Origin of the sequence: Pseudomonas sp. PWP3-1b2, from assembly GCF_049896045.1 — a bacterium.
GTDB lineage: Bacteria > Pseudomonadota > Gammaproteobacteria > Pseudomonadales > Pseudomonadaceae > Aquipseudomonas > Aquipseudomonas antarctica_B.
Genome location: NZ_JAFCTN010000013.1, coordinates 1 through 55,792, shown reverse-complemented (window position 1 = coordinate 55,792; position 55,792 = coordinate 1). Strand labels below are relative to the sequence as shown.

Here is a 55,792-nt window from a genome sequence, read left to right as displayed (position 1 = left end):
CGAACCCTTCGGCGCCCTCGACCCGGGCATTCGCAAAGACATGCACCAGTTGCTGCTGGAACTGTGGCGCGAAACCCGGCTGACCGTGTTCATGGTCACCCACGACCTCAGCGAAGGCTTCAGCCTCGGCACGCGCCTGCTGGTGTTCGACAAGGTCCGCGTCGACCCCCACGCCCCCGGCGCGTATGGCGCCCGCATCACCTACGACATCCCTTTGAACAGCGAGCGCCGCAAAGCGCTCGCCGCCGAACCTGGAGCTATTTCCACATGACCGATTCCACTCAACTGTTCCCACCGTTCGCCGAGGAAATGCTCCCCGGCGGCGGCCACCGTTCTTTCGTGCTCAAGCGCGGCCAATTGCTGCGCCTCACCGACCTGCGTGGCGGTGCCAATGTCAGCCTGACGTTGCTCAACGCCAACGAAAAAACCGAGCGCCTGAACCTGCCCGACAGCCTCAAATGCCAACACACCGCCAAGCTCACCACGGGCCATTGCCTGTATTCGGACATGGGCCGCGTGCTCGCTGCGATCGCGGCCGACACCTGCGGCTGGAGTGACAGCATCGGCGGCGTGTTATGTGCCGCGGAAGTGGCCGAAAAATACGGCCAGGGGCGCTATCAAGAGCTGCGCAACGGTTTTTATCGCAACGGCACCGACAACCTGCTGGTGGAGTTGGGCAAGTGGGGGCTGGGCCTGTCCGACGTGCTGATGACCCTAAACCTGTTCAGCCGCGTCAGCGTCGACGAAGACGGCGCCTTGCACTTTGTGCCGGGCAATTCCAAAGCCGGTGACTACATCGAACTGTATGCACCGATGGACACGCTGGTGGTGCTCACCGCCCTGCAACACCCGATGGACCCCAACCCCGACTATGCCCCACAACCGCTGAAACTCAGCCTGATGAACGCCGACAAAAGCGTCGCCGAACACTGCCGCACCTCGCGCCCGGAAAACGAGCGCGGCTTTATCAATACCGACCGCCTGTTCGCTTGAGGAGCTGCCATGTCTATCGCACTGAAACAACCTGACGCAGCGGTGTACCGCGCGACCATTCCCGCCGGCGAGCCGTGGCTGATGGAAGTCAAGGCCGGCCAGACCCTGCGCATCCTCGACCTTGAGGGCAACCAGGCCGTCGACACGCTGTTCTACAGCCTCAAAAACCCGCGCGAGCGCTATGACGTGCAACGCACCTTGCGCCGGCAAAACAGCGTCTACCTGAGCACCGGCAGCGTGCTGTATTCCAACCTCGGCCAGCCGATGCTGACCATCGTCGCCGACACCTGCGGGCGCCACGACACCCTCGGCGGCGCCTGCGCCCAAGAGAGCAACACCGTGCGTTACGCCCTGGAAAAACGCTACATGCACAGCTGCCGCGACAACTACCTGCGCGCCTGCGCCCACGACGGGCGGCTGGGTAAAGGCGACATCGGGCCGAACATCAATTTCTTCATGAACGTGCCGGTGACGGCTGACGGCGGGCTGACGTTTGAAGACGGTATTTCCGCCCCTGGCAAGTACGTCGACCTGCGCGCGGAGATGGACGTGATCGTGCTGATTTCCAACTGCCCGCAACTGAACAACCCTTGCAACGCCTACAACCCGACCCCTGCGGAGTTACTGGTATGGAACTGAAGCTCAAGCGCCTGCGCATTTGGCTTTTCACACTGTGCCAATCCCGCGCCGGGCAGTGCCTTAACAAACAATGAAGCTCAACTGTGGGAGCTGGCTTGCCTGCGATAGCGGTGTATCAACCTACAAATGGGTTAGCTGACACACCGCCATCGCGGGCAAGCCCGGCTCCCACAGTTGATCTGCATCTGTTTCAGAATGTGCGCTGCGGACGACCGTAGCGCCTACCCCACTTTGCGGGACGGCCCGCAGGGTTTTGCCATGTTCGAAAAACTCTTGATCGCCAACCGTGGCGCTATCGCCTGTCGCATCCTGCGCACCTTGCGCGAACTGCAGGTCAAAGGCGTCGCGGTGTACGCCGAGGCGGATGCCGCCAGCCTGCATATCCGCCAAGCCGATGAGGCCTACAGCCTCGGCGAAGGCGCGGCGGCGGGCACCTATCTGGCGGTGGAAAAAATTCTCGCCACGGCCAAGGCCTGTGGCGCCAAAGCAATTCATCCCGGCTATGGGTTTCTCTCGGAAAACGCAGCCTTTGCGCAAGCGTGTGAAGACGCGGGCATTGCCTTTGTCGGCCCTACGCCGCAACAGTTGCGCGTCTTCGGTCTCAAACACACCGCGCGAGCATTGGCCAAAAAGCATCAAGTCCCGCTGCTGGAAGGTACCGAGCTACTCGACAGCCTCGATGCAGCGCTTTCGGCCGCTGACAGCGTGGGCTATCCGGTGATGCTGAAAAGCACGGCCGGCGGCGGCGGTATCGGCATGCGCGTGTGCCGCAGTGCGCCGGAGTTGAGTGAGTCCTTCGAGGCCGTCAAACGCCTGGGCCAGAACAACTTCAGCGACGCCGGTGTGTTTATCGAAAAATACATCCAGCATGCTCGCCACCTTGAAGTACAGGTGTTTGGCGACGGCGCGGGCGAGGTGATCGCCCTCGGCGTACGTGACTGCTCGGTGCAGCGACGCAACCAGAAAGTCCTCGAAGAAACCCCGGCGCCGAACCTGCCTGACGGCATGGCCGAAGCACTGTGTTCGGCAGCGATCACCCTCGCCAAAGCCGTCAATTACCGCAGCGCAGGCACCGTGGAATTTATCTTTGACAGCGCTGACGGGCGCTTCTATTTCCTCGAAGTGAACACGCGCTTGCAGGTGGAACACGGCGTCACCGAACAAGTCTGGGGCGTCGACCTGGTGCGCTGGATGGTGCAACTGGCCGCCGGTGAATTGCCGCCATTGAACACGCTGGCGCTGAAACCCAACGGCCATGCCATTCAGGCGCGGCTGTACGCCGAAGACCCGGGCAAGGATTTCCAGCCGAGCCCAGGGCTGTTGACCCGCGTGGATTTCCCGGTTGCCGATGGCTTGCGTATCGACACCTGGGTTGAAGCCGGTTGCGAGATCCCGCCCTACTTCGACCCGATGATCGCCAAGCTCATCACCTGGGCGCCCACCCGCGAACAAGCGCGGCTGGACCTGCATCAAGCCCTGAGCGACAGTCAGCTTTACGGCGTGGAAACCAACCGCGATTACTTGCGCCAGATTCTGCTCGCCGCACCGTTCGCCAGCGGCCGCCCCTGGACGCGTTGCCTGGAAGATTTGGTCTACACCGCCGACACCGTTGAGGTGCTCAGCGCCGGTACGCAAACCAGTGTGCAGGATTACCCTGGCCGTCTCGGCTACTGGGCCGTCGGCGTGCCGCCGTCAGGGCCGATGGACAGCCGTGCGCTGCGCCTGGGCAATCGTCTGCTGGGGAATAACGACGGCGCGGCGGCGCTGGAAATCACCATGAGCGGGCCGCTGCTGCGCTTCAATTGCGCGGCGGTTGTGACAGTGACCGGGGCGGACATTGCGTTGCTGCTGAATGACGAACCCGTGCCGATGAATACCGCCTTGCTGATTGAACCGGGTGCGGTGCTGAGCCTCGGCACTATCGCCGGGGCCGGCGCGCGCAGCTACCTGTGTGTACGCGGCGGGCTGCAAGTGCCGGACTACTTGGGCAGTAAAAGCACCTTCACCCTCGGCCAGTTTGGCGGGCATGGCGGACGGGCCTTGCGCGCCGGGGATGTGTTGCACCTGACGTCCTTGGTGGATGCCAACGCCGGGCAACAACTGATCCCGGAACCGCTGGCCCAGGTGCGCACACTGCGCGTGATTTACGGCCCCCATGGCGCACCGGAATACTTCAAGCCCGAGTACATCGACACCTTCTTTGCCACCCAATGGGAAGTGCACTTCAACTCCAGCCGCACCGGCGTGCGGTTGATCGGACCGAAGCCGTTATGGGCGCGTACGGATGGCGGTGAGGCGGGGCTGCATCCGTCGAATATTCATGACAACCCTTACGCAATCGGAGCCGTGGACTTTACCGGTGACATGCCGGTAATCCTCGGGCCGGACGGTCCGAGCCTCGGCGGGTTTGTGTGCCCGGTGACGGTGATCGAGGCCGACCTTTGGCAGCTCGGGCAACTGAAGGCGGGCGACAAGCTGCGTTTCGAACCGGTGAACCTCAAGGCTGCCCGTGATCTCGCCTTGAAATGGGATCAATGTGGGAGCTGGCTTGCCTGCGATACAGGCAACTCGGTCCTGCAGGCAGACCCCAGTGATGCCATCGCGGGCAAGCCCGGCTCCCACAGTTATCTCGAGTCGCCAGTGGTATTGGATGTAGGCGACGACGATACTCGTCTGGTCGCGCGCCTCGCCGGCGACACCCACCTGTTGCTGGAAATCGGCGCCGCCGAACTCGACTTGGTCTTGCGCTTTCGCGGCCACGCCCTGATGCAAGCCCTCGAAGCCCGCGCCCTGCCCGGCGTGATCGACCTGACGCCAGGCATTCGCTCGTTGCAAATCCACTACCAGCCTGAACAGTTGCCCCTGGCCGATCTGCTGCCGCTGATCACTCAGGAATGGTCCACCGTGTGCGCCACGCAAAACCTGCAAGTGCCCTCGCGCATCGTGCATTTGCCGCTGTCGTGGGACGACCCGGCGTGCCAGCTCGCCATCGAAAAATACATGACCACCGTGCGCAAAGATGCGCCCTGGTGCCCGAGCAACCTTGAATTCATTCGCCGCATCAACGACCTGGCAAACCTCGACGAAGTGCGCCACACGGTGTTCGACGCCAGCTACCTGGTGATGGGCCTGGGCGACGTGTACCTCGGCGCACCGGTCGCCACGCCGCTGGACCCACGCCACCGTTTGGTCACCACCAAATACAACCCGGCGCGCACCTGGACTGCCGAAAACTCGGTAGGCATCGGCGGCTCCTACTTGTGCGTGTATGGCATGGAAGGCCCCGGCGGCTACCAGTTCGTGGGGCGCACGTTGCAAATGTGGAACCGCTACCGGGAAGTCGCGGCGTTTGATGGCAAGCCGTGGTTGCTGCGGTTTTTCGACCAGATCCGGTTCTATCCGGTGAGCGCCGAGGAATTGGTAAAAATACGCCGCGACTTCCCGCTCGGGCGTTTTGAATTGAGCATCGAACACAGCCAGCTGAACCTGGCGGACTATCAGGATTTTCTGGCGCGGGAAGCCTCAAGCATCGGCGCGTTTCGTGAGCATCAGCAGCAGGCTTTCAATGCCGAGCGCGAACGCTGGATCGCCAGCGGTCAGGCGCACTTCGACAGCGAAGAGCAGGCGGCGCCGCTGAGTGAAGACACGCCCCTGGGCGCCAACGAATGCAGCATCGACAGCCCCATCGCCGGCAACCTTTGGCAGGTGCAGGTTGCCGCTGGCCAGCGGGTTGAACCCGGTGATGTGCTGGTGATTCTGGAGTCCATGAAAATGGAAATTCCTGTTGTTGCGCCGTTCGCCGGCACCGTGCGCGAAATTCCCGTGCAACCCGGCAGCGGCATTGGCGCCGGGCAACGTGTGATGGTGCTGGAACGTGACTGACTTTTCTCTTTTGACAGGCGGACAAGCCATGAACCTGCAACTGGACAACCTGCGCAATGCCTACCTCAGCGGCGATACTACGCCACGCACGTTGCTGCTGGCGCTGCGGGGAAAAGCAGAACAGTTGAACCCCGACTATCACCTGTTTATCCACTTGCTGAGTGTGGCGGAACTGGAGCCCTATCTGGTCGCACTGGAAGGTCGCGACCCTTCGCAATTGCCGTTGTACGGCGTGCCGTTTGCGATCAAGGACAACATCGATCTGGCTGGTATTCCCACCACGGCGGCCTGCCCGGCGTTTGCCTATGTGCCCGAGCGCAGCGCGACGATAGTCGAGCAGTTGATCGCGCTGGGCGCGGTGCCGCTGGGCAAGACCAACCTCGATCAGTTCGCCACCGGGCTCAATGGCGGTCGCTCGCCCTATGGCGCCTGCCCTAACAGCGTGCTGGCGCAATACCCATCGGGTGGATCGAGTGCGGGGTCATCGCTGGCCGTCGCCCTGGGTGTGGCAAGCTTCGCCTTGGGCACCGATACGGCGGGCTCCGGGCGCGTGCCGGCGGCGCTGAATAATCTGGTGGGGCTCAAGGCGAGCAAAGGGCTGATCTCCACGGCCGGCGTAGTGCCGGCGTGCCGTACGCAGGATTGCGTCACGACGTTTACCCGAACGGCGCGGGAAGCCAGCCAGTTACTGGCGCTGACCGCCAAACTTGACCCGCTGGACGCCTACAGCCGCCAGAATCCGGCGTGGAATGACGCGTCGGCGTTTGGCGCGCCGAGGCCGTTTCGCTTTGGCGTGCCGCGTCAGGAGGATCTGGAATTCTTCGGCTGCGAACAAGGCCCGCAGTTGTTTCAACAAGCCATCGACCGCATGATCGCCCTGGGCGGCGAGCCGGTCGCCCTGAACTTGTCGCCCTTCCTTGAGGCCGCACGCCTGCTTTACGAAGGGCCGTGGGTGGCCGAGCGCTACAGCGTCGCCGGTGAGTTGATGGCGCGTGACCCCGACGCCGTGCTGCCGGTGATTCGCGCGGTGTTGGCCAAGGCGCCGGCGGTCACTGGTGTCGATACCTTCCGGGCGCAGTACCGCCTGCAATCCCTCAAAGCGCAGTGCGATGTTCTTTTGGAAGGTCTCGATTGCGTGCTGACGCCAACCATCGGCCGCCCGGTGACGCGGGAAGAATTGCGCGCCGAACCGGTGCTGCGCAATGCCGAATTGGGCTACTACACCAACTTCATGAACCTGCTGGATTACGCCGCCGTTGCGGTGCCCAGTGGCTTTATGCACAACGGCTTGCCGTGGGGCGTGACGCTGTTCGGCCGCACGTTTACCGATCAATACCTGCTCGGCGTGGCGGATGCCTTGCAGCGCCAGCAGGATGGAACGCTGGTGGCTCCCGCTGGCATCGCCAGCCATGACGGCACGCGGCTGGTGGTGTGTGGCGCGCACTTGCAAGGGTTGGCGCTTAACGGCCAGTTGCTGCGCCGTGGCGCACGCTTGCTGGAACGCACCCACAGCTCGCCGGATTATCAACTGTTCGCGCTCGCAGGCGGGCCGCCGTATCGTCCGGGCATGCTGCGCGTCAGTGAAGGCGGCGTGGCCATCGAAGTGGAAGTGTGGGAATTGCCGAGCCGCGAACTGGGCTCGTTCCTCACCGGCATACCTGCGCCTTTGGGCCTTGGCAAAGTGCAACTGGCGGATGGGCGCTGGGAAACCGGGTTTATCTGCGAGCCCTACGGCTTGAACGGCGCCGTGGACATCAGCCACTTCGGCGGCTGGCGCGGCTACCTGCACAGCTTGCAATAGCGGGACGGCGCTGTATCGTGCAGGGAATTCCAGGGCCTTGCCCGATCAGTGCCTGAACCGACCGATGACCACGCCAACCCTCTGCCCCGCCTGTGGCGCGCGCAACGACTGCGCCCTGGCCGACCCGCGCACCGCCGACCAAGCCTGCTGGTGCTACAGCGTCACCATTGACCCGGCGGTGCTCGAAGCGCTGCCGGACGAACTGCGCAACAAGGCCTGCCTGTGCCCGCGATGCGCACAGGTGGACGCGCACCTGCGCGAGGCTGAACAGCCGTAATGCGCGTGGATCGGTTCCTCAGCAATCTGCCACGCTTCAATCGCCAGCAAGTGCGCGTGCTGTTGGTTGAACGACGGGTGAGTGTTGACGGCGTGGCCGTCAGCGATCCACACCATGAAGTGCGCGAATTCAGCCACGTGTGCGTTGACGATCAAGTGCTGCAGGCGGGCAAACCGGCGCGTTATTTCATGCTGCATAAACCTGCGGGTTGCGTGAGCGCCACGACTGACCCGGTGCATCCCACCGTGCTCGATTTACTGGATGAACCGGACAAGGGCGAGCTGCATATTGCCGGCCGTCTGGACTTCAACACCACCGGGCTGATGCTGATCACCAACGACGGCCAATGGTCGCGGCGCCTGACACAACCGCAAACCAAACTGCCAAAGGTTTACCTCGTGGAAACCGAGCAGCACATCGGCCCGGAATACGCGGCGACCTTCAAGACCGGCCTCTACTTCGCCTTCGAGGACCTGACGACCCAGCCCGCCGAGTTGGCGCTACTGGGCCCGACGACCGCACGCTTGAGCATCATCGAAGGCCGCTATCACCAGGTGAAGCGCATGTTCGGGCATTTTGATAACAAGGTTATCGGCCTGCATCGCGAACGAATGGGGCCTTTGGTGCTGGATACAGCCCTGGCGCCCGGCGAGTATCGGGCGCTGACCGACGATGAAATACGACAGGTCTGACGACCGTTCAGCCGATGATGGCAAAAAACCAGCCTGGCGCCTTGCGAGGTCGCGTATCGGCTGCTTGAATTCCTCTTGGCAGCCGGTTCATGACTGGCGAGTCGCCTATAACCTCCAAGAAACACCTTGCCCCGCCCGCGCTTGATTCACGGGCCTCTCAGGCAAACAGCCCACCCTAATAAAAGCCGTCGACCTGCCGTCATCGGACTGACATGGGCGCTCATCTTCCAGGCGTATGCCTACCTGTCATAAAGCTCGTGCAGAGTGGTCTGCGCGCACTACCCGCTTGCCAGGAGTCTTACGACATGAGGCCAGAAATCGCTGTGCTGGATATACAGGGTCAGTATCGGGTTTACACGGAGTTCTATCGCGCGGACACCGCTGAAAAGACCATCATCCTGGTCAACGGCTCGATGGCCACCACGGCATCGTTCGGCCAAACCGTCAAAAGCCTGTACCCCCAATTCAACGTGGTTTTGTACGACCAGCCCTACGCTGGCCGCTCCAAAATCCATAACCGCCATGAGCAGATGCTGACGAAGGAAATTGAAGGCCAGATCCTTCTGGAACTCATCGACCACTTCGCCGCCGAACACGTGCTGTCGTTTTCCTGGGGCGGCGCTGCCACCCTGATCGCCCTCGCCGACCGGCCACGCCGCGTGGAAAAGGCAGTGATCAGCTCGTTCTCACCGGTGATCAACGCACCAATGCGCGACTACCTTGAACGAGGCGTCGACTACCTCGGCAACCTCGACCGTGACCGCGTCGGGCACCTGGTCAACAGCACCCTCGGCAAACACTTGCCGTCACTGTTCAAGCGGTTCAATTACAAGCATGTGAGCGGTCTGGCCGAACACGAATACGGGCAGATGCATTTCCACATCAGCCACGTGCTGCACAGTGATCGGCAGTGCTACATCAAGGCGGCCAGGCAGATCGACATTCCAGTGCTGTTCTTGAACGGTGAATGGGACGAGTACACCAGCGCCGAGGATGCCAAGTTGTTTGCCCAGCACCTGACCAACAGCAGCTTCAGCACCATCCAGGCCACCGGGCATTTTCTGGACATGGAGCACAAGGCCGCCTGCCGGGACAGCCGAGACGCGGTGGTTGGGTTTTTGAAACCGCAGCGCCAGGTCAGCCGGTTGAGGTATCACCAGGGGCAGACGCAGCAGGCTTTTTCGATTTGAAATGAAAGGCTGGAAAAGCCCCCGCTTATGCGAGAGCTGGGCTTGCCCGCGATGCAGGCGCTTAAGTGGCGCCTTCGCAGGCAAGCCAGCTCCTGCACAAGGGTGCGCCCTGATGGATGAACGCAACCCGCACATTTTTCGAAGAAAAACTTCAAATCCCGGCGAACATCTGGTACAAAGTCAGCCGCTCTGAGCGGGTATAGTTCAATCGTAGAACACTACCTTCCCAGGCTTGCGACGAGGGTTCTTACAGGACAACCGTTGGTGAGCAGAAAATGTGCGTATGCGGGTATAGTTTAGTGGCAAAACGAAAGCTTCCCAAGCTTTAGTTGAGGGTTCGATTCCCTCTACCCGCTCCATCCAATTGCCCCATCCCCCCCAATAAACACAGCACTTTTCAGCGCCCCCTCCTCCGCATTAGTCCCACAAACCTTGCTCCAATATCCAATCGCCCACCTCCAGCAAACGCTTGCTATCGATCACATCTGCTTGTGAGTAAAGGCTGAAGCTGCACGCCCGGAAAAACTAACTGTTTTGCGCGCCTTAACTTGATGGATGCGGATTCTTTGCTATAGCTAAAGCTTCGCGTTCTCCCATCGAGGCAACGGAATGTCAGTCGCAAAGAAAATGAGCGTGGGGCAGCTGACCATGTTGACCGCTGTCAACATGTTAGGGTCCGGGATTGTTTTGTTGCCCACCAAACTCGCCGAAGTCGGCGCCATTTCAATCCTCTCCTGGTTGATCACAGCGACCGGTTCATTGGCCCTGGCCTACGCCTTTGCACGCTGCGGGATGCTTAGCCGTAAGACCGGTGGCATGGGCGGGTATGCCGAATACACCTTCGGCAAGTCTGGTAACTACATCACCAACTACACCTATGGCTTGTCGCTTCTGATCGCGAACGTAGCCATCAGTATTACCGCCGTTGGTTATATACAGACTCTGTTCGGTATAAAACTCGACTCCCTGCAGGTCGGGTTGGCGACCATTGCTTTGCTGTGGATTACCACGTTCGCTAACTTCGGCGGGGCAAGCATTACCGGCAAGATCGGCGCCGTGACGGTCTGGGGCGTCATCGCCCCGGTGGTGTTGGTCTCCACCATAGGCTGGTTCTGGTTCGACAGCAGCGTGTATGCCGCAGGGTGGAACCCCCACGACAAAACCTGGTTCGAAGCGGCAGGCGCTTCGGTGGCTATAACGCTATGGGCGTTTCTCGGTCTCGAATCGGCGTGCGCCAACGGCGACGCCGTGGAGAATCCAGAGAAGAACGTGCCCATCGCAGTGCTCGGCGGGACATTGGGCGCGGCGGTGATCTACATCGTGTCGACCAACGTGATCGCTGGCATCGTCGAAAACGCCGAGTTGGTTTCGTCCACCGCGCCCTTCGGCCTGGTGTTCGCCAAGATGTTTAACCCCATGATCGGCAACGTTGTCATGGGGCTGATGGTGCTGGCCTGCATCGGCTCGCTTCTGGGGTGGCAGTTCACTGTCGCTCAGGTGTTCAAGAGTTCGGCAGACACGGGTTACTTCCTGCCGATCTTCGCCAAGGCCAACAAACATGGGGTGCCGATTATCAGCATGCTGATCCTGTTGGCGATTCAAACGGCGTTGGCGCTTCTAACCATCAGCCCTGACCTTGCCAAGCAGTTCGACACGCTCGTGAATCTTGCGGTGGTGACCAATCTGGTGCCGTACATCCTCTCGATGGCTACGCTGATGACCTTGCAGAAGGTCTCCAACGTGCCTGCGAAGAAGGCGCTGATCACCAACATCGTGGCTTACGTCGCTGCGGCGTACAGCTACTTGGCGTTGTACAGCTCGGGTGAGCAGGCCCTGATGCTTGGCGGTGTAGCGACTATCGCCGGCTATACGCTCTTCGGCTTCGTCAACACCCGACTGATCAAACTTGAAGCTCTGAATAATAGCGTTCCGACACAGACGGTCGCCGCGCAGCACATTGTTGGGGAGCCCATTCCTGTGAATGACCTGCCTCTCAAAAGCGTCAATCAGGCTAAATTGGAGACTCAACCATGACGGAACATAGACAATTGCTCGGCATGCTGGCGCTATTGGTCAGCACACAGCCCGACAAACGCAGTGTGTTCGGGCGCGCGCTGATTCAGCTGATCAGCGACGTAGAGGAACGGTCCATCAATGTGCTGACGTCTGAAAGCCTGAGTGATGCCAAATCGATCCTGAGCACAGACCCGGCGATCCAGTGCGTGCTGCTCAGTTGGGAAATGGACGAAAGCGAAGACCACCAGGCATGCATTGATCTCTTGACTGCCCTGCGCGAACGCAATACGCGCGTGCCCGTGTTTCTGATCAGTGATCGCAGCACCGCATCGAGCGTGCCGCTGATTGTGATGCAGCACGCCGATGACTTCATCTGGTTGCCAGAGGACACCAGTCGATTCTTGAGTGGTCGGATCATGGCCGCCATAGAGCGCTATCGCCAGGCGGTGTTACCTCCAATGTTCGGTGCGCTGTTGAAGTTTGCCCGCAGCTACGAATACTCATGGCACACACCCGGTCATGCGGGCGGTACGGCATTCCTGAAGAGCACTGCGGGCCGCGCGTTCTATGAGTTTTTTGGCGAAAACCTGCTGCGCTCCGACCTGTCGATTTCTGTCGGCGAGCTGGGCTCATTGCTCGACCACAGCGGCCCCATCGGCCAAGGCGAGCGGTATGCGGCCAAGGTGTTCGGTGCTCATCGCTCGTATTACGTCACCAACGGCTCATCGATGTCGAACCGCGTGATTTTGATGGCTAGCGTGACCCGCGATCAAATCGCGCTGTGCGACCGTAACTGTCACAAATCCGCCGAGCATGCGATGACACTGTCGGGGGCGATTCCGACGTATCTGGTGCCCACTCGCAACCGTTTCGGCATCATCGGCCCGATCCTGCCACAGACGCTGAGTCCTGAGGGCGTCAAGGCTGCCATTGCCAATAACCCACTGGTCAAAGGCCACATCGACCCCACGCCAGTGCACGCAATTGTCACCAACTCCACCTACGACGGCTTGACCTACAACGTCACCCGCGTCGAAGAGCTTCTGGGGCAGAGTGTTGATCGGCTGCATTTCGACGAAGCATGGTATGGCTACGCCAGGTTCAATCCGCTGTACAAGGATCGCTTTGCGATGCACGGCAGCCCGGCTGATCACGACGAATCCAGGCCAACGGTGTTCGCTACCCAATCGACTCACAAGCTGCTGGCGGCGCTGTCCCAGGCCTCGATGATCCACGTACGTAATGGACGCAATCCGATCCCTCACGGGCGCTTCAACGAGTCGTACATGATGCATGCATCGACCTCGCCCAACTACGCGATCATGGCCTCGTGCGATGTCAGCTCGGCGATGATGGAGGCCCCCAGCGGGCAGATACTCACGACCGAATCCATTGAGGAAGCCATCGCCTTCCGGCAGGTCATTTCTCGCATGCAGAGCGACATGCTCAGCAACGATGACTGGTTCTTCTCCTGCTGGCAGCCGCCGTCAGTGCCGGTCGGCGCGACCTTGATCCCTTTTCATGAAGTCGATCCGGTAAAACTCAAGACCGACCCCAATTGCTGGGTTTTACATCCAAACGAGGTGTGGCACGGCTTTGGCGATATCGAAGACGGCTATTGCATGCTCGACCCTATCAAGGTGTCGGTACTCAGCCCCGGCATGGGCGACGACGGCAACCTGCTGGACTTTGGTATCCCGGCCTGCGTGCTCAGCGCCTATTTGGGGCGGCAAGGAATCGTGGTCGAGAAAACCACCGATTTCACCATCCTGTTCCTGTTCTCAATCGGTATCACCAAGGGTAAATGGGGGACGCTGGTCAATGCATTGCTGGACTTCAAGCGCGACTACGATTCCAACATCGACCTGGAGCTTTGCTTGCCAGACCTGCTGACCGCCAACCAACAGCGTTATGCGGGAATGGGTTTGAAGGATCTGGCCGAAGAAATTTTCGCGGCCATGAAAGAAACTCGAACCACAGCAGCCATGGCCCAGGCGTTCGGTATGTTGCCGAACGCCGAATTCAGCCCTGTGGAGGCGTATGAGAAGCTCGTGAGGAATGAGGTCGAGCAGGTAACCCTGGAAGAAGCAGCCGGGCGTACCGTGGCGACAGGTATTGTTCCCTACCCGCCCGGGATTCCACTGCTGATGCCGGGAGAAAATGCCGGAGCCTCTGACGGGCCCTTCCTGACGTATTTAAAAGCGCTGGAAAGCTTCGACAAATCGTTCCCTGGTTTTACCCACGACACTCATGGGATCGAAAGCGACGGGGGGCACCATCGATTGCTGGTTCTGAAGTGAATTGCCGCACGGGGCACAGCGCTCTATAAACCCAGCTTAATTAAAACTGTGATCGCCACAACTTTGAACTAATCATCACGGTCATCCCCCTAACGCTGTGCAGATAGCCGCTAGCCCAGGCTGGCCCTGGGTTGCCCAATTACACGCAAAGGTTTGGTGATTTATGAAGAGTGAACAAGTTGAAGGCGTAGCAGAAAAGGTTGCAGGCAAGGCACAGAGCGTCGTTGGGAAGCTGTTCGGCGACTCGAAGCTGGAAGCTGAAGGTGCTGGGCGCCAAGCTGCCGGCGAGTTGACTCAAACCTATGGCGATGCACTGGATAGCGTGTCTACATTCGTCAAAGAGAAGCCAGTCGCCGCGATTGCAATCGGTGCAGTAGCGTTGCTGGTGTTAGACCGCCTGTTCCGTCGCTGAGTCAGCAAAGAGCGGCATACAACCGCTGCCGTAAATCAACTCTCGCACTCCCCTGGTTCGTCTATCAGGAGAGCGCGAGGGGCATAAAATCCCGGTTCCAGATCACGCTTGCGCTTGTTAAAAGATCACCACAGGTTGCACCAAACACTGATCGTGACGACCGGTGTCAGCAGCCCACCCTCAAGTTAATTTGGAGCGATGGGCCCGTCGCCAGGTGCTTGGTGTGACCTTTTCCTGGCCCCGGAATGCTCGATAAAACGAGTTCGTGTCCTGATAACCCACCAGGTATGCCACCTCTTTCACCTCGATACCCCTGACATTGAGCAGCTCACGGCTAAGCTCATTTCTTGCCTCTGCGAGCAATACCCTGAACGTCTTCCCCTCGGCAGCGATCTTGCGCTGAAGCGTGCGAGGACTGAGGGCCAATTCACGGGCTACGCTCCCGATGTCTGTCCGCCCCTCTGTCATCATCAACTTTAACGTGGCTTTTACTCGTGCGCTTAAACTGGCGTGGCTCTCTATATTGTCCACTGCGCTTGCTAATGCGGGGGTCAACATCCGAAGCAGTTCGGGGTTGTGCGCGGGGAATGGAACGTCCAGATCCGTTGAGTTCAAAACCAGTCTGTCGCGCTGCGCACCAAAGCGGACAGGACAACCGAAGAACTCACCATGGTGGCTCGATGCAGGAGGCGTCCGCCGAAGGTCTACTGATACCGGTAAAATACGTTTTCCAGTGCCCCGACGCCCAACTTCCAACAGCAGTGCAAAACTTGCTTCCACGGCTATATAAGGCTCTGGCGGTGTGCCGACAGGCCATTCGATGGTGACGATCAACTGTTCCCCCTCCTTCTCGAAGCACAACCGGTCAGGGCTGCACATTCGTTTGAAACGAGCCAGCCGTGTGAGTCCGTCGCGAAAGTCGGCCGCATAGGTGGCAGCCAGGAACGCCAGCATGTGTTTAGCGGTGCTTGTCTCGGTGACCATCCTGATTCCCGACGTAGCATCGCCACTCAGTGCTTCAACTGCATCCCAGATAGCGAAGAGCTGTGATGGGCTCATAACGACCGTCTCGTCCAGGCACCAGCTTTCTGGGAGGTTCGCGTGCCGTAGCACCGCTGCAGGTTCCAGCTTCAGTTGAACAAGCGCCTGCCAAAATGATTGGGGGAGTTGGCAGCCGCTGGAGAGAGCGTTCTTCGTCGTCATTTCTTCTTTGCGTCCTCCATTCTTGAACGGAAGGTAGGGGCGCCGTGCCTGGCGTGAGTTGTGGGAGCAAACGCTAACGGCTGGGTTCCGTCTGGAAAAACCAGGCAAGCCTGGCGTCTCATGATGCCAGACTCAGCGGTTTGCACGGCCATTTGAGTAAGGGCATTCAGTATGAATGGCAATAAAATACTAATGGCGCAAACCGCGAGCATTCTGGCGCGCTCTGCTGGTTTCAGCATCGGCTGACATCTTTATCCTCTGAGTTCGGGTTCCGATAACTTCAGAGAGAAAACCATGACGATCAAGTTTTACACCAACCCTAATTCGCGCGGACGGATGGTGCGCTGGATGCTTGAAGAGATTGGCTGCGCCTATGAAACGGTGGTCTTGAATTACGAGCGTTCAAGCGAGGGAGATCCGTGGGGAGGCGCAGCGCTGCAAAGGCCTACAAACATAAATGATGAACGAAGTAAGTTTTTCAGTGAGGTGAACCCTATTGGCAAGGTTCCAGCCATTGAGCACGAAGGGCGAATCATTTCCGAGAGCGGGGCAATCTGCGCCTATTTGGCGGAGGCCTTTCCTGAGGCGTTACTCTCGCCGACGAGCGAAGAGCGCGCTGATTACTATCGCTGGATGTTCTTCGCTGCAGGGCCGGTAGAACAGGCCGTGACCAATTTTCGTGCGGGGTTTACCCCGACTACCAGCCAGGAATTCTTTCTGGGCTACGGCAGCTACGAGCGTATGGTGGATCAGCTTGAGTGGGCGGTGTCGGCCAAACCATACATCGCGGGTGATCGCTTCACTGCTGCGGATGTATACGTCGGTTCCCATGTCGGATGGGGCCTGGGCCTACAAACCCTGCCAGGCCGACAAGCGTTTGTAGATTACGCCCAACAGTTGATTGCAAGACCTGCCTACATCAGCGCTGTAGCGAAGGACAACGAATTATTGGCTGCTCTTAAATAGTGAGTGAGAGTCGGGAAACGTTACTTATCCGACTCAATCCTTGAGGTTGCCTTACACGCCTGGCACATCCATGTTGATCTTGCGCCAGCAGGCTTCAGAGAAGCTGTAAACCGCGAAAGCAATCAGCCCCAAGGCCATCACCATCAATATCAGCCATCCAAATGGCAGATTCTGGAGCGCGTCCAGAGCCTCCTTCATGCCAGGTGGGTCCATGGCCTGATACGCGGAACCGCTGACTGCCAGCAGCAATGCAATCTCTATAAAAACAACCCCACGGGCAATCAGACCGAACCGCGACACTGGGCGGACGTACCGCATCACCTCTTCGTCGGCTTCAAAATACTTCTCGAATGACGCCTTCCATCCCTTGATGATGTGAGCAATGCCTACACCAAGCGGTACGAGTGCGATCAAGTACACCAACACATTCGAATGATCCCAAGACAAGAGATGCGCTAGCCAGTCCCTGGCCTGCCCTCCAGAGTTGCCCGAGCGTTTAATGCCGCTAATGAGTAGACCCAAAGCGAATAGCGCCAGCGCGCCGTTAACCATACCCCCCGCCAACAGACCGGCGCGAATCACCAAACCTTTGGGTTCTTTGCCGTGATGATCGACATCACGCGTAGCTTGCAAGACGCGCCAGGCTGCAAATGCGAGCAGACCCGCCACCACAAGCCCCACCAGAAAATAGCCAAATGGCTGGCTTAGCAATGCTTCCAGGCTCTTGTGGCTGTCCTTCGGTTTTGTAGAATCCTGCGCTGCCAGCAGTGCGAAGATACCGATGATCAAATAAAGCACTCCCCGAGCGGCGTAGCCTCCCCGAGCGAGTATCACCAAGCTATGTTGCGCGGACATTCACTGTATTCCCCAGAGTTGATACAGGAGCAGACCCCTCTTGAAGGATGGGGTTCTATTGCCGTGTCGACGGCTCAAGGATTTCGTGGCCCAAAATCGCGATGACTTGGCGAGTTTTGAAATGTTCGCTATTTTCCTCGCCAAAACCTGTACAAATCGATATTTGTGTACAAGTATCAAGGCAGGCGTTGGCGCTTCGCCGCGCACGAGAGGGGAACCGGGCAATGACGCGTCTACTGGTTTCATTGTTACTGGTATTGAGTGTAAGCAGTTGCGGCAACGTCGGAGTGGACCACTACTCCGACCAGCAACCGCAATTGGACCTGGTGCGCTTCTTCAGCAAGCCCGTGAAGGCGTGGGGTATTTTCCAGAAACGCTCGGGGGAAGTGGCCAAGCGCTTCGAGGTCAATATCGTCAGCCGCCGCGAAGGCGACGCCTTGATTCTCGACGAACGCTTTCTTTACAGCGATGGCACACGCCAACAGCGCGTATGGACGCTGACACCGGACGGCCCGGGGCGCTGGCGCGGTCGAGCCGGCGATGTGGTCGGCGAGGCCATCGGCGAGGTGGCGGGCAATGCGCTGCGTTGGCGCTACCGACTCAACCTGCCGGTGGACGGCTCGGTCTACGAAGTCAGCTTTGATGACTGGATGTATTTGATGGACGAAGACACCTTGATCAACCGTTCCAGCATGACCAAATTCGGCGTCGAATGGGGCCAGGTCACGTTGTTTTTTCGTCGCCAATGAGCGACTTACAGCGAGGGTGAAGCATGAATCTGCAAGAGCTGACCGAACTGGCCGTAAAGGGTGAAATACGTGAGTTGGAACTCCTGTCGCTGGAGGGTGGTTTCTACATCGCGCGTGTCAGGCTGGAGCATACCGAAGCGACGCTGGTGGACGATGATGCCAAGCCGCTGCGAATTGGCTCCACCACGCACTTGCGCGACCTGTTGAAACGAGTGCCGCCGTTTCCCTGTGTGCTGGTGCAGCACAGTGTGCACGACGAAATGTGCGGTGCGCGCGAAGGGCCTATTGGTGCGTTGCGCATTCCGTTTTCGCTGACGTCGCATCTTTAAGACGCCTCGCGGTTTTGCGCCGCTTCTACCAGCATCAGCCCTGGCTCAATCATTTGTTGAATGACCAAGGCCAGGTAGCGATGTTGGGTGGGCAGGCTTTCGGCAAACTCCCCAGTCATGGCGCCAGCACCGGCGATGGTTTTATAAGCGTTGGCGAGCAACGCTTCAGTTCCTTTGGTCCTGAGGCAATCACACAAAAAATGCTAAACACCAGTGGTGTGAGTTTTAAGTCCAATCACCCTTTCCCCGCTGCACCACCCACGCCAACGGCAACGTCAACAGCAACATCCCCGCCAATACCATAAGCGCCACCGGCACCCCAAGCGCGTCGCCCACGCCACCAAACACCACCGGCGCCAGCGCGCCGCCGCCAATCGTACCGGTGTAGAACACCGCAAAGGCCTGCTCGCGTTTTCCGGCGCCAGTCAGGTCCGGTACGGCGCCATACAACACTGACGACGTGCCATTGAGCGCCAAACCCAGCACCGGCAACATCATCATCAACCCGCTCAGCGGCAGATACACCGCCGCGATAATCAGCAGGGCCGTAGACGTTTCGGTCAGCCAGACCGTCTTCATCATGCCGATGCGTACGCCAAGGTAGCCGCAGAGCAATTTACCGAACGCGCCGCCGATGAACAGCATTGTCAGTGCCAAGCCAATGCCTGCGGTGCCGGCACCTTTGGCTTGCAGCAGAAATGGCAGAAAGGTGAGAAAGCCCATGCGCACGGCGCTGTCGAGGGTGCCGGTGAGGATCAGGGCGCACAGGCCAGTCGTGGAGCCGGTTCCACTGAGGGATTTGGTCTTTTTTGTGGAGGCAGATTCGCAAGAGTGTGTAGGCACCAACCACCACAACAGCCCCCCCGCCGCCAACCCAAGTAGCCCAAGCAGCGTGGCGCTGGCCCGCCAGCTGATAACCGTGAGCAACAGGCCAACCAAACCGGGGATCAGGGTTTTGCCAATGTCGCCGGAGAAGTTGTACTGCGACAACGCTTGCTTGACGCCACCGCCGTCCTCGCAGGCGTCGGTGATCATCGACGAAGCCAGAGGATGTTGAGTGCTGGCGCCCAGACCACCCAGCAACAGCGCCATCAGCAACATCATCAACCCTGTGGCTTGCCCCACCAATAAATAAGCCACTCCCGCCAGCGCGGTGCCACCCACCAGCATGGGTAAGCGGCCCCAGCGTTTAGCTGCGCGGCTGGCCATGAGTTGGAACACCGCCATCATCCCGGAATAAGCGCCGCGTAAAAGTCCAATCTGGGCGTAAGACAACGCGAACTGAGCCTGCCAGATCGGCAGCAATACGTAGATCACATCGGTCAGCCCATCGTGCACGGCATGGGCACTGCAGCCGGCGATCAGAGTGCGGCGGCGGGTCGATGTTGCGGCAGCAGGCACGGCGACGATGGCGTTCATGGGGTTGGGATCAGCTTTGGTTTGAAGGGCTTCCAACCGGTCAGGGCGATCAACAAAGTCAGCAGTTGAAAGCCGATAATCAGCGCCACACAACCCGGCCAGCCCCAACGCTCCCAGATCAATGCCGGGAGGATGGCACCGCCGCTGCCGCCCAGGTAATAACACGTGAGGTAAACACCTACTGCGCCGGCTTTGTTTTCACTGGCGGTGGCGGTGGTGAAGGCATTCGCGGCGGCTTGCGCGAGGAAAACTCCGGTGGAGCTGAGTGCCAGCCCCAGAACAATGCACCACAGGGCTGGCAGCAGAGTCAGGGCCGAGCCGGTCACACCGAGCACGGCAGCAACGCTCAGCAGTTCTGCAGGGGGCCGGGCTTTGCTGAGGCGGCCCGCAATAGGGATCACAATCAGCGCCAGCAGGAACACCGTGTAAAGCGTGCCCAATGCCGCAGGACCAAGGTTGAAAGGCGGTAGGCCGAGGTACAACCCTGCGTAGGTAAACGCGGCAACCTGAGAAAACAACACGCAAAAACCTACTGCGTAGGCCGCCAGCAACGGCTTGCGAAACAGGCCCGACGCGAAGGCGTTGACGCGCTCGGTACGCGGTCGGTTGCCCGGTAACAGAAACTGTATGAAGCCGCCCACCATCAGGCTCAGCACCGCGAGTACTTCAAAGGCTTCACGCCAGCCCACATACTCCGTCATCACGCCCGTAACGAATCGCCCGGCGAACCCGCCCAATACGGTTCCCGCCACATAAAGGCTGGTGACTTCGGTAATTGTCCCACCCTTCCAGCGGTCACCGATGTAGGCCACGCTGGTAGCAAACACCACCGGAATCAGCATGCCCTCGACAAACCGCCACACCAGCACTTCGCCAAAGCTGTGGGCATAAGCGCTCATCAGCGTGGGCACGGCCAACAGCAGCGCGGCGACGGCGATCACCGTGCGTTGCTCGAACCGCCCGGTCAGCCGGCTGACAAAAGGCGCAGTCATCGCCACGGCCAGCGTGGTGACCGTGATGCTCCAGCCGGCGGCCTTGGCGCTGATATCAAACTGCGCGGCAAAGGTCTGCAGGATGCTCTGGGTGGCATAGAGGTTAAGGAATGCCGCGCAACCACACAGGAACAGGGCAAGGCGGGCACAATGCAGGCGCGGTTTCATGAAACCTCTCGTTTTATTTTGTGAGGTCTTTATAGAATGGCCGACAGGTCTTAAACCAATACCGATTTCGAACCGATCAATACCCCAGGGATCAGGATGCTCGACCTACGCAAGCTGCGTTACTTTCTGACGGTCGCCGAAGAATTGCACTTTGGCCGTGCCGCCCTTCGCCTGCACCTGGCTCAGCCACCGCTGACCCGGCAGATCTCGGCGCTGGAAGCAGAGTTGGGTTTCAAGCTGTTTGATCGCACCAGCCGCACGGTGAGCCTCACCGCTCAAGGCCGTTCGTTCCTGCCCTACGCGCGCGGTGTATTGGATCAGGTGGAATTGGCACAAGTGATTGCCGGCAAGTTGGCCACAGGTACGGCTGGGCAGTTGACGCTCGGGTACGTCAGCTCGATTGCTCTGTCGGACCTGTTCAGCCAGGCAATCCAGGCGTTTGCCCAGCGCTTTCCCGACGTGCAGCTGACCCTGGTGGAGTGCGCTTCCGGCAGCCTGGGTGCGCAAGTGGCGGATGGGCGACTGGATATTGGCCTGAGCCGTCTGCTGCCGCTCAACCCTGCTGTACACGCATTGTCGTTGGGCGAGGAGCGATTGGTGGCGGCGGTGTCCAGTGAGAATCCGCTGGCAAGCCAGACTGAAATCAGCCTGGCGCAACTGAGTGCGTATCCGTTGATCCTGTTTCCGTCGGATTATGGCTCGGGGCTGAACCAGTCCATCGAGCAGCTTTACCGACACCATGGCCAGCCGCTGCGGCCAGGGCCGACAGGGCGACAGATCACCTCGATTATTGCCCTCGTAGCAGCCGGGCAAGGTGTGGCGTTGGTGCCGGAATGCACACAGAGCTTGATGAACAGGGGCGTGACGTATCGGCCGTTGGTGGAGTTGGATGCCCGTGCGCAATTACTCGTGTTAACGCCAAAAGAGGCAAGAAGTGTGTTGATTGACGCCCTCCTCGCCGTGATTTCAGAGGTTTTACACACCCGGTAACACCCCCGAAAAACCTCGCAATACCTCTTCCGGGCGCCATTCCTGCGAGCTCATACACTTCAGTCGCAACTTACCGAAAGACCGGTCATCGACCGTCGGTAGGTAGAGTGTTGATAATTTATTTTCAGTGGTTATAGTCACCACTAACACACACCACAAGGAGGTGATGTGGATAGCCGTTATTTGATAGGTCATATCGTTGCGGACGGCTGGTATCTGGTGCGTACCCGAGGCAGCCATCACCACTTCAAGCACCCGACGAAACCGGGGCTGGTGACGATTCCCCATCCCAAAAAGGACCTGTTGGACAAGACCGCCAAGAGCATCTTGAAACAAGCTCTGCTGAGTTAACCGTCCGTGGAGGACAACCGACATGCTTTACCCCATTGCAATTTCAACCGGCGACGACGATCACGCCTGGGGCGTTGAAGTACCGGATATTCCGGGCTGTTACTCGGCCGGCGACGACCTCGACGACGCCATGGCCATGGCCCGTGAGGCGATCGAAGGTCACTTCGAGATTCTCGCCGAAGACGGCGCGCCGATTCCCAACGCGCAGAAAGTTACTTTACATGCGGCCAATCCCCAGTACGCGGGCTGCACCTGGGCCGTGGTAGACATCGATGTCACCAAGTACCTGGGCAAGGCGCAAAAGCTCAATATCACGTTGCCCGGTTATCTGCTCAATCGCATCGATGAATATGTACTGCATCACCCTGAAGAAAAGAGCCGTTCGGGCTTTCTGGCCTCTGCGGCACTCAAGGTGCTGCAACAGGACCGGTGAGCGAATTCAACCGCAAGAAACGCAGTTTTCAACTGGGCAAGCCGCTTTAGATTGAACAGACACTCGCCGCATCAGGAGCCATTCATGCCTTGCGAATACACACGGATGCCCTCCCCCGTTGGCCAACTGACGCTGGTGGCGTGCAATGGAAAACTCGGCGCCATCCTGTGGGAAAAAGAACGCGCCAACCGCGTGCGTTTGGGTGAGCTGTACGAAGCGAACGACAACCCCGTGTTGCTGGAAACCGAACGCCAGTTGAACGAGTACTTCGCCGGCACCCGCAAGCGTTTCGAACTGGAACTGGAATTCGCCGGCACCGAATTCCAGAAGCAAGTCTGGCAGGCGCTGCTGACCATTCCCTTTGGCGAAACCCGCAGCTACAGCGAGATCGCCCGGCAGATCGGCAACCCGAAAGCCGTGCGCGCGGTGGGCGCTGCCAATGGGCGTAATCCCATCTCGATCATCGCGCCGTGCCATAGAGTCATTGGTGCCTCAGGAGGCCTGACCGGTTTTGCCGGTGGCCTGAAAGCCAAGCAGTATTTACTCGCGCTGGAAGGCACGGGCCAGGTAGAACTGGCCTTTTAAGGCCTTGGCAACAAAAACGTAGTGCTTCATTCAGAAGCTAAATTGTAAAAGGAAATTTCAAAGCACCGCTGCGGTCCATACTTTCATCACCCTCCTCACTAAGGAAAAACGGTCATGAAATTCTCCGCAATCTCACAATCCCTGTCCCGCTGGGCAGGCAGCGCCCGGACTTTCTACGCCGCCGTCGCGCTGATACTTGTGTGGAGCCTGAGCGGGCCATATTTTCACTACAACGACACCTGGCAACTGATCATCAATACCTCGACCACCATCATTACCTTTCTGATGGTCTTCCTGATCCAGAACACGCAAAACCGCGACAACGACATCCTGCACATCAAGATCGACGAACTGCTGCGCGTCTCCAAGGATGCACAGAACGCCGTGTTGAGCCTGGATGGCCTGGACCGCAAAGAGCTGGAAAAACTGCGCCAGCAATATCGCAGCATCGGCAACACCGGCACGGTGAGCCTGAACAGCAGTTGCGGCGACGCGGCCGACGACGCTGCGCAAACCAAAACGAACCTGAATCAAGCATAAAAAAACGGCGGTTGGACATCATCCAACCGCCGTTCCTGTTTTCAAATCACCTGTTCAACCGTCGCCTTGATGACCTTTACCGTAGGTCGATGCCAAGGCACGGGCTTTCTGCAGACGCTCTTCCAGCTTGGGCAGCGTCTCATCCACCAGCGCTTTTATTTCCGGTACATCCGACGCCGCCCCTTCCTTCTTAAACAGGGCAATGGCGTCTTCAGTTTCCTTGACCTGCTGCGCGGTGTAGGCGGCGTCAAAGGAATCGCCGTCCTTGAGCTCGGGCATCAGGGTTTCGGCTTTGTCGACGATCTTCTCGCGGGGCGCTACCGGCAGCTCAAGCTTCTTGGCGATGGCGGCCAAATGCTGGTTGGCCAGGGTGCGCTCGTTGATCACCTCGATGGTGTAGTCCTTGATTTCCTGGGACGAGGTTTTGGCGTGGGCCATGCGACTGGTTTCGATATCGGCCATACCTTTGGCCGACGCCTGCTCGATGAATTCGGCAGACGACTGGGCGAAAGCATTGCTGGCGCCGAGGCCCAGCAGCATCGCAAAACTGGCGGTGCGTAACCGGATAGCCATACGGCTCATGATGGGTTCCTCCAGGGCAAAAATAAGTGCGGGAGCATACACCCCGCCCTGAATTCGAATTTTCAGGGCGGCAAAGGTTTAGAAAAAACTCGCCAGTGCGACGAACGGTCGTGGATGTGTCAGGCCGGTTTGCTGCCGAACAGGCCCGGCAACGCGTGAGCCAAGGCGTTAATGGCGAAGCCGATAAACATCACGCTGCAGAGTTTGGTGATCAGGATTTCATGGCGCTGATACACCGTACGAACACGTTGGGCGCCCACCACACCGATCAGAATCGCGTAGGCCAGTACGCCGCCCATGAAGCTCAGGACAATCAACCACGGCAACATCGACCATGTCAGCAACTCGGCACGGCTGGACAACAGCGCGGTAAAGGTCGCGACAGCCACTGGATAGGCTTTGGGATTGGTGAGGCCAAACAGAATGCCGTGCCAAAACGGGTGCCGCGCAGCGCCCTGAGGCGCATCACTGCTGCGACGCTGGGTACGAATCGCGCGCCAGCCGAGCCAGAACAGGTAAAGGCCGCTGAGCACGCCCAGCACGTCAAATGCGCTGCTGCCGACTTCCCGCGCGCCCACAATCGCGACCAACGCGGTACTGCACCACACCACATCGCCCAGCAAATGCCCGCACAAAAAACCTGCGCCAGCGCGACGGCCGCGAGCCGCCCCAATACCAAACACCGCCAACACGCCAGGACCAGGCGTAATACCGTAGATAAAACCCGAAGCGAGGACGGCGAGCAGTAAGGATGGGGTCATGGGCACGACTCTGGACAGACGGTTGAAAGGTGCCTCGATTCTGCACGTTCTGGTGCTACGGGTAAAACTTCATTCCCGCATAAGGCGTGGTGCGACAGGCTTGCAGGCGTGAGGCCATATCACCGACATGGGCTTCGAGCTTGTGACCATCAGGGTCGAGAAAATAGAACGAATGACCTTCACTGCGGTTGTCGCGCCACTCCTGCACCCCGGCGGCGCGCAGACGCGCCACCCACTCGTCGAAATCCGCTGCATCGACGCTGAACGCGTAATGGGTGTAGTCGGCAGCAGGGATTGAGTAGCGCGCTGGATCCAGCGATAAGCATAACCACAAGCCCGGCAATGACAGGTAGGCACCGTTGTCCCAGGTGGCGTCGAGCTTCACTTGCAGAAGGTCATGGTAGAAACCGACGCTGCGATGCAGATCGGTGACCGCCAGGGTCAGGTGGTTGAAGCCTGAAAGCATAAATACTTCCTTTGATTGAATTGGCCGCTGACGAACGGAGCGAACCGTTGATTGGGTGACACTGTAGTATGTTGCACTACAGATCACTACATCGAGGCTCCTATGTCTGTTATGTCACTTCGCATACCGGAAGACGTCGCCGATACACTCTCCAGTCTCGCCAAAGCCACGGGACGCAGTAAGTCCTTTCTTGCCGTTGATGCATTACGGGAATACCTGACGCGTGAAGCGTGGCAAATCGAGGAAATTCAAAAAGCTCTGAAAGAAGCAGATGCAGGTGACTTCGCAACGGCTGAGGAGGTCAATGCGATCGCTGATAAATGGCGCGCTGATGCGCGTTGAGTGGCTGAGGGCTGCCCTCAGAAATCTTGATGATGAAGCAGCATATATCGCAGAAGAAAATCCCAAAGCGGCCCGTGAGTTTGTCCAAGCGATCTTGACTGGCCTGCAACACGTCGCCGAGTTTCCCGCGATGGGCAAAGAGGGTCGCGTACCCGGTACCCGCGAATGGGTTGTGCCGCGATGGCCTTACATTGTTCCCTACCGTATCCGTGAAGGTAGATTACAAGTGATGAGGATCCTTCATACGCGCCGGCAGCCCCCCACATCCTGGTGAGGACTGTTTAGCCCTGTAAAACACCCTGCACCTGACCAATCAACCACTGCAACCCCGAATCCCCGCCCCGCCGCGCGTGCCACGCCAGCTCGAACGCAAACGAAGGAATATGAAAGGGCGGCGGCACGGCCAATAGTTGCTGATGATCAATGTTCAGCAGCCCGCGCGACGATACGGTCAGGATAAGGTCCGTGCCCTGAATCAGCTGCGGCGCGACGCCCCAATGCGGCAGGCTGATTGCTACATGCCGTCGTTCACGAATCGCCGTCAGCGCCCGCTCGATTTCCGGCGTGCCGCTGCCGCGCATTTCCAGCAGCACATGCGGGCGTGAGAGGTAGGTGGGCAGATCCAGTGCGCCGTTTGCCGGCAGGCTGTTGCGGTCCACCAGGCAGGTGTAATGCTCCTCGAATAACGGCGTGGTGCGCAGTTCGGCGGGCATGTCGGGGAATACGCCGGCGGCCAGGTCGATATCCCCATTGAGCACGCCGTCAACCATCCCTTCGCGGCTGGCCTGAATAATTTGCAGGTCGATGCCCGGCGCTTGCTGGCGCAGTACGCGAACCAAACCCGGCAGGAAGATCGCCGCGCTGTAGTCCGACATGGCCACGCGAAACCTGCGCTTGGCGCAGGCCGGGTCAAACCGGTTTGGCGCCAGCAATGCCTGAACGTGAGCCAGGGCTTCGGCCAACGGCGCCGCCAACTCCAGCGCACGCGCCGTTGGCACTAATGTACCGCCCTGACGCACCAGTAACGGGTCACCGAGCAGGTCGCGCAACCGCGCCAGCGCATGGCTGACCGCCGGTTGGCTGAGGTGCAAACGCTGCGCGGCGCGGGTGACGTGGCGCTCGCTGAGCAGGGCGTCGAGGATGACCAGAAGGTTGAGGTCGACGCGGCGCAGATCATTCATCGGCTGCATACTTGACATAAGAAATTGGAATTTAAATTTGCGCGACGAATAGCCTAGAGTCCAGCAAAACCTCTGGGAGATTGGAAATGACCACATTGCATTGGACAGGTTTGTTGGCACTGGCAGTCATCGCCGGGGCGGTGGTGCCGTTTCAAAGTGCGATCAACGCCAACCTCGGCCGAGGGCTCGGCCACCCTTTGTGGGCCACGCTGGCGTCTTTGCTGGTGAGTATTATCGTGTTGTTGCCCGTGATTCTGGCGCTGCGCTTACCGCTGCCGAGTGTGGCGTTTATCAGCAAGGCGCCGCTGTGGATGTGGGCCGGTGGCGCGTTTGGCGTGTGCTTTATTTCACTGGCGTTGATGCTGCTGCCCAAGCTCGGCGCCTCCGGTTTTATCGCACTGGCCATGGCCGGGCAGATTCTTGCCTCGCTGGTGCTCGATCACTTCGGCCTGTTCGGCCTGGTGGAGCGCCAACTGACAACGCCCCGCGTGTTGGGGGCGTTGTTGTTGATTGGCGGGGTGGCGTTGATTCAGTTCAGTGCCAGCCCCGCTCGCGTAATGGCAACTGCGGGCTGATCAGCCCTTGTCCAGCGTGCGCAGCTTTTGCGGCAAGCCCCACAGCAACAGCGCCGCCGCCAACAGCGCACACACGCCGATCACGTAAAGCGCTGGCGTGGTGCTGCCGGTAAGGTCTTTGATCCGCCCCACCATCACCGGGCTGACAATGCCGCCGAACTGCCCCAGCGTGTTGATCACCGCAATACCGCCCGCCGCGCCTGCACCGGCGCCCGCCAACAGCTTGGGTGGCAGGGTCCAGAACGTCGGGATCGACGCGATGATGCCGGCTCCCAACATGCCCAGGGCAATGATCAGGAAGGTGGTGTGGTCGGCAAAAATCCCCGCGCAGAAGAAGCCAATTGCGCCCAGCACCACCAGCCCGCAGACAAACTTGCGGCGCTCGCCGGTGGCGTCCGACAACCGCCCGATCACCACCATGCTGATCGCACCGCACACATAAGGAATCGCCGTGAGCAGTCCAATCATCACCGGGCTTTGAGTGCCCGCACTGCGGATCAATTGCGGCGCCCAAAAGTTAAGACCGTAGGACGCCACCTGAATCAGAAAGTAGATAAACCCGAGCATCAGGAAGCCCGGAATACGGATCGCCGACAGCAGTGAACCACCGTGCTGGTTCGGCTCATGTTTGGCGATGCGACTCGACAGCAAGGCCTTCTCTTGTGCAGTCAGCCAATGGGCGTCTTCGATGCGGTCCTTGAGCAGGGTCAGCACCAGAAACCCCAGGCCGATGCATGGCAAGCCGCCGAGCAGAAACAGCCAGTGCCAGCCGCGCATTTGCAGCACGCCATCGAGGTGTTCCAGTACCAGGCCGGAGAACGGCGCGCCGACCAGCCCGGCGAATGCAGACGCCAGAAACAGCAGCGATGTGATGCGCCCACGGAAGTGCTGCGGGAACCACAACGTCAGGTAATACAGCACGCCCGGCGCAAAGCCTGCTTCCATCGCGCCGATGATGAAGCGCAGCCCGTAGAACTGCCATTCGGCGGTGACAAACACCATCGCCGCCGTCGCCACGCCCCACGACATCATGATCCGCGCGATCCAGCGCCGCGCGCCAACCTTGTACAGCATCATGTTGCTCGGCACTTCGAAGATCACATAGCCCACTACAAACAACCCGGCACCCAGGCCGTAGGCGGTATCGCTCAGGCTCAGGTCGGTTTGCAGCTGGAACTTGGCGAAACTGATATTGATCCGGTCAAAAAACGCGAACAGATAACACACCATGATCAGCGGCATCAGGCGCCAGGCGACCTTGCTGACCAGGGCTTTTTCGGCATCGATTTCAGCGGCCGGGCGCGCGCCGGCCTCCAACGTATTAGTGCTCATGCTTTCTCTCCAGCGGACTGCTCAAGGGCGTCCGATTGTTTTTGTTGTCTGGTGCGGGGTTACAGCGTGGCGAGGTCATCCGGTGGAGGGTGCAGGTCGCAATTGCGCCCGGCCTTGGCCACTTGCCCGGGCAGTTCATGGCCGAGCAAGGCCGGCAAACGGCGGGACATGTGCAACAGGTGCGGCAGGTCGATACCGGTGTGAATACCGACCTCCTCGCACAGATTCACCAAGTCTTCGGTGCAGATATTGCCCGACGCGCCTGGCGCAAACGGGCAACCGCCCAAGCCACCCAGCGCGGCGTCAAAGCGACGGGCACCGGCTTCGTAGGCGGCCAGCACATTGCACAAACCCAAGCCGCGCGTGTTGTGAAAATGCAGGGTCAGGTCGCTGGCCGAGACGCGCTGCAACACGCGCTTGACCAGACGCTCGACCTGGCGTGGATTGGCCATGCCGGTGGTGTCCGCAAGGCTGATGCCCTGGATGCCCAGCGCTTGATAGGCCTCCACAATTTGCAGTACACGGTCCTCGTCAATGTTGCCCTCGAACGGGCAGCCGAACGTGGTGGCGATGCTCCCGTTCAGGCGCACCGGGTGGTCGGCGGCGAAGCTGACGATATCGCCGAACGCTGCCAGCGACGCCTCACACCGCATGCGCATATTGGCGAGGTTGTGGGTCTGGCTGGCGGACATCACCAGGTTCAACTCATCGGCGCGGGACTCGATGGCGCGCTGGGCGCCCTTGAGGTTGGGAATCAGCGCCACATAGATCACACCGGGCTGGCGCTCGATACCCTGGAATACCTGCTCGCCATCTCGCAACGCCGGAATGGCCTTGGGCGAGACAAACGAACCGGCCTCTATTCGCGAAAAACCGGCGCGGGACAGCTGGTTGATCAAGGCGACTTTATCGGCCGTCTCGACCCAGGTCGGCTCGATTTGCAGGCCATCACGCGGGGACACTTCCTGCACGATCAGCGCGTCGGAATAATCAGTGATCATTGCACCACTCCCGAGGTTTTCAGGCGTTGTATATCGGCACCGGTCAGGCCCAGGCTGCCGAGGATGTCATCGGTGTGTTGGCCGAGGGTTGGGCCTTGCCAGTTCACGCGGCCAGGGGTTTCGGACAGCTTGGGCACGATGCCCGGCATCTTCACCGACACGCCGCCAGGCAGCTTGGCCTCCAGCAACATGTCGCGCGCCTGGTAGTGCGGGTCGCTGACGATATCGGCCACGGAATAGATGCGCCCGGCCGGCACTTGCGCCGCTTCCAGGGCGCTGAGCACCTGGTCGATGGGCAGGCTGCTGGTCCAATGGGTAATCGCTGCGTCGAGCAAACCACTCTTGGCGGCGCGGCCGTCGTTGTGGGCAAACTCAGGCGCTTCGGCCATGTCTGCGCGGCCGATGGTGTTCATCAGGCGCTTGTAGATCGGGTCGCTGTTGCCGGCGATGACCACATAGGCGCCGTCAGCAGTCAGGTAGGTGTTGGACGGCGCGATGCCGGGCAAGGCGCCGCCGCTGCGCTCACGCACATGGCCGAGCATGTCATATTCGGGCACCAGGCTTTCCATCAGGTTGAACACGCTTTCGGCGAGGGACACATCGACTATCTGCCCGTCGCCCTGGCCGGTCTTGACCCGCAGCAGCGACATCAGTGCGCCGATTACGCCGTGCAGGGAAGCCAGGGAATCACCGAGGCTCACGCCCACCCGCGCCGGAGGTGAGTCCGGGTTGCCGGTGGTGTAGCGAATGCCGCCCATGGCCTCGCCGATCGCACCAAAACCCGGTCGGTCGCGGTACGGGCCGGTCTGGCCGTAGCCGGAGATGCGCACCAGCGTCAGTTTAGGGTTGAGGGCGTGCAGCACGTCCCAGCCAAGGCCGAGTTTTTCCAGGCCGCCGGGGCGCAGGTTTTCGATGAGCACGTCGGCGTCGCCGAGCAGTTGCTTGATCAGGTCCAGGCCTTGCGGGGACTTGAGGTCCAGCGCCAGGGACTTCTTGTTACGCGATTGCAGGTACCACCACAGCGAAGTGCCTTCGTGCAGCTTTCGCCATTTGCGCAGTGGGTCGCCCTGGCCCATGGCCTCGATCTTGATCACCTCGGCGCCAAACTCGGCCATCAGCCGGGCGGCGAACGGCGCGGCGATCAGCGTGCCGATCTCGATCACCTTGATACCGCTCAGGGGAGCCGTCATGGGGTGTACCTCTTATTCTTGGAATGTGCAGTCAAGACTAGAGGACGCCAGCGGGGGAAATCCAACCGTCAGTTGGCAAGGAGCGTTCGCGAATGGCGAAGACGCCATGAATTGCCCTGGCGCAAACGGGGTCGCCTGAGGCTGGCTAGCCTGCAATGGCATCTACTGGTTTTGCCGGGTGTACCGAGGTGGCCGCATCGCAGGCAAGCCAGCTCCCACAGAAAAACAGGCTTGTGCAAGTATTGAAATTTACTCGGTCAACACTGTGGGAGCTGGCTTGCCTGCGATGGGGCCGAAAGGGTTTCGCTTACACCTGCGCCCTGCGCAGATAGTCAAACAACAACCGACTCACCGGCGACAACTGCGCCTCGTCGCGTGCCACCAGAATCAAGCTGCGATCCGACCACGCATCTGTCAGCGGCACGGCATGCAAGCCGAGTGCGCGGCCGAACAATTCATAGGCTTTTTGCGGCAGGATGCCGATGCCCATGTTCGCCTGAACCATCCGGCACATCGCATCAAACCCCGGCACGTGAATGCGCAGGCGCAGCGTCTGGCCCGCTTCGCGCGCGGCGGCGTGGGTGCGCATATTGATGGAGCTGGCCGCGTGCAGGCCGACGTAGTCACTGCCCAGGGTTTCAGCAAATGCCAGCGTCTCACGCGCAGCCAGCGCATGGTCTGCCGGCATCAACACCACCAACTTGTCGCGGCGATAAATCACGCCCGGCAGGCCTTTGGTGTCGGTGTCACTGGAACAGATGCCCAGGTCGGCGACCCCGTCCAGCACGCCTTGCACCACGCCATTGCTGGGGCGCTCTTCCAGATCGGTTTTCACCGCAGGGTGCTGCTCGGAAAAGTCTCGCAGGTCTTCAGGCAGGAACTGAATGATCGCCGACAGGTTGGCGAGCATCCGCACGTAACCGCGCACGCCATGGCTGTGTTCGCCCAGTTCCAGGCCCATTTTTTCGACGTTGAACAGCATCTGCCGCGCATGGTGCAGCAGCGTTTCACCGGCCGCCGTCAGGTCCATACCCTTGGCCCGTCGCACAAACAGGCTGACGCCCAGCACCTGTTCCAATTCCATCAGGCGCTTGCTGGCGGCCGACACGGCGATGGCTTCGCGGGCGGCTGCGCGGGTCAACGTGCCTTCCTCGAACACCGCAACGAACAACTGCAGGGTGATCAGGTCCAGCCGGCGCACCAAGCTTTTGTGCAGCATCAGCGACGCTCGCTGGCCAGCCGATTGATCTGGGCATGCTCCACCACCGCCTGCGGCGCGCCATGGCGCACCGCCGTCAGCATCGCTTGGCCGACGGTTTCGGTGCTGATCACCCACGTGGGTTTTACACGCCGCACAAACGAGAGCAACGGCCCGAGCACGGTGTAGAAAGCCTGGTACAACGGCGTCTTCGAGCGCGCGCCGTGCAGCGGCTGAATCACTCCAGGCCGGAACACATAAACCGCCTTGAACGGCAGGCGCAGCAGGGCGTTCTCGGTCTTGCCCTTGACCCGCGCCCACATTGATTTGCCCGCCTCGGAACTGTCGGTGCCTGCGCCGGACACGTAGATAAACGTCATCTGCGGGTTGAGCCGCGCCAGGGTGCTGGCCGCCACCAGGGTCAGGTCATAGGTGAGGTGGGTGTAGTTGGTTTCATTCATGCCCGCCGACGAAACGCCGAGGCAGAAGAAGCAGGCGTCAAACCCCTGCAGCAGGTTTTCCAGGGGCTGGAAATCGAGCATGTCGCTGTGCAGCACCTGGTGCAGCTTGCCGTGTTCCTGGGTCAGGGGCGTGCGGCCGACGGCGACCACTTCCTGCACGTCGGCGGCCAGCAAACACTCGCGCAGCACGCCTTGGCCGACCATGCCGGTGGCGCCGAATAATAGGACTCTCATCAGGGGACCTCAGCGGCAAGCCGCACGCTTCAAGCTCAAGTTGGATGCAGTTCGGCTTGTAGCTTAACGCTTGCAGCGGGTGACCGCCCCCTTTAGAACGCGCTGCGAAAGATCTCCTCGATCTGGCGCTGATCGGCGCGGCGTGGGTTGGTCAGCCCGCATGCATCCTTCAAGGCATTGGTGGCCAGCAGTGGAATGTCCTGCAACTTGGCGCCCAACTCACGCAAGCCAGCGGGAATCTCCACGTCCTGAGACAACGTACGAATGGCCGCAATGGCCGCCTGCGCGCCCTCCTCCGGCGTGATCCCTTTGATATCGGCGCCCAACGCACGCGCCACGTCGCTCAAGCGCTTGGCACTGACGCTCGCATTGAAGCTTTGCACATGGGGCAGCAGCACCGCGTTGCACACGCCGTGGGGCAGATCGTAAAGACCGCCGAGCTGGTGCGCCATGGCGTGCACAAAACCCAGCGACGCATTGTTGAACGCCATGCCTGCGAGGAACTGCGCGTAGGCCATGTTTTCCCGCGCGGCCTTGTCGCTGCCATCGCGCACGGCCAGGCGCAGGTTGGCGCTGATCAGCTCGATAGCCTTGATCGCGCAGGCGTCGGTGATCGGTGTGGCGGCGGTGGACACGTAGGCTTCGATGGCGTGAGTCAGCGCGTCCATGCCGGTGGCAGCGGTGAGCCCCTTGGGCATGCCGACCATCAGCGCCGGATCATTGACCGACAACAACGGCGTGACGTTGCGGTCGACGATGGCCATTTTCACGTGGCGGCTTTCGTCGGTGATGATGCAGAAACGGGTCATTTCGCTGGCGGTGCCGGCGGTGGTGTTGATGGCGACCAGCGGCAGCTGCGGTTTGCTCGATTGATCGACGCCTTCGTAGTCGCTGATATGCCCGCCGTTGGTGGCGCACAGGGCGATGCCCTTGGCGCAGTCATGGGGTGAGCCGCCGCCCAGGGACACGACAAAATCACAGGCATTGGCCTCGAGCAGCACCAAGCCTTTCTCGACGTTTTCAACGTTGGGGTTGGGCTTGGCGCCGTCGTAGATCACCGAGTCAATGTCCTGCATCGCCAGTTTTTCGGCGATCATGCTCGCGACGCCCGCTTTGGCCAGCCCGGCGTCGGTGACGATCAGCGCCTTGCGAAAGCCGTAATTGCGGATGGCGATCATGGCTTCGTCGAGGCAGTCGGTGCCCATGATGTTGACGGCGGGAATGAAGAAGGTGCTGCTCATGGCGAATCCTCAGAGGCGTTATACCTACAGCATCAACCGGTGCCGCACGGCGCATCTTGATCAGGATCAACGCCGGCTCATGATAAAGTCACCGCCCAGCTGATTTTGAGTAGACCCGCCGCAATGAAGGATTTCCAGGATATTGACGCCCACCTTGAAGACTGGAGCGCCGTGCGCGCTGCCTGCGACTTCAGCGGGATTCTGATCGGCAACGGCGCAAGCCGGACCATTTGGGAAGACTTCGCCTACGACTCGCTGTTCGAAAACGCGCGCACCGTCGAAGAAAAACCCCTGAGCCAATCCGAGTTGAGTGTGTTCGACGCCTTGCAAACCCGCAGTTTCGAGCAGGCTCTGGGCGCGCTGAAAACCACCAGCCGGGTCAACAAGGCGCTGGCCGTCAGCTCGGCAGCGCCGCGCAATCGCTACTACGCGATCAAGGAAGCGCTGATCAACACCATCCACAGCGTGCACATCCCGTGGCGCCTGGTGGAGCCGTCGACGCTGACGGCGATCAACGCGGAACTGTCCAGCTACGACACAGTGTTCACCAGCAATTACGACTTGCTCAATTACTGGGCGATCCTGCACACACCAGGCATCGACGACCTGTTCCGCAGTGCCGACGCCAGCTTCGATTTGCGCACTACCCAAACCGACACCACGCGCATCCTCTACCTGCATGGCGGCCTGCACTTGGTGCGCAACCTCGACGGCACGGCGCGTAAATTGCCGTCCACCGACAGCACCTTGCTCAGCAGTTTTGCGATCAACAACACGATCAAAACCCTGGACGATGTGCCGCTGTTTGTCAGCGAGGGCAAGGTTGAGGAGAAGCTCAAGACCATCCGCAGTTCGGATTACCTGTCGTTTTGTTATGAGCAGTTGCTCAGCCATGAGGGCGCGCTGTGCATCTTTGGCCATGAGTTGGGAGCGCAGGATCAGCACCTGGTGGATGCGATTCGGCAGGCCAGGCTGACCACGTTGGCGATTTCGGTGTCGGGGCGCAGTGACGGGTTTATTCGTCAGCAGAAGCGGCGGTATTCGCAGTTGTTTGACGGTACTGGCGTGGCACTGAAGTTCTTTGCAGCGCGCACCCATCCGTTGGGTAATTCGGCGCTGTCGGTCCCTGTGGAACGCTGATCTTGCGAGCAAGTGAGTTTAACTGTACGGATAAATCAGCCATCAGCTGTAAGCCCGCATTTGCCGGGGGTTGTGGCTAGATGGGCTTCCCCTGAAGCCCTTTTGATCCCGGTCCCCCACCATGAGCTCGCGCGAAAACACCGGCATGGCCCTCGGCCTGCTGGGCGTCGTCATCTTCAGCCTGACCCTGCCCTTCACCCGCATTGTGGTGCAGGAAATCCACCCGCTGCTCAACGGCCTGGGCCGCGCATTGTTCGCGGCGATTCCGGCGGCGGCGCTGTTGCTGTGGTGCCGTGAACGCTGGCCGACCTGGCGTCAGGTGCGCGGGCTGTGCCTGGTGATTGCCGGAGTGATTCTTGGTTTTCCGGTGCTGTCGGCGTGGGCCATGCAAACCTTGCCGGCGTCCCATGGCGCGCTCGTCAACGGCCTGCAGCCACTGTGCGTGGCGCTGTATGCGGCGTGGCTATCCCATGAGCGGCCGTCAAAAGCCTTCTGGGCCTGCGCCGCGCTGGGCAGTGCGTTGGTATTGAGTTATGCGTTGATCACCGGCGACGGCAGCATTCAAGCGGGCGATTTATTGATGCTGGGCGCAATTGCCGTGGGCGGACTGGGCTATGCCGAAGGCGGCCGGTTGGCCAAGGAAATGGGCGGCTGGCAGGTGATCTGTTGGGCGCTGGTGTTGTCGACACCGATCTTGATCGGCCCGGTGTGGTACCTGGCGGCGCAGCATCAAGGGGCAATTTCCACACGCGCCTGGTGGGCGTTTGGGTATGTGTCGTTGTTCTCGCAGTTCCTCGGATTCTTTGCCTGGTACGCCGGGTTGGCCATGGGCGGCATCGCGCGGGTCAGCCAGATACAGCTGGTGCAAATCTTCTTCACCATCGCGTTTTCGGCGCTGTTCTTTGGTGAACATATCGAACCGATTACGTGGGTGTTTGCCTGCGGGGTGATCGTGACGGTGATGCTGGGGCGCAAGACTGCAGTGCAGCCAGCGCCAGCCCCCAAGCCGAGTTCGGTCTAGTGTGGGAGCTGGTTTGCCTGCGATGACGGTGGTAGCTGCACCACCGCTATCGCAGGCAAGCCAGCTCCCACAGGGGACAGTGTTCAGTTCAACAGACCATCCGCGCGCAGCAGCGTTTCCAGGCAGTGTTCGGTGATGTGGTAGAACGCTTTCAATGCCTGGATCTTTTCCAGCAACTGCGCGTTGTCCAGGGGCTCCGGGCGTTTCACCGCGAGGATCATCTTGTTCTTGTTGGTGTGTTCCAGCGAAATAAACTCAAACACCTTGGTCTCATAACCACAGGCTTCCAGGAACAGTGCGCGCAAGCTGTCGGTCACCATCTCTGCCTGCTGGCCCAGGTGCAAACCGTATTGCAGCATCGGCTTGAGCAGCACCGGGCTCTGGATCTGCAGGCGAATCTGTTTGTGGCAGCACGGCGAGCACATGATGATCGAGGCGCCAGAGCGGATGCCGGTGTGGATCGCGTAGTCCGTGGCAATGTCGCAGGCATGCAGCGCGATCATCACGTCCAGCTCGCTCGGCGCCACGCTGCGTACGTCACCGCACTTGAACACCAGCCCCGGGTGTTCCAGGCGCGCGGCGGCGGCATTGCAGAGGGTCACCATGTCTTCGCGCAATTCCACACCGGTCACTTCACCCTCGGCCTTGAGGGTATTGCGCAGGTAATCGTGAATGGCGAAGGTCAGGTAGCCCTTGCCCGAACCGAAGTCGGCGACGCGCACCGGTTGGTCCAGCTTTAACGGCGAGGTGGTCAGCGCATGGCTGAACACTTCGATGAACTTGTTGATCTGCTTCCACTTGCGCGACATCGACGGGATCAACGCCTGCTTGGCGTCGGTCACGCCAAGGTCGGCGAGGAACGGCCGGCTCAGGTCCAGAAAGCGGTTCTTCTCACGGTTGTGCTCGGCCGAAGGCGCCTCACGCAGTTGCTGCGGTTTGCTTTTGAACAGTGAGCTTTTGTTCTTCTTGCTGTATTCCAGCTGGGCTTCGTCGGTCAGCGAGAGCAAGTGCGCGTTCTTGAACTGGGCCGGCAGCAGCTCGGCAATCGCTGCCACGCCTTCGACCAGTGGCAAGTTTTTGGTGATGTCGCGGGTTTTATAGCGGTAAACGAAAGACAGGCAGGCCTGCTCCTTGACCGTTACCGGCTTGATGATCAGCCGCTGCAACTCGGCTTCTTCACCGACGTACTTGGCCAGCACCAGCTTGATAAACGCATTCTGCGCGAGGCTGTCGCTGAGCAGTTCGATGAACTGGGCGTGATGATCCGGCGCAGGGCGGGCAGGTTGAGCGGTGACAGACATGAACAAAAACGCCTCGGGCAGGGAATGCCGGGCATTTTAGGGGGGATGGGGGTTTAGGGCACGGGGTTATTTGATCAACGGTCGCTCAGCCGCCACAAATGAAATGGCGGAGCAACTTGTGTGGGAGCTGGCTTGCCTGCGATGCAGGCAACTCGGTCTATCAGGCAAACCGAGGTGATGCAATCGCAGGCAAGCCGGCTCCCACACAAGGCAGATCCAATATGGGTTCGGGCTACTCGAGCACCACCAGGCGATTGGGCAGCTCATTGCGCGTCTGCGTCACGGGCACGTGCACTTCCAGCAACTTGCCACAGGCTTCAATGCAGGCAATAAACCCCGCCAACGTTTGCCCCTGTTTCACCTGCTGGGTGAACGCCTTGACGATCACATCCCAATTGCCGTTATCCAGGCGCGTGGAAATTCCGTCATCCACCAGAATCTCCACATACCGCTCGGCTTCACTGACGAAAATCAGCACACCCGTACTGCCTAGCGTGTGGTGCAGGTTCTGCTCCAGAAATTGGCGTCGCGCCAGGTTCGACGCGCGCCAATGCCGCACCGAGCGAGGGATCAACCGCGTGGTGACCCTGGGCAAACGAAACACCAGGCACAGCACAATAAACGTCGCCCATTGCGCCAGCAGCAAGGTGTACATGGTCAGGTAGCCCGACACGTAATGCACCACGCCTGGCACCACCAACGCGATCAAACTGGCCCACAACAGCGGGATGTAGGCGTAGTCATCGGCACGGGCGGCGAGCACGGTCACCAATTCGGCATCGGTGGTTTTCTCGACGCGGGCAATCGCTTCGGCGACTTGGCGTTGCTCGTGTTCAGTCAGTAATGCCATGGTTGTAGATGCTCTTTTCTCGTTATTGTCATTACCAGCCGCCTGAGGCGCCACCGCCGCCGAAACCACCGCCGCCGCCCCTGAAGCCACCGCCACCACCGCCTCCCCCACCGCCGCCGCGTCCGCTGCTGCTGAGAATCGCCAGCAGGATAGCGCCAACCGGCAGGCCGAGGCGATTGCACAACCACAATACGCCGATCAGCAGAACAAACAGCCCGATGGAAAGCCCGGGGTTGTCCATGGCGAAATTCGTATCCGCCACATGGGCCGGCACCGCCAGCGGTTCACCGCCCACCACTTGCAGCATGGCTGCCACGCCGTCGCTGATGCCCTGGCTGTAATGACCGGCCTTGAACTTGGGCGTAATCACCTGGTTGATGATGACCCACGACTGCGCATCCGTCAGCACGCCTTCCAGGCCGTAGCCGACTTCGATGCGCAATTTTCGCTCATCGCGGGCGACGATCAACAGCGCGCCGTTGTCCTTGCCCTTCTGACCGATGCCCCATTGGCGGCCCAATTGATAACCGAAGTCTTCAATAGGCGCGCCTTGCAGGTCCGGCACCGTGACCACCACGATCTGGTTGCCGGTGGTCTGTTCCAGCGCCTGCAATTGCTGGCTAAGTTGCTCGCGCACCGCCGGGTCGATCATCTGGGCCGTGTCTACCACCCGGCCGGTTAACGCCGGGAAGGTCAGCGCCGCCTGGGCCGCGCCAACACATGCCAGGAGCCACAGCGCCAGGCCTATCCGTAATAAACGCATCGACACCTCAATGAAGCCTTATTTGAACTTCACTTGCGGCGCTTTATCAGCATCGGCACTGGTGGCCTCAAACGTGGCGCGAATCGGCAAGTCGCTGTACATCACGCTGTGCCACAGACGGCCAGGGAACGTGCGGATTTCGGTGTTGTAGGCCTGCACCGCCTGGATAAAGTCGCGACGTGCGACGGCGATACGGTTTTCGGTGCCTTCCAGTTGCGATTGCAGCGCCAGGAAGTTTTGGTTGGCCTTGAGGTCCGGGTAACGCTCGGACACCACCATCAAACGGCTGAGTGCACCGCTCAAACCGTCCTGGGCTTGTTGAAACTGCTTGAGCTTCTCGGGGTTGTCGAGGGTGCTGGCATCCACCTGGATCGAGGTGGCCTTGGCCCGCGCTTCGATGACGGCGGTCAGCGTGTCTTGCTCATGGGCGGCATAGCCCTTGACCACTTCCACCAGGTTGGGGATCAGGTCGGCGCGTCGTTGGTACTGGTTCTGTACCTGGCCCCAGGCCGCCTTGGCCTGTTCGTCCAGCGTGGGGATGGTATTGATGCCACAACCGCTCAGCACAGTACCCAACAGCAGCAATGCCGCCGCCTTGAAACCCCAGCGATATCCTTGAATTGTAGACATATGTTTCTCCGCGTCCTTCCTGTGAAATTAGATAACCCTGTAAAACGTGCGCCTGATGCATAATCCGCCACCACTGGCATGCATGAAGCCAATCAGCTAAAAGATGCCTGGCGCCCACCATAGTTCACCTGTGTGCTGCATTTGTCTGACGTAACAACCCAACAACAACATATGTTCCAAACACTTTGGCCGAGCAGCGTGCCCTTTGTCACTGCGCCGTACGCCACGAAAGGAAATTCATGAAGAAGCTGTGTTTGCTCGGCCTAGTGGCCACATTGGCCTGCCATCCCGTCTGGGCCGAAACAGCGCCCGCCCCACTCAAGGACAAGGACGCGTTCGTCAACGACCTGCTCAAGCAGATGACCCTGGATGAAAAGATAGGCCAATTGCGCCTGATCAGCATCGGCCCAGAGATGCCCCGCGAGCTGATCCGCAAGGAAATCGCCGCAGGCCGCATAGGCGGCACGTTCAACTCGATCACCCGTCCGGAAAACCGTCCGATGCAGGACGCGGCCATGCGCAGCCGGTTGAAGATCCCGATGTTCTTCGCCTACGACGTGATCCACGGCCATCGCACCATCTTCCCTATCAGCCTGGCCCTGGCCTCCAGCTGGGACATGGAGGCCATCGGCCGCTCCGGGCGCATTGCCGCCCAGGAAGCCGCCGCCGACAGCCTCGACCTGACCTTTGCGCCGATGGTCGACATTTCCCGCGACCCGCGCTGGGGCCGTACCTCCGAAGGTTTCGGCGAAGACACGTATCTGGTCTCGCGCATTGCCGAAGTGATGGTCAAGGCCTTTCAGGGCACCAGCCCGGCCAACGCCGACAGCATCATGGCCAGCGTCAAGCACTTCGCCCTGTATGGCGCAGTGGAAGGCGGTCGCGACTACAACGTGGTCGACATGAGCCCGGTCAAGATGTACCAGGATTACCTGCCGCCCTACCACGCGGCGATCAAGGCCGGTTCCGGCGGCGTGATGGTGGCGTTGAACTCGATCAACGGCGTACCCGCCACCGCCAACACCTGGCTGATGAACGACCTGCTGCGCCGCGACTGGGGCTTCAAGGGCCTGGCCGTCAGCGACCACGGTGCGATCTTCGAACTGATCAAGCACGGCGTGGCCAAGGACGGGCGTGAAGCCGCGAAGCTGGCGATCAAGGCCGGCATCGACATGAGCATGAACGACTCGCTGTATGGCAAGGAATTGCCTGGGCTGCTCAAATCCGGCGACATCGAGCAGAGCGACATCGACAACGCTGTGCGTGAAGTGCTCGGCGCCAAGTACGACATGGGCCTGTTCAAAGACCCGTACCTGCGCATCGGCAAAGCCGAAGACGACCCGGCTGACACCTATGCCGAAAGCCGCCTGCACCGTGCCGATGCCCGCGACATCGCGCGCCGCAGCCTGGTCTTGCTGAAAAACCAGAACAACACCCTGCCGCTGAAAAAGTCCGCGACCATCGCGCTCGTCGGCCCGCTGGCCAAAGCGCCGATCGACATGATGGGCAGCTGGGCCGCCGCCGGCAAACCCGAGCAATCGGTGACCCTGCTGGACGGTTTGAACGCTGTCATCGGTGAAAAAGGCAAAGTGATCTACGCCCGCGGCGCCAACATCACCAATGACAAGCAGGTGGTGGACTACCTCAACTTCCTCAACTTCGATGCCCCGGAAGTGGTGGATGACACTCGCTCGCCGCAAGTGTTGATCGACGAAGCGGTCAAGGCCGCCAAGGATGCCGACGTGGTGGTCGCCGCTGTAGGCGAGTCGCGTGGCATGTCCCACGAATCATCGAGCCGCACCGACCTGAACATCCCGCAAAGCCAGCGCGACCTGATCAAGGCCCTTAAAGCCACCGGCAAGCCGCTGGTGCTGGTGCTGATGAACGGTCGCCCATTGTCGATTCTGGATGAGAACCAACAGGCCGACGCGATCCTGGAAACCTGGTTCGCCGGTACCGAAGGTGGCAACGCCATCGCTGACGTGCTGTTTGGTGATTACAACCCGTCGGGCAAGCTGCCGATCACTTTCCCACGCTCGGTTGGGCAGATTCCGACCTACTACAACCACCTGACCATTGGCCGGCCGTTCACGCCGGGCAAGCCGGGCAACTACACCTCGCAGTACTTCGATGACGTCACCGGCCCGCTGTTTCCGTTTGGCTATGGCTTGAGCTACACCACGTTCAGCCTGTCGGACATGGCGCTGTCGTCCACCACCCTGAACAAAACCGGCAAGCTCGACGCCAGTGTCACGGTTAAAAACACTGGCAAGGTCGATGGCGAAACCGTGGTGCAGTTGTATATCCAGGACGTGGCCGGCTCGATGATCCGCCCGATCAAGGAGTTGAAGAACTTCCAGAAGGTCATGCTCAAGGCCGGTGAAGAGCGCACGCTGCACTTCACCATCACCGAAGAAGACTTGAAGTTCTACAACACTCAGCTCAAGTACGCCGCTGAGCCGGGCGAATTCAATGTGCAGATCGGGCTTGATTCCCAGGATGTGCAGCAACAGACGTTCGAGTTGTTGTAACCCGCGCCGCCCCCTCTTTTTTGAAGAGGGGGCGTGCCCTACCCCCGCCGATCCAGCAAGTTGACCACCAACCGGTCTATCCAGCCCCACACCCGCTGTTTCACCCGTCGCCACAATGGCCGGGCCTTCCACGCTTCCAGGCTAACCGCCTGGCTCTGAGCAAAATCGCGTTCGAAACTGCCCGCCACGGCCAGCGTCAATTCCGGGTCCAGCGCTTCCAGATTGGCTTCCAGGTTGAAGCGCAAATTCCAGTGGTCGAAATTGCACGAGCCAATACTCACCCAATCGTCCACCAGCACCATTTTCAAATGCAGGAAGCACGGCTGGTATTCAAAAATCTGCACGCCGGCGCGCAGCAAGCGCGGGTAATAGCGGTGCCCGGCGTAGCGCACCGACGGGTGATCGGTGCGCGGGCCGGTCAGCAGCAAGCGCACATCCACACCGCGCCCGGCGGCGCGACGCAAGGCCCGACGCACGCTCCAGGTTGGCAAAAAATACGGCGTGGCCAGCCAGATACGCTGCTGGCTGCTGTTCAAGGCGCGGATCAGTGACTGCAGGATGTCGCGGTGCTGACGGGCGTCGGCGTAAGCCACGCGGCCAAGGCCCGGCCCGGTTGCGGGCACTTTTGGCAGGCGCGGCAGACCGAAATGGGTGGCGGGCTTCCATTCCCGGCGCGCGGCATTGGCGTGCCACTGGCGGTCGAACAGCGCCTGCCAATCCAGCACCAACGGGCCGCTGATTTGCACCATCACTTCATGCCAGTCGGCGGTGTCTTGCCCCGGCGTCCAGAATTCATCGGTCACGCCGGTGCCGCCCACCACTGCGACGTTTTGATCGATGACTAACAGCTTGCGGTGGTCGCGATACAGGTTGCGCATCCAGCGGCGCCAGCTCAGCCGATTGTAGAAGCGCAGCTCCACGCCCGCGTCTGTCAGCCGCTTACGCAAACTCAGGGTAAACGCGAGGCTGCCGTAATCATCGAACAGGCAACGCACTCGCACGCCGCGTTCGGCGGCGAGTACCAATGCCTGCACCATCGCTTCGGCACACGCCCCGGCTTCGACCAGATACAACTCCAGGTCGACGTGCCGCTCAGCGCGGTCGATGCCCATCAGCATCTGCGGAAAAAAACGCGGCCCGTCGATCAACAACTCGAAACGGTTGGCGCTGCGCCACGGAAAGACTGCGCCGCCCATGTCAGCGCGCCGTGAAGATCAGTACCGCACCCACCGGCACCGACAAGCTGATCGACTTCAGCCCAGCCGCCTTGCGCAACCCGGCGACGCCCGGTACCAGGTCGAAGTCCTCGGCATGCAGCACCACGGGCTCCAGGGTGACGACCTGGAAACGCCGGTCATCCAGGCGCGTGGCCAGGAGTTCAGCGCTGTAGGTTTGGGTTTTGCCGTGCAGGGTCACGGACAACGGCAGGCGCAATTCCAATTGTGCGCCGGGGGCCAGGTCGTTGATCGGTTGCAGGTTGATCTGCGCGCTTATCAACGCGTTGGGAAAGGCCTTGATCTCGAACAGGTTATTGCGCATGCGCTCATCACGCAGCGGAATGCCGCTGTTAATCGACTCCAGCTCCACCTCCAACTGCGCCGCGCCGTTGCTGTCGACTTTGCCGTGAAGCACCAGGAAGCGCTGGACTTCGGCGATCTCGGTGTTTTTGGTGGTGACAAACGAGAGGCGCGAGGATTCGTTATCCAGGTACCAGTCGGCATGGGCAGGCATAGCGGCGGCGGCCAGCAAGGCGAAGGCCAGGGGTTTGGAGACAGAGGCGTTGAACATAAAGACTCGTGGGGCAAAAAACCTGGACGAACCTTAAGCGCAATATGATGAACGGCGCAAATCCAATGTGGGAGCTGGCTTGCCTATGAAGGCGGCGGCATTGCCAAATGAGATTTTGCCTGGCTCACCGATATCGCAGGCAAGCCAGCTCCCACAGGGGACGTGCGCTGTGTCAGGGGTTCAGGCGGTCGCCGAGCCACCTGACGCTTTGGATGCGAATGATCTTTCACTATTAGCGCACATCCAATGTGGGAGCTGGCTTGCCTGCGAAGGCGGCGGCACTGCCAACTTAGATTTTGCCTGGCTCACCGCTATCGCAGGCAAGCCAGCTCCCACAGGGGACGTGCGCTGTGTCAGGGGTTCAGGCGGCAGCCTTGGCGGTCGCCGAGCCACCTGGCGGTGTGGGTTCGGCCGAGCCCGCTGGCGGTGACTTCACTGCGTTCCGGGTTGTCGCTGAATGCGCTGGTCGGCACGTATTGCTTCACATACCCGCGGCAATACTCGGCGGGATTGTTCTCCACGTACCGGCACGAGCAGTACTCCTTGGCGGTGTACGCCGCGATGATGTCGGGGAAGGCTTGCAGGTTTACGCGTTCATGCCACACCCAGGCGAACAGGGCCAGCAGCAGTAACAGGAAAACGCTGGTAAACGGGCGACGCCGGATCATGGTTGCACCGCCGCGAGTACGTGCTTGAGCAGTTCGTTGTGGCGGTAAGTGTCGTCGCGGTCGTCGGCGTAGCGCACGATGACCAGGTGTTCGTCGGGCATCACGAACAGTGCCTGGCCCCAGTGGCCGAGGGCTGCAAATGTGTCGGCGGGCGCGGCGGGCCAGGGTTTGGCGGCGCCTTGCACTTCGCGGTTAAGCCACCACTGGCCGCCGGGAACGGCTTCGTCCTGGCCGGCTTTGTAATGGGCGAAGGGTTGGCGATTGAAGTCGACCCAGTCTTTGGGCAGCAACTGTTGATCGCCCCAGCGACCATCCCGCGCCATTAACAGGCCGACGCGCGCCAAATCGCGGGCGGTAAGGTAGGCGTAGGACGAGGCGACAAAGGTTTCGTCGGCGTCGGTTTCCCAAGTGGCGTTGCGGATGCCCAGCGGTTTGAACAGCGCGTCCCACGGATAGCTCATGTAGGCCTTGTGGCCGAGCATGCCTTTGAGGGTGGCGGACAGAATGTTGCTGTCGCCGCTGGAGTAGCGGAATGCCTGGCCCGGTGTGGCGGCGGTGTCGGTATCAGCGGCGAACTCTGCCATGTCGCTGCGGCCACGGGTGTAGAGCATCGCCACCACCGAGGATTTCAGCGGCGCGTATTCGTAGTCTTCCTGCCAATCGAGGCCTGAGGCCCAGTGCAGCAGGTCGGCCATGGTCACAGCGGGGTGTTGTTTCATCGGCGGGTAGAAGCGTGCAGCGGGGTCGGTGAGTTTGAAGCGGTTTTCGCCGTAGGCCACACCGAGCACGGTGGCCATCAGGCTTTTGCTGATGGACCAAGTGAGGTGCGCAGTGCTGGCGGTGGTTGGGGCGGCGTAATGTTCGTAGATGATTTGGCCGTCGCGGATAATCAACAAGGCATCGGTGCGGATACCTGTGCGGGTGCTGTCGTCACGCGCGGGGAATGCATAGGTGGTCAAGGCATCGACGGCCGGACCTTCGAGCGCTTTGCCTTCGGACCATTCCTTGTCAGGCCAGGTTTCGGCGTGGGCGGTAAGGGAGACTAACAACAGGGCGATGTACAGCAGGCCTCTGACCATGGACGCAAACTCAAGGGGGGCATTCGTGTTCGCGAGGCTAGCCGAGGTGGATGACGGTTTTGTTACGGGGAGTGTGAGGAGTGCCTGTGCGTTATTGGGGTAACGGACAGGCACTTGGCCTGACTTCAGCGTCAACGGCCGTCGCGGGCAAGCCCGCGCCCACAGAGGTTATGCGGGCTCAATCATCGAGCTGTGCGGGGGCTGGCTTGCTGCCGGCCTTGGCCGGTTTGGCAGGCTTGCTGCCTTTGGCTGGCGCCGCTGCAGCAGGCTCAGGTTCAGCAGGTGCAGCGAGTTCTTTTTCGGCCATGGGCATCTGATCGATGGCACTGAAAAATTCCTTCACGTCGAGCGTATCCGGCGGCACGTTCTTCTCGAGTTTCTTCTCGCCATCCTTGCCCACCAGAATCACCTTGGTGCCGCTGCCGGCACCGAGCTTGAGCGCACGAATCAACGCATTGGTTTCAGGTGGCGTGAGCTTCTTGTTGTCTTTGGCGTCCTTCGCGAACTTTTCCCCTTCCGCGCCAATGCTGCCGAACTTCACGGTGTAAAACACCATGCTGCGTTCTTCAAAGGATTGCCTGATGGCTGGCTCGTCCAACTGCTTCTGGAGCGTCGACAACGTGGAGTTGCCGGAATCAAGTTCCACGACCACCAGTGGGCGGGACTTTCCCAGGTCTTGCTTGAGCGGGTTGATATCATCAGCGGCCAACAGCGGCCCCGTAATAGCCATCAAGGTAGCCAGGGTCAGCGACCGGATGAGCATGCGCACCTCCTTTGAATTCCATGCAGGGTTCTTGAGTTTCATGTCTGCGACAGTCAAATTCAAGGATGATTCCTACACTGCTTTGAGAAAGCGTAGGTCAGGACGCCCGCTACGCAAGGGCGCCACTGAGTTCATGGGTCATTGTTTCCGCTGATTGCGGAAAAGTCATGAGACGCCCCACTGCGGCCAATGCCGCGCAAACACGGGCGCCACGACCGGGTCGGCATCCACCTGCGCCAGCGTCTGGGCAAACCCGGGGGCCAGGGCGCTTAACACCTCGCGCGCGCCATCCCAACGCGACACTGCCGCCGCCATGATGCCCAGTGCATTCGGCGCAGTGCCGGGGGTAAACAATTGGTCGGAGAACTGATCGGCAAACACCACCCAGGCCTGATGCAGGTAGCGGCGGGTGCCGGTAGTCAATTGTGCCTGCACGGTTTGGTCCGCCTCCCCCAACCAGCGCTGCGGGTAGTCGATGATGCCAATTGCCGAGTAGCAATTGGCGGCGATGTACACCAGGCCTCGGATGATCTGCGCGCGGTTACCGGCCAGTAGCTCGGAGGCGGGAAATTCCAGGCCGAGGTGAATCAGGATGGCGGCGCTTTCGGTCAGCACCTGGCCATCGGGCGTCACCAGGGTGGGGATTTGCTTGAGCGGGTTGATACGCGCCAGGGCTTCACTGCCCTCGCTGTCTTCCCAGGAGCTTGCGTCGATACGACGCCACTGCACCGCGCAGTGCTGCAGGGCGATTTCGATCATGCAGGAGCCGGATTCGTCGATGCCATAAAGTGTGTACATGGTTGCGCCGTCTGGAGTGGTCGTCAGTGACAGAGAGTGCAGGCTCCCACGGTTTTTGGGCAAGCGTTTTAAAACAAGCCCATTTGCCCACCCACCAGGGTGCCGAAATCATCATTGACGAACGGCAGGATCGCGTCGGCCACCGGCTGCAATTGCTTGGTGACGTAGTGGTCGTAGTCGATCGGCGCCTGGCGCACCTCCAGCGGCTCGGGGCCGTTGACGCTGATCACGTAGCTGATCCAGCCGCCGCGCTGGTACTGGCGCGGGCGCCCCAGGCGGTCGTTGTATTCATCGGCCAAACGCGCGGCGCGCACATGGGGCGGCACGTTGCGTTCGTAATCGTCCAACCGGCGACGCAGGCGTTTGCGGTAGATCAGCAGGTCGTCGAGTTCGCCACTCAAGGTGCGGCGCACGTAGTCGCGAACGTAATCCTGATGGGGCTGACGGTGAAAGATGCGCCGGTAGAGTTCCTGCTGAAATTGCCGCGCCAGCGGCGACCAGTCGCTGCGCACGGTTTCCAGGCCTTTGTAGACCATGTCTTCGCGCCCATCGCTGTGCACCACCAAACCGGCATAACGCTTCTTGCTGCCCTCCTCCGCGCCACGAATGGTCGGCATGAGGAAGCGACTGAAGTGGGTTTCGTACTGCAGTTCGAGGGCGCTTTGCAGGCCGAATTCTTTGAGCAAATGCGCGCGCCACCACGCGTTGACGTGCTGCACCAGCGCCTGGCCGATGCGGCTGGCGTCTTCCCCGGAATGGGCGCTGCCGAGCCAGACGAACGTGGAGTCGGTGTCGCCGTAGATCACTTCGTAGCCTTTGGCCTCTACCAGTTCGCGGGTCTGGCGCATGATCTGATGGCCGCGCATCGTGATGGAAGACGCCAGCCGGGTATCGAAGAACCGGCAGCCACTGGAACCGAGTACGCCGTAGAAGGCGTTCATGATGATTTTCAGGGCTTGGGACAGCGGCGCATTGCGTTCGCGCTTGGCCGCTTCACGGCCCTCGGAGACGCGGGTGACGATGGACGGCAGGCAGTGGCGGGTACGCGAGAACCGCGCGCCGCGAAAGCCTTCCACCGAGTCGCTGTCGTCCGGGTATTTGAGGCCTTCGATCAGGCCCACGGGGTCGATCAGGAAACTGCGGATGATCGAGGGGTAAAGGCTTTTGTAATCCAGCACCAGCACCGACTCATAGAGACCCGGGCGGGAGTCCATGACAAAGCCGCCGGGGCTGGCCTCTGGCGGCTTGTCGCCCAGGTTCGGCGCGACGAAACCCTGGCGGTGCATCAACGGCATGTACAAGTGAGTGAACGCGGCGACGGAGCCGCCGTTGCGGTCGGCCGGCAGCCCGGTGACGCTGGCCCGTTCCAGCAGGAACTTGAGCAGTTCGGTCTTCTCGAAAATCCGCGTGACCAGCTCGCAATCCTTGAGGTTGTAGCGCGCCAACGCGGGCTTGTCCTCGGCGAACATGCGGTTGATTTCGTCCATGCGCTGGTACGGCGTGGAGATGTCTTTGCCTTCGCCCAGCAGGGTTTGCGCAACGTTTTCCAGGCTGAAGGATTCGAAGCTCCAGGTGGCTGAACGCAGGGCCTCGATGCCGTCAATGATCAGCCGCCCGGCTGCCGCCGCGAAGTAGTGATTACGGCTGCCGTGCTCGCGCCAGGCCATGGGCTCATTACCGCGCCCGAGCATCAGCGGCACGTTGAGGCGTTGGGCGTGTTCATGGAGCACACGCAGGTCGAACTGCACCACGTTCCAGCCGATGATCGCATCGGGATCAAAGGTGGCGAGCCATTCATTGAGGCGCTCGAGCAGTTGCGCGCGGGTGTCGCAGTACTCGAGCTTGAAGTTCACCGCGTCGGGTTTGTTCGGCGGGCCGAGCATGTACACCTGGCGCTCGCCGCAGCCTTCGAGAGCGATGGAATAGAGATCGCCTTGGGCAGTGGTTTCGATGTCCAGGGACACCAGTTTCAGCGGCGGACGGTAGTCGGGGTCGGGTTTCATCTGCGCGTCGCACAACACGCCGCTGGCGTCCGGCGTGCCGCCGAACAACACCGGGGCAGTGATGAAGCGCTCCATCATGTAGCGCTCGGGCGGGCGCACATCGCCTTCGTAAACGTCGACACCGGCCGCCCGCAGGCGTTTTTCCACGTCCATCGCTTGACGATGCTGCCGGGTGTAGAGGCCCAGCACCTTGCGGTGATGGAAGTCGAGCAGTTCCAGCGGGCGCAATTCGATATCGCGCTCGCCCTTAAGCAACCAATCGAGTGGCTTGCGATGAGCCTCGGGGATAAACATCACTGAGGTCTGCACAGGTAGGCGGATAAACCTGGGGCCCATGTCGGTGGCCAGCCAGAAACTGACCTCCGTGCCCGCCGGCGTGTCACGCCAATGCCGGGTCAGGACAAAACCCTGCTGTAAATCCACCGTACCGCACCTCAGGAATCGCTTTCAGGGCGTGATTCTACTCGGCATCGGCGCAGACGCGGCAGGTTAACGCGCGTGCAGACCACAATCCGATAATTTTGTTGCAAAACAATAATAACAATTACTATCATTTGCATCGGAGTCGTATCCGCGCAGTGAGGACGCGCAATGCTGTTGCCCCCTTTCCTCACCATTGACGGTTCGCCGTCAGGATCGATCATGCCCACCCGACTTTCCGTGCCCTTTCGCCCTACCCTGCTCGCCCTTTGCTGCTCACTGAGCGTCGCCGCGCATGCGGCAACCCCCGCCACCCCGCAGGATGCGAACAACGGTCAGAGCGGCAACACCGTGGAACTGGGCGCCACCAACATCAACGCCGATACCCCCGCGCCAGATGCCCTGCCCCCGGCCTATGCTGGCGGCCAGGTTGCGCGCGGCGGTCAATTGGGTGTGCTGGGCAACCAGGACATCATGGACGCGCCGTTCAGCATGGCCTCGTACACCGAGAAGTTGATTCGCGACCAGCAGGCCGAGACCGTCGGCGATGTGTTGCTCAATGACTCGTCGGTGCGCCAGGCATCGGGGTATGCCAACCAGGCACAGGCTTTCGTGATTCGTGGCTTGCCGCTTAATGGTGATGACATTTCGCTGAACGGTTTGTACGGCATCCTGCCGCGCCAGATCATGTCCACCGACGCGCTGGAGCGCGTGGAAGTGTTCAAGGGCCCCAACGCGTTTATCAACGGCGTCACCCCGGGCGGCTCCGGCATCGGCGGCGGTGTGAACCTGCAGCTCAAACGGGCCGATGACGTGCCGTTGCGCCGCTTCACGACCGACATCAGCAACGATGGCCGGGTTGGCGAACACCTGGACATCGGTCAGCGTTTTGGGGAGGACAACCGCTTTGGCGCACGGTTGAATATTTCTCAGCGCGAAGGCGATACCGGCGTGGACGATGAGAGCCAGCGCTCGAAGCTGTTTTCAGTCGGTCTGGACTACCGCGGTGATGCGCTGCGTGTGTCGGGTGACTTTGTTTATCAGAAGCAACAGGTCAATGGCGGACGTAATTCGGTGCTGCTGGGCAGTGGGCTGACGAGCATTCCAAAAGCGCCGTCAGCCGATACCAACTACGCGCCGAGCTGGGGCACGACTAGCCTGGAAGACACCTTCGGCATGTTGCGTGCCGAGTATGACCTCAACGATAACTGGACCGCCTATGTCGCTGGCGGCGCCAAGCACACCAACGAGATCGGGCGGTATTCGTCGGTCACTCTCAACGACGCACTGGGCAACGCCACGGTCAGCGGCTCGCACATCGCTCACCAGGAAGACAACACCAGCTTGATGGCAGGCTTGAACGGCAAGTTTCAGACCGGCGCTGTCAGCCATAAATTGAATTTCGGCCTGACCGGAATCTGGGCTCAGACGCGAAATGCCTTTGACTTCGCTTCCGGCACCCAGCCGACCAATATTTATAACCCGGCCGACGTGAGCGCACCGGCCAAGGGCGGCTTCACCTCGGGCAGCGACCTCAACGACCCAGGCATCACTGCCAAGACCTTCGCCCGCAGCGCAGCGGTGTCGGACACGTTCGGTTTTATGGATGACCGTTTGCTGTTCACCGCCGGCCTGCGTCGCCAGGAACTGGTGGTGCAAGGCTACGCGTACGGCACCGGTGAGCGCACCGCCAACTACGCCAAGGGCATTACCACGCCGGTGTATGGCCTGGTGTTCAAGCCGTGGGACCATGTGTCGTTCTACGCCAACCATATCGAGGGACTGGCTTCAGGGCCGACAGCGCCAACAACATTCGGTGGCGCCGTAGTGACCAACGGCAACCAGACTTTCGCACCTGCGCGTTCGAAACAAACCGAGGCCGGCGTCAAGGTCGATATGGGCACCTACGGGGCGACGCTGGGTGTGTACCGGATCGAGCAACCGACCCAAGGCTATTCCCAACTCAATGCAGACGGTGGCGCGACCTTTGTGTTCCAGGGTGAGCAAGTCAACAAGGGCGTAGAACTGAACGTCTTCGGTGAACCGATCAGCGGCCTGCGCTTGTTGGGCGGCGCGACGATTATTCATACCGAGGTCAGTGGGACCGAAAATGGCGCCAATGATGGCAACCGCGCCATTGGTGTGCCGTCGTTCCAGCTCAATGCTGGAGTGGATTGGGATGTACCCGGCCTGCAAGGCGTGAGCGTCAACGGGCGTATGTTGCGCACCGGCGGCCAGTACGCCGATGCGGCGAACAACCTGAGCCTGCCAACCTGGAACCGTTTCGATGTGGGTGCGCGCTACAATTTCAAGGTCGATCAGCGTGATGTGACGTTGGGCGCGACCGTGGAGAACGTGGGCAATACCAAGTACTGGGAGTCGGCGCTGGGCGGTTACCTGACCCAAGGCGACCCGCGTGTGGCGAAGTTGTCGGCGACGGTGGATTTCTAACCGCGTTACTGAAGAGAAACCAGGTGCCCGTGGCAATCACCACGGCTCACGAAGGCTTAAGAAAGTGAGGATGGGCATCAGCACTGATGCCCATTCGGCTCAGGCGCGACGAGGCTGGTTCAAATAGCTTTCGATGTTGCCCATTTGCTCATCCCAGCCGCGGGAGTTCATCTTGAAGGCTTTTTGCCGACGGTCACCAGGGATAGCGTCAAAGCCGGACTCGACCACCCGCAGCAAGATACCCGGCGCGCGATCTTCGAGGGTGAATTCCACCAGGGTGGGGGCTTCCTTTTCGTAGTCGACGCCCCTCTCGACCGCAAAGGGGTGCCACCAGAAGGAAAACAGCGTTTGCGGCAGAATGCGCTCGATTTTGGCCTTCCACACGACGTGCTCGTAGCCGGGGTAGGTAATCTGCGCTTCGATGTTTTCCCCGACGGTGAAGGTTTTACCCTTAAGGGCAACACCAAACCAGCTGCCAAATTGATCGGCGTCGGTCAGTGCTTCCCAGACTTGTTTACGTGGAGCATTGAGCAGGACTTTCCGTTCGATGCGATCTAATACGTGCATAAGTCACCTCCTCCATTGACAGTAGGCGACATCGACCAATGCGCAAACTCGGCGTGTGCGCGATGATGATGAGCCCATCCTTGAACTGGCAATACGTTATGACTGACCCGTTGAATGGAAGTTGCTTCTGTAAAGCCGTGCGCTATCAGGTGGACAGCCTGTACATGCCGATCAGCCATTGCCATTGCGAAAGCTGCCGCAAGGTCCACGCAGCGGCGTTCGTTGCGACTGCGGGCGTGATGCGCGAACACTTTCGCTGGACGCAAGGCGAGGCGCTGTTGTCGTCATTTGAATCGTCGCCGGGTAAGTTCAGGCATTTCTGCTCGCGTTGCGGCTCACACCTGATGGCGCAGCACGAGCATCAACCCCATGTGATTGTGCGAGTGGCAACGCTGGATGATGACCCCGGCGTGCGGCCTACCTCGCACATCTGGACCGCCCATGATGTGCCATGGCTGGCACATGAGGGCGTTGAGCAGTGGGACGAGTGGAAGGCCTGAGTTAAACGTGCGGATCGCCGGGCGCTTTGGCCGGCGTCGCGTATTGCGGCTTCAAGTGGCCTTCCTGGTCGAGTAACCAGGCGTCCATGATTTGCCGCACTACCGGGCCCGCCACGCGACCACCGGCCTCACCGTTTTCAATCATCACCGAGATCACGATTTTCGGATGTTCGGCGGGCGCGAAGCCAACGAACAAGGCGTTGTCGCGGTGGCGTTCCAGGGTCTTGTTACGGTTGTAACGTTCACCCTGCTTGATCGCGACCACTTGCGCCGTACCACTCTTGCCGGCAATCCGGTACTGCGCGCCGACCGCCGCCGCCCGGGCAATACCGCGCGGGTCGTGCATCACCAACTGCATACCGTGGTTGACCTGCTCCCAATCACGCGGGTCCTTCAAGACCACGTTGGGCATCGGGTTTTCATCCACCGGCGGCACGCCGTTGATGGTCTTGGCCAGGTGCGGCCGGTTCCACACGCCCTTATTGGCAATCAACGCAGTGGCCTGGGCCAATTGCAGTGGTGTGACTTGCATATAGCCCTGGCCGATGCCGAGGATCACGGTTTCACCCGGGAACCACGGTTGACGCCGCGTCGCGCGCTTCCAGGCTTGAGAAGGCATCAGGCCAGCTGACTCTTCGAACATGTCGAGAGAGACTTTTTGGCCGAGGCCGAATTCGGTGAGGTAGTCGTGCAGGCGGTCGATACCGAGCTTGTGGGCCAGGTCGTAAAAATAGGTGTCGTTGGAACGCATGATGGCCGCGTCCATGTCCACCCAGCCGTCACCGCTGTGGTTCCAGTTGCGGTATTTGTGATCAAAGTCGGGCAACTGGTAATAGCCGGGGTCAAACACCCGGGTTTGTGGAGTGACGACGCCACTGTCGAGGCCAGCGATGGCCACTTCCGGCTTGATGGTCGAACCGGGCGCGTAGAGCCCGCGCAATACGCGGTTGAACAGCGGCCGGTCGATGGAATCATGCAGCGCCGCGTATTCCTTGAAGCTGATGCCGGTAACGAACAGGTTCGGGTCGAAACTCGGCTTGCTGACCATCGCCAGTACTTCACCGGTTTGCGGATCGAGCGCAACCACAGAGCCTCGGCGATCGCCCAGGGCTTCCTCTGCCGCTTCCTGAAGCTTCACGTCGAGGCTCAGTACGATGTTTTTGCCGGGGATAGGGTCGGTGTGCTTGAGCACGCGCAATACGCGGCCCTGGGCATTGGTCTCGACCTCTTCGTACCCGACGTGACCATGCAGCTCGGATTCGTAGAAACGTTCGATACCGGTTTTACCGATCGACTGGGTACCGCGATATTCCACGGAGTCGAGGGCCTTGGACTCTTTCTCGTTGATGCGCCCCACGTAGCCAATCGAGTGAGCGAAGTGCGCGCCCAGCGGGTAATGGCGGACGAACTGTGGCTCGACATCTACGCCTGGCAGCCGGAACTCATTGACGGCCAGCAGTGCGATTTGTTCTTCGGTCAATTCATAGAACAGCGTGACAGGCACAAACGGATGGCGGGCCTGCTTCAGCGCTTTGTCGAACACCGCGCGGTCCTCGGCAGGCAGGTGCAGCAGGTTAACGATCGCGTCCAGCTCACCCTTGAGGTCGGTGGTGCGCTCGCGGGTAATAGTCAAGTTGTAGCTGGGGCGGTTGTCGGCCAGCACCACACCGTTGCGATCGTAGATCAGCCCGCGCGTCGGCGTAATCGGCAATACGTGGACACGGTTGTTTTCAGAAATTGTGGAGTGATAGTCGTATTGCACCACCTGCAGGAAATACATACGGCCCACCAGGGCGCAGGTGATGCCGATCACCAACAGCGCGCAGGCGAGCAGGCGCTTATTGACCAGACGGTTTTCTTTTTCGTGATCCTTGATGGGTATTGGTTCAGGCATTTCTACAGCATCTCGTTGAAGAAGGTCGACGCCGCGTCCTGCGGATGAAAGATCAATCCCTGTGAAAATGTGCTGCACCATACCAAAAATGTAGAAACACTTTGTATCGATTTCCCCAACGGTATGCTGGATGGGGGATTTTTCATGGATGGTCGGACTCCGGCAAGGGGAACCGTGACAAAACTTTCCTTGTAGTACTTTCCGACCGCCCAAAACAAAACCCCTGTTTGCGTTAGCAAACAGGGGTTCTGGAATTTAATCTTGACGATGACCTACTCT

The 55,792-nt window shown here is 60.2% G+C and carries 55 protein-coding genes and 1 tRNA gene (1 of these 56 cut by a window edge); 28 read left to right on the top strand and 28 right to left on the bottom strand.

The window, feature by feature from the left end:
• The 12 genes from ACP7A2_RS11100 to ACP7A2_RS11045 form a co-directional block, all read left to right on the top strand.
• Positions 1-271, top strand: partial view of an ABC transporter ATP-binding protein gene (locus ACP7A2_RS11100; protein WP_426134235.1) — the 3' portion only. The gene continues 494 nt to the left of window position 1, outside the view; only the last 271 of its 765 coding nucleotides appear in the window; its start codon lies off the left edge, out of view; its stop codon occupies positions 269-271.
• Positions 268-993, top strand: coding sequence for an urea amidolyase associated protein UAAP1 (locus ACP7A2_RS11095; protein ID WP_426134234.1), 726 nt, complete (start codon positions 268-270; stop codon positions 991-993). Before ACP7A2_RS11100 ends, ACP7A2_RS11095 begins: the two co-directional genes overlap by 4 nt.
• 9 nt (positions 994-1,002) lie before the next feature.
• Positions 1,003-1,632 carry an urea amidolyase associated protein UAAP2 gene (locus ACP7A2_RS11090; RefSeq protein ID WP_348057918.1) on the top strand — a complete coding sequence of 210 codons (630 nt, stop codon included), beginning with the start codon at positions 1,003-1,005 and terminating at the stop codon, positions 1,630-1,632.
• Positions 1,633-1,890: 258 nt separating this feature from the next.
• Entirely contained in the window at positions 1,891-5,514 is a 3,624-nt protein-coding gene (gene uca, locus ACP7A2_RS11085) for an urea carboxylase (protein ID WP_426134233.1), read from the top strand.
• Positions 5,515-5,542: 28 nt separating this feature from the next.
• A complete protein-coding gene (atzF, locus tag ACP7A2_RS11080) occupies positions 5,543-7,315 on the top strand; it encodes an allophanate hydrolase (RefSeq protein WP_426134232.1) in 1,773 nt (590 codons plus the stop codon).
• A 64-nt stretch (positions 7,316-7,379) separates the two neighbouring features.
• Positions 7,380-7,592 (top strand): cysteine-rich CWC family protein, encoded by a 213-nt coding sequence (locus ACP7A2_RS11075; RefSeq protein ID WP_375069250.1) that lies wholly within the window; start codon positions 7,380-7,382, stop codon positions 7,590-7,592.
• Positions 7,592-8,284, top strand: a complete 693-nt coding sequence (locus ACP7A2_RS11070) for a pseudouridine synthase (RefSeq protein ID WP_426134231.1) — start codon at positions 7,592-7,594, stop codon at positions 8,282-8,284. Before ACP7A2_RS11075 ends, ACP7A2_RS11070 begins: the two co-directional genes overlap by 1 nt.
• 305 nt (positions 8,285-8,589) lie before the next feature.
• Entirely contained in the window at positions 8,590-9,474 is an 885-nt protein-coding gene (locus ACP7A2_RS11065) for an alpha/beta fold hydrolase (protein ID WP_426134230.1), read from the top strand.
• Between the two features lie 285 nt (positions 9,475-9,759).
• Positions 9,760-9,833 (top strand) — tRNA-Gly (locus tag ACP7A2_RS11060).
• A 250-nt stretch (positions 9,834-10,083) separates the two neighbouring features.
• Complete coding sequence (potE, locus tag ACP7A2_RS11055) at positions 10,084-11,508, top strand: putrescine-ornithine antiporter (protein ID WP_426134229.1); 1,425 nt, start codon at positions 10,084-10,086, stop codon at positions 11,506-11,508.
• Positions 11,505-13,790, top strand: coding sequence for an Orn/Lys/Arg decarboxylase N-terminal domain-containing protein (locus ACP7A2_RS11050; RefSeq protein WP_426134228.1), 2,286 nt, complete (start codon positions 11,505-11,507; stop codon positions 13,788-13,790). Before potE ends, ACP7A2_RS11050 begins: the two co-directional genes overlap by 4 nt.
• Before the next feature lie 163 nt (positions 13,791-13,953).
• Positions 13,954-14,202: a CsbD family protein gene (locus ACP7A2_RS11045; protein WP_426134227.1), complete on the top strand. Its 249-nt coding sequence runs from the start codon at positions 13,954-13,956 to the stop codon at positions 14,200-14,202.
• Positions 14,203-14,382: 180 nt separating this feature from the next.
• Here ACP7A2_RS11045 and ACP7A2_RS11040 read toward each other — a convergent pair whose 3' ends face one another.
• Positions 14,383-15,405: an AraC family transcriptional regulator ligand-binding domain-containing protein gene (locus ACP7A2_RS11040; protein ID WP_426134226.1), complete on the bottom strand. Its 1,023-nt coding sequence runs from the start codon at positions 15,403-15,405 to the stop codon at positions 14,383-14,385.
• 294 nt (positions 15,406-15,699) lie between these two features.
• Here ACP7A2_RS11040 and ACP7A2_RS11035 point away from each other — a divergent pair, with 294 nt between their 5' ends.
• A complete protein-coding gene (locus ACP7A2_RS11035; RefSeq protein WP_426134225.1) occupies positions 15,700-16,371 on the top strand; it encodes a glutathione S-transferase family protein in 672 nt (223 codons plus the stop codon).
• A gap of 51 nt (positions 16,372-16,422) precedes the next feature.
• Here the strand turns inward: ACP7A2_RS11035 and ACP7A2_RS11030 are convergent, their stop codons facing one another.
• Positions 16,423-17,226, bottom strand: a complete 804-nt coding sequence (locus ACP7A2_RS11030; RefSeq protein ID WP_426134224.1) for a DUF1206 domain-containing protein — start codon at positions 17,224-17,226, stop codon at positions 16,423-16,425.
• 224 nt (positions 17,227-17,450) lie between these two features.
• Here ACP7A2_RS11030 and ACP7A2_RS11025 point away from each other — a divergent pair, with 224 nt between their 5' ends.
• Together ACP7A2_RS11025 and ACP7A2_RS11020 are read left to right on the top strand one after the other, a co-directional pair.
• Positions 17,451-17,975 carry a DUF3833 domain-containing protein gene (locus tag ACP7A2_RS11025; RefSeq protein ID WP_426134223.1) on the top strand — a complete coding sequence of 175 codons (525 nt, stop codon included), beginning with the start codon at positions 17,451-17,453 and terminating at the stop codon, positions 17,973-17,975.
• Between the two features lie 23 nt (positions 17,976-17,998).
• A complete protein-coding gene (locus ACP7A2_RS11020) occupies positions 17,999-18,304 on the top strand; it encodes a DUF6482 family protein (protein WP_426134222.1) in 306 nt (101 codons plus the stop codon).
• Here ACP7A2_RS11020 and ACP7A2_RS11015 read toward each other — a convergent pair.
• The 3 genes from ACP7A2_RS11015 to ACP7A2_RS11005 all read right to left on the bottom strand — a co-directional run bounded on the left by ACP7A2_RS11015 (position 18,301) and on the right by ACP7A2_RS11005 (position 20,883).
• Positions 18,301-18,465, bottom strand: coding sequence for a DUF6124 family protein (locus tag ACP7A2_RS11015; RefSeq protein ID WP_426134221.1), 165 nt, complete (start codon positions 18,463-18,465; stop codon positions 18,301-18,303). The genes ACP7A2_RS11020 and ACP7A2_RS11015 overlap by 4 nt on opposite strands.
• A gap of 64 nt (positions 18,466-18,529) precedes the next feature.
• Complete coding sequence (locus ACP7A2_RS11010; RefSeq protein WP_426134220.1) at positions 18,530-19,723, bottom strand: MFS transporter; 1,194 nt, start codon at positions 19,721-19,723, stop codon at positions 18,530-18,532.
• A complete protein-coding gene (locus ACP7A2_RS11005) occupies positions 19,720-20,883 on the bottom strand; it encodes an MFS transporter (RefSeq protein WP_426134219.1) in 1,164 nt (387 codons plus the stop codon). The genes ACP7A2_RS11010 and ACP7A2_RS11005 overlap by 4 nt, the downstream gene beginning before the upstream one ends.
• Positions 20,884-20,979: 96 nt before the next feature.
• Between ACP7A2_RS11005 and ACP7A2_RS11000 the strand changes: the two genes are divergently transcribed.
• The 5 genes from ACP7A2_RS11000 (at position 20,980) to ACP7A2_RS10980 (ending at position 23,782) form a co-directional block, all read left to right on the top strand.
• Positions 20,980-21,873 carry a LysR family transcriptional regulator gene (locus ACP7A2_RS11000; protein ID WP_426134218.1) on the top strand — a complete coding sequence of 298 codons (894 nt, stop codon included), beginning with the start codon at positions 20,980-20,982 and terminating at the stop codon, positions 21,871-21,873.
• Positions 21,874-22,041: 168 nt separating this feature from the next.
• Positions 22,042-22,224, top strand: coding sequence for a type II toxin-antitoxin system HicA family toxin (locus tag ACP7A2_RS10995; RefSeq protein ID WP_017736377.1), 183 nt, complete (start codon positions 22,042-22,044; stop codon positions 22,222-22,224).
• A gap of 22 nt (positions 22,225-22,246) precedes the next feature.
• On the top strand, positions 22,247-22,657 hold the full coding sequence (locus tag ACP7A2_RS10990) for a type II toxin-antitoxin system HicB family antitoxin (protein ID WP_426134217.1): 411 nt from the start codon (positions 22,247-22,249) through the stop codon (positions 22,655-22,657).
• 84 nt (positions 22,658-22,741) lie between these two features.
• A complete protein-coding gene (locus ACP7A2_RS10985; RefSeq protein WP_426134216.1) occupies positions 22,742-23,242 on the top strand; it encodes a methylated-DNA--[protein]-cysteine S-methyltransferase in 501 nt (166 codons plus the stop codon).
• Between the two features lie 114 nt (positions 23,243-23,356).
• Complete coding sequence (locus ACP7A2_RS10980; RefSeq protein ID WP_426134215.1) at positions 23,357-23,782, top strand: low affinity iron permease family protein; 426 nt, start codon at positions 23,357-23,359, stop codon at positions 23,780-23,782.
• Between the two features lie 54 nt (positions 23,783-23,836).
• On the opposite strand, the gene ACP7A2_RS10975 is transcribed toward ACP7A2_RS10980, so the two are convergent.
• From ACP7A2_RS10975 to fos, 3 genes are all read right to left on the bottom strand, one after another.
• Positions 23,837-24,364: a DUF4142 domain-containing protein gene (locus tag ACP7A2_RS10975; RefSeq protein WP_348057884.1), complete on the bottom strand. Its 528-nt coding sequence runs from the start codon at positions 24,362-24,364 to the stop codon at positions 23,837-23,839.
• A gap of 119 nt (positions 24,365-24,483) precedes the next feature.
• Positions 24,484-25,125, bottom strand: a complete 642-nt coding sequence (locus ACP7A2_RS10970; RefSeq protein WP_426134214.1) for a LysE family translocator — start codon at positions 25,123-25,125, stop codon at positions 24,484-24,486.
• A 55-nt stretch (positions 25,126-25,180) separates the two neighbouring features.
• Positions 25,181-25,591, bottom strand: a complete 411-nt coding sequence (fos, locus tag ACP7A2_RS10965; protein WP_426134213.1) for a fosfomycin resistance glutathione transferase — start codon at positions 25,589-25,591, stop codon at positions 25,181-25,183.
• A gap of 102 nt (positions 25,592-25,693) precedes the next feature.
• On the opposite strand from fos, the gene ACP7A2_RS10960 reads away from it, so the two are divergent.
• Positions 25,694-25,933, top strand: a complete 240-nt coding sequence (locus tag ACP7A2_RS10960) for a CopG family ribbon-helix-helix protein (protein ID WP_426134212.1) — start codon at positions 25,694-25,696, stop codon at positions 25,931-25,933.
• Entirely contained in the window at positions 25,923-26,207 is a 285-nt protein-coding gene (locus ACP7A2_RS10955; protein WP_426134295.1) for a type II toxin-antitoxin system RelE/ParE family toxin, read from the top strand. Before ACP7A2_RS10960 ends, ACP7A2_RS10955 begins: the two co-directional genes overlap by 11 nt.
• A gap of 7 nt (positions 26,208-26,214) precedes the next feature.
• Here the strand turns inward: ACP7A2_RS10955 and ACP7A2_RS10950 are convergent, their stop codons facing one another.
• Entirely contained in the window at positions 26,215-27,123 is a 909-nt protein-coding gene (locus ACP7A2_RS10950; protein WP_426134294.1) for a LysR family transcriptional regulator, read from the bottom strand.
• Between the two features lie 77 nt (positions 27,124-27,200).
• Here ACP7A2_RS10950 and ACP7A2_RS10945 point away from each other — a divergent pair, with 77 nt between their 5' ends.
• Positions 27,201-27,689, top strand: a complete 489-nt coding sequence (locus ACP7A2_RS10945) for a DMT family transporter (RefSeq protein WP_375069229.1) — start codon at positions 27,201-27,203, stop codon at positions 27,687-27,689.
• Here the strand turns inward: ACP7A2_RS10945 and ACP7A2_RS10940 are convergent, their stop codons facing one another.
• From ACP7A2_RS10940 to yiaY, 6 genes are all read right to left on the bottom strand, one after another.
• Positions 27,690-29,021, bottom strand: a complete 1,332-nt coding sequence (locus ACP7A2_RS10940) for an MFS transporter (RefSeq protein ID WP_426134211.1) — start codon at positions 29,019-29,021, stop codon at positions 27,690-27,692.
• Between the two features lie 59 nt (positions 29,022-29,080).
• Positions 29,081-30,022 carry a hydroxymethylglutaryl-CoA lyase gene (locus tag ACP7A2_RS10935; RefSeq protein ID WP_426134210.1) on the bottom strand — a complete coding sequence of 314 codons (942 nt, stop codon included), beginning with the start codon at positions 30,020-30,022 and terminating at the stop codon, positions 29,081-29,083.
• Positions 30,019-31,212: a CaiB/BaiF CoA transferase family protein gene (locus ACP7A2_RS10930; RefSeq protein WP_426134209.1), complete on the bottom strand. Its 1,194-nt coding sequence runs from the start codon at positions 31,210-31,212 to the stop codon at positions 30,019-30,021. Before ACP7A2_RS10930 ends, ACP7A2_RS10935 begins: the two co-directional genes overlap by 4 nt.
• Before the next feature lie 307 nt (positions 31,213-31,519).
• Entirely contained in the window at positions 31,520-32,431 is a 912-nt protein-coding gene (locus tag ACP7A2_RS10925) for a LysR family transcriptional regulator (RefSeq protein WP_426134208.1), read from the bottom strand.
• Positions 32,431-33,105, bottom strand: a complete 675-nt coding sequence (locus ACP7A2_RS10920) for an NAD(P)H-binding protein (RefSeq protein ID WP_426134207.1) — start codon at positions 33,103-33,105, stop codon at positions 32,431-32,433. Before ACP7A2_RS10920 ends, ACP7A2_RS10925 begins: the two co-directional genes overlap by 1 nt.
• Before the next feature lie 92 nt (positions 33,106-33,197).
• Positions 33,198-34,346, bottom strand: coding sequence for an L-threonine dehydrogenase (yiaY, locus tag ACP7A2_RS10915; RefSeq protein WP_426134206.1), 1,149 nt, complete (start codon positions 34,344-34,346; stop codon positions 33,198-33,200).
• A 123-nt stretch (positions 34,347-34,469) separates the two neighbouring features.
• Here yiaY and ACP7A2_RS10910 point away from each other — a divergent pair, with 123 nt between their 5' ends.
• Complete coding sequence (locus ACP7A2_RS10910) at positions 34,470-35,486, top strand: DUF4917 family protein (RefSeq protein WP_426134205.1); 1,017 nt, start codon at positions 34,470-34,472, stop codon at positions 35,484-35,486.
• A 121-nt stretch (positions 35,487-35,607) separates the two neighbouring features.
• Positions 35,608-36,507 (top strand): DMT family transporter, encoded by a 900-nt coding sequence (locus ACP7A2_RS10905; protein ID WP_426134204.1) that lies wholly within the window; start codon positions 35,608-35,610, stop codon positions 36,505-36,507.
• Between the two features lie 83 nt (positions 36,508-36,590).
• On the opposite strand, the gene ACP7A2_RS10900 is transcribed toward ACP7A2_RS10905, so the two are convergent.
• The 4 genes from ACP7A2_RS10900 to ACP7A2_RS10885 form a co-directional block, all read right to left on the bottom strand.
• Entirely contained in the window at positions 36,591-37,808 is a 1,218-nt protein-coding gene (locus ACP7A2_RS10900; RefSeq protein WP_426134203.1) for a class I SAM-dependent methyltransferase, read from the bottom strand.
• Positions 37,809-38,040: 232 nt separating this feature from the next.
• Positions 38,041-38,658, bottom strand: coding sequence for a TPM domain-containing protein (locus ACP7A2_RS10895; protein ID WP_426134202.1), 618 nt, complete (start codon positions 38,656-38,658; stop codon positions 38,041-38,043).
• 31 nt (positions 38,659-38,689) lie between these two features.
• Positions 38,690-39,421, bottom strand: a complete 732-nt coding sequence (locus tag ACP7A2_RS10890; RefSeq protein ID WP_426134201.1) for a TPM domain-containing protein — start codon at positions 39,419-39,421, stop codon at positions 38,690-38,692.
• An 18-nt stretch (positions 39,422-39,439) separates the two neighbouring features.
• Positions 39,440-40,051, bottom strand: a complete 612-nt coding sequence (locus ACP7A2_RS10885; RefSeq protein WP_348060141.1) for a LemA family protein — start codon at positions 40,049-40,051, stop codon at positions 39,440-39,442.
• A gap of 239 nt (positions 40,052-40,290) precedes the next feature.
• Here ACP7A2_RS10885 and bglX point away from each other — a divergent pair, with 239 nt between their 5' ends.
• Entirely contained in the window at positions 40,291-42,582 is a 2,292-nt protein-coding gene (bglX, locus tag ACP7A2_RS10880) for a beta-glucosidase BglX (RefSeq protein ID WP_426134200.1), read from the top strand.
• 38 nt (positions 42,583-42,620) lie between these two features.
• Here the strand turns inward: bglX and ACP7A2_RS10875 are convergent, their stop codons facing one another.
• The 7 genes from ACP7A2_RS10875 to ACP7A2_RS10845 all read right to left on the bottom strand — a co-directional run bounded on the left by ACP7A2_RS10875 (position 42,621) and on the right by ACP7A2_RS10845 (position 50,104).
• A complete protein-coding gene (locus ACP7A2_RS10875; RefSeq protein ID WP_426134199.1) occupies positions 42,621-43,778 on the bottom strand; it encodes a phospholipase D-like domain-containing protein in 1,158 nt (385 codons plus the stop codon).
• Position 43,779: 1 nt separating this feature from the next.
• Positions 43,780-44,370: a YceI family protein gene (locus tag ACP7A2_RS10870; RefSeq protein WP_426134198.1), complete on the bottom strand. Its 591-nt coding sequence runs from the start codon at positions 44,368-44,370 to the stop codon at positions 43,780-43,782.
• A gap of 353 nt (positions 44,371-44,723) precedes the next feature.
• Positions 44,724-45,038 carry an amidase gene (locus ACP7A2_RS10865; protein WP_426134197.1) on the bottom strand — a complete coding sequence of 105 codons (315 nt, stop codon included), beginning with the start codon at positions 45,036-45,038 and terminating at the stop codon, positions 44,724-44,726.
• A complete protein-coding gene (locus ACP7A2_RS10860) occupies positions 45,035-46,117 on the bottom strand; it encodes a serine hydrolase domain-containing protein (protein ID WP_426134196.1) in 1,083 nt (360 codons plus the stop codon). Before ACP7A2_RS10860 ends, ACP7A2_RS10865 begins: the two co-directional genes overlap by 4 nt.
• 178 nt (positions 46,118-46,295) lie before the next feature.
• Complete coding sequence (locus tag ACP7A2_RS10855) at positions 46,296-46,880, bottom strand: DUF4174 domain-containing protein (RefSeq protein ID WP_375069208.1); 585 nt, start codon at positions 46,878-46,880, stop codon at positions 46,296-46,298.
• A gap of 165 nt (positions 46,881-47,045) precedes the next feature.
• The gene (locus ACP7A2_RS10850) at positions 47,046-47,678 is read right to left on the bottom strand and encodes a glutathione S-transferase N-terminal domain-containing protein (RefSeq protein ID WP_426134195.1); all 633 of its coding nucleotides are present in this window, start codon (positions 47,676-47,678) and stop codon (positions 47,046-47,048) included.
• 68 nt (positions 47,679-47,746) lie between these two features.
• Positions 47,747-50,104 carry a DNA polymerase II gene (locus ACP7A2_RS10845; RefSeq protein WP_426134194.1) on the bottom strand — a complete coding sequence of 786 codons (2,358 nt, stop codon included), beginning with the start codon at positions 50,102-50,104 and terminating at the stop codon, positions 47,747-47,749.
• Between the two features lie 219 nt (positions 50,105-50,323).
• Between ACP7A2_RS10845 and ACP7A2_RS10840 the strand changes: the two genes are divergently transcribed.
• Positions 50,324-52,552, top strand: coding sequence for a TonB-dependent receptor (locus ACP7A2_RS10840; protein WP_426134293.1), 2,229 nt, complete (start codon positions 50,324-50,326; stop codon positions 52,550-52,552).
• A 99-nt stretch (positions 52,553-52,651) separates the two neighbouring features.
• Here the strand turns inward: ACP7A2_RS10840 and ACP7A2_RS10835 are convergent, their stop codons facing one another.
• Positions 52,652-53,119 carry an SRPBCC family protein gene (locus ACP7A2_RS10835; RefSeq protein WP_426134193.1) on the bottom strand — a complete coding sequence of 156 codons (468 nt, stop codon included), beginning with the start codon at positions 53,117-53,119 and terminating at the stop codon, positions 52,652-52,654.
• A gap of 98 nt (positions 53,120-53,217) precedes the next feature.
• On the opposite strand from ACP7A2_RS10835, the gene ACP7A2_RS10830 reads away from it, so the two are divergent.
• Complete coding sequence (locus ACP7A2_RS10830) at positions 53,218-53,619, top strand: GFA family protein (RefSeq protein WP_426134192.1); 402 nt, start codon at positions 53,218-53,220, stop codon at positions 53,617-53,619.
• A 1-nt stretch (position 53,620) separates the two neighbouring features.
• Here ACP7A2_RS10830 and mrdA read toward each other — a convergent pair whose 3' ends face one another.
• A complete protein-coding gene (mrdA, locus tag ACP7A2_RS10825; protein ID WP_348060118.1) occupies positions 53,621-55,513 on the bottom strand; it encodes a penicillin-binding protein 2 in 1,893 nt (630 codons plus the stop codon).
• Positions 55,514-55,792 lie beyond the last annotated feature (279 nt).

Coding starts and splice junctions, on each gene's coding strand:
- bglX (WP_426134200.1), top strand. CDS start 40,291: ATGAAGAAGCTGTGTTTGCTCGGCCTAGTGGCCACATTGGCCTGCCAT.
- ACP7A2_RS11010 (WP_426134220.1), bottom strand. CDS start 19,723: ATGAACGCCATCGTCGCCGTGCCTGCTGCCGCAACATCGACCCGCCGC.
- ACP7A2_RS10920 (WP_426134207.1), bottom strand. CDS start 33,105: ATGAGAGTCCTATTATTCGGCGCCACCGGCATGGTCGGCCAAGGCGTG.
- ACP7A2_RS10840 (WP_426134293.1), top strand. CDS start 50,324: ATGCCCACCCGACTTTCCGTGCCCTTTCGCCCTACCCTGCTCGCCCTT.
- ACP7A2_RS10885 (WP_348060141.1), bottom strand. CDS start 40,051: ATGTCTACAATTCAAGGATATCGCTGGGGTTTCAAGGCGGCGGCATTG.
- ACP7A2_RS10850 (WP_426134195.1), bottom strand. CDS start 47,678: ATGTACACACTTTATGGCATCGACGAATCCGGCTCCTGCATGATCGAA.
- ACP7A2_RS10865 (WP_426134197.1), bottom strand. CDS start 45,038: ATGATCCGGCGTCGCCCGTTTACCAGCGTTTTCCTGTTACTGCTGCTG.
- ACP7A2_RS10945 (WP_375069229.1), top strand. CDS start 27,201: ATGACCACATTGCATTGGACAGGTTTGTTGGCACTGGCAGTCATCGCC.
- yiaY (WP_426134206.1), bottom strand. CDS start 34,346: ATGAGCAGCACCTTCTTCATTCCCGCCGTCAACATCATGGGCACCGAC.
- ACP7A2_RS11025 (WP_426134223.1), top strand. CDS start 17,451: ATGACGCGTCTACTGGTTTCATTGTTACTGGTATTGAGTGTAAGCAGT.
- ACP7A2_RS10830 (WP_426134192.1), top strand. CDS start 53,218: ATGACTGACCCGTTGAATGGAAGTTGCTTCTGTAAAGCCGTGCGCTAT.
- ACP7A2_RS10985 (WP_426134216.1), top strand. CDS start 22,742: ATGCCTTGCGAATACACACGGATGCCCTCCCCCGTTGGCCAACTGACG.
- ACP7A2_RS10905 (WP_426134204.1), top strand. CDS start 35,608: ATGAGCTCGCGCGAAAACACCGGCATGGCCCTCGGCCTGCTGGGCGTC.
- potE (WP_426134229.1), top strand. CDS start 10,084: ATGTCAGTCGCAAAGAAAATGAGCGTGGGGCAGCTGACCATGTTGACC.
- ACP7A2_RS10835 (WP_426134193.1), bottom strand. CDS start 53,119: ATGCACGTATTAGATCGCATCGAACGGAAAGTCCTGCTCAATGCTCCA.
- ACP7A2_RS10925 (WP_426134208.1), bottom strand. CDS start 32,431: ATGCTGCACAAAAGCTTGGTGCGCCGGCTGGACCTGATCACCCTGCAG.
- ACP7A2_RS11075 (WP_375069250.1), top strand. CDS start 7,380: ATGACCACGCCAACCCTCTGCCCCGCCTGTGGCGCGCGCAACGACTGC.
- ACP7A2_RS10875 (WP_426134199.1), bottom strand. CDS start 43,778: ATGGGCGGCGCAGTCTTTCCGTGGCGCAGCGCCAACCGTTTCGAGTTG.
- ACP7A2_RS10975 (WP_348057884.1), bottom strand. CDS start 24,364: ATGAGCCGTATGGCTATCCGGTTACGCACCGCCAGTTTTGCGATGCTG.
- ACP7A2_RS10940 (WP_426134211.1), bottom strand. CDS start 29,021: ATGAGCACTAATACGTTGGAGGCCGGCGCGCGCCCGGCCGCTGAAATC.
- ACP7A2_RS10970 (WP_426134214.1), bottom strand. CDS start 25,125: ATGACCCCATCCTTACTGCTCGCCGTCCTCGCTTCGGGTTTTATCTAC.
- ACP7A2_RS11065 (WP_426134230.1), top strand. CDS start 8,590: ATGAGGCCAGAAATCGCTGTGCTGGATATACAGGGTCAGTATCGGGTT.
- ACP7A2_RS10900 (WP_426134203.1), bottom strand. CDS start 37,808: ATGTCTGTCACCGCTCAACCTGCCCGCCCTGCGCCGGATCATCACGCC.
- fos (WP_426134213.1), bottom strand. CDS start 25,591: ATGCTTTCAGGCTTCAACCACCTGACCCTGGCGGTCACCGATCTGCAT.
- ACP7A2_RS11005 (WP_426134219.1), bottom strand. CDS start 20,883: ATGAAACCGCGCCTGCATTGTGCCCGCCTTGCCCTGTTCCTGTGTGGT.
- ACP7A2_RS11070 (WP_426134231.1), top strand. CDS start 7,592: ATGCGCGTGGATCGGTTCCTCAGCAATCTGCCACGCTTCAATCGCCAG.
- ACP7A2_RS11040 (WP_426134226.1), bottom strand. CDS start 15,405: ATGACGACGAAGAACGCTCTCTCCAGCGGCTGCCAACTCCCCCAATCA.
- atzF (WP_426134232.1), top strand. CDS start 5,543: ATGAACCTGCAACTGGACAACCTGCGCAATGCCTACCTCAGCGGCGAT.
- ACP7A2_RS11000 (WP_426134218.1), top strand. CDS start 20,980: ATGCTCGACCTACGCAAGCTGCGTTACTTTCTGACGGTCGCCGAAGAA.
- ACP7A2_RS11045 (WP_426134227.1), top strand. CDS start 13,954: ATGAAGAGTGAACAAGTTGAAGGCGTAGCAGAAAAGGTTGCAGGCAAG.
- ACP7A2_RS10870 (WP_426134198.1), bottom strand. CDS start 44,370: ATGTTCAACGCCTCTGTCTCCAAACCCCTGGCCTTCGCCTTGCTGGCC.
- uca (WP_426134233.1), top strand. CDS start 1,891: ATGTTCGAAAAACTCTTGATCGCCAACCGTGGCGCTATCGCCTGTCGC.
- ACP7A2_RS10860 (WP_426134196.1), bottom strand. CDS start 46,117: ATGGTCAGAGGCCTGCTGTACATCGCCCTGTTGTTAGTCTCCCTTACC.
- mrdA (WP_348060118.1), bottom strand. CDS start 55,513: ATGCCTGAACCAATACCCATCAAGGATCACGAAAAAGAAAACCGTCTG.
- ACP7A2_RS11035 (WP_426134225.1), top strand. CDS start 15,700: ATGACGATCAAGTTTTACACCAACCCTAATTCGCGCGGACGGATGGTG.
- ACP7A2_RS11030 (WP_426134224.1), bottom strand. CDS start 17,226: ATGTCCGCGCAACATAGCTTGGTGATACTCGCTCGGGGAGGCTACGCC.
- ACP7A2_RS10960 (WP_426134212.1), top strand. CDS start 25,694: ATGTCTGTTATGTCACTTCGCATACCGGAAGACGTCGCCGATACACTC.
- ACP7A2_RS10855 (WP_375069208.1), bottom strand. CDS start 46,880: ATGCTCATCCGGTCGCTGACCCTGGCTACCTTGATGGCTATTACGGGG.
- ACP7A2_RS10890 (WP_426134201.1), bottom strand. CDS start 39,421: ATGCGTTTATTACGGATAGGCCTGGCGCTGTGGCTCCTGGCATGTGTT.
- ACP7A2_RS10895 (WP_426134202.1), bottom strand. CDS start 38,658: ATGGCATTACTGACTGAACACGAGCAACGCCAAGTCGCCGAAGCGATT.
- ACP7A2_RS10955 (WP_426134295.1), top strand. CDS start 25,923: ATGCGCGTTGAGTGGCTGAGGGCTGCCCTCAGAAATCTTGATGATGAA.
- ACP7A2_RS11020 (WP_426134222.1), top strand. CDS start 17,999: ATGAATCTGCAAGAGCTGACCGAACTGGCCGTAAAGGGTGAAATACGT.
- ACP7A2_RS11050 (WP_426134228.1), top strand. CDS start 11,505: ATGACGGAACATAGACAATTGCTCGGCATGCTGGCGCTATTGGTCAGC.
- ACP7A2_RS11095 (WP_426134234.1), top strand. CDS start 268: ATGACCGATTCCACTCAACTGTTCCCACCGTTCGCCGAGGAAATGCTC.
- ACP7A2_RS10935 (WP_426134210.1), bottom strand. CDS start 30,022: ATGATCACTGATTATTCCGACGCGCTGATCGTGCAGGAAGTGTCCCCG.
- ACP7A2_RS10980 (WP_426134215.1), top strand. CDS start 23,357: ATGAAATTCTCCGCAATCTCACAATCCCTGTCCCGCTGGGCAGGCAGC.
- ACP7A2_RS10990 (WP_426134217.1), top strand. CDS start 22,247: ATGCTTTACCCCATTGCAATTTCAACCGGCGACGACGATCACGCCTGG.
- ACP7A2_RS10950 (WP_426134294.1), bottom strand. CDS start 27,123: ATGCAGCCGATGAATGATCTGCGCCGCGTCGACCTCAACCTTCTGGTC.
- ACP7A2_RS10930 (WP_426134209.1), bottom strand. CDS start 31,212: ATGACGGCTCCCCTGAGCGGTATCAAGGTGATCGAGATCGGCACGCTG.
- ACP7A2_RS10910 (WP_426134205.1), top strand. CDS start 34,470: ATGAAGGATTTCCAGGATATTGACGCCCACCTTGAAGACTGGAGCGCC.
- ACP7A2_RS11090 (WP_348057918.1), top strand. CDS start 1,003: ATGTCTATCGCACTGAAACAACCTGACGCAGCGGTGTACCGCGCGACC.